General features: G+C 33.5%; 53 protein-coding genes and 1 CRISPR repeat array (2 of these 54 running past the window's edge). Of the genes, 45 read left to right on the top strand and 8 right to left on the bottom strand.

All coding sequences use genetic code 11. The annotated features are described in order from the left end of the window. The 5 genes from H3S88_RS01270 to H3S88_RS01250 all read left to right on the top strand — a co-directional run. A protein-coding gene (locus tag H3S88_RS01270; protein WP_198231909.1) for an extracellular solute-binding protein crosses the window boundary here: on the top strand, positions 1 to 628 show its end. The gene continues 1,334 nt to the left of window position 1, outside the view; the window shows 628 of its 1,962 coding nt (coding positions 1,335-1,962); the start codon falls outside the window, past its left edge; the stop codon is at positions 626 to 628. A 1-nt stretch (position 629) separates the two neighbouring features. Continuing rightward, entirely contained in the window at positions 630 to 1,718 is a 1,089-nt protein-coding gene (locus H3S88_RS01265) for a microcin C ABC transporter permease YejB (RefSeq protein WP_198226247.1), read from the top strand. Beyond that, a complete protein-coding gene (locus H3S88_RS01260) occupies positions 1,718 to 2,749 on the top strand; it encodes an ABC transporter permease (protein WP_198226249.1) in 1,032 nt (343 codons plus the stop codon). The genes H3S88_RS01265 and H3S88_RS01260 overlap by 1 nt, the downstream gene beginning before the upstream one ends. Then, the gene (gene yejF, locus H3S88_RS01255; RefSeq protein WP_198226250.1) at positions 2,746 to 4,479 is read left to right on the top strand and encodes a microcin C ABC transporter ATP-binding protein YejF; all 1,734 of its coding nucleotides are present in this window, start codon (positions 2,746 to 2,748) and stop codon (positions 4,477 to 4,479) included. The genes H3S88_RS01260 and yejF overlap by 4 nt, the downstream gene beginning before the upstream one ends. A 77-nt stretch (positions 4,480 to 4,556) precedes the next feature. Continuing rightward, positions 4,557 to 5,414: a hypothetical protein gene (locus tag H3S88_RS01250; protein WP_198226252.1), complete on the top strand. Its 858-nt coding sequence runs from the start codon at positions 4,557 to 4,559 to the stop codon at positions 5,412 to 5,414. A gap of 73 nt (positions 5,415 to 5,487) precedes the next feature. Here H3S88_RS01250 and frdD read toward each other — a convergent pair whose 3' ends face one another. Together frdD and H3S88_RS01240 are read right to left on the bottom strand one after the other, a co-directional pair. Then, the gene (gene frdD / locus H3S88_RS01245) at positions 5,488 to 5,844 is read right to left on the bottom strand and encodes a fumarate reductase subunit FrdD (protein WP_198226254.1); all 357 of its coding nucleotides are present in this window, start codon (positions 5,842 to 5,844) and stop codon (positions 5,488 to 5,490) included. 14 nt (positions 5,845 to 5,858) lie between these two features. Next, the gene (locus H3S88_RS01240) at positions 5,859 to 6,290 is read right to left on the bottom strand and encodes a hypothetical protein (RefSeq protein ID WP_198226256.1); all 432 of its coding nucleotides are present in this window, start codon (positions 6,288 to 6,290) and stop codon (positions 5,859 to 5,861) included. A 625-nt stretch (positions 6,291 to 6,915) separates the two neighbouring features. Here H3S88_RS01240 and H3S88_RS01235 point away from each other — a divergent pair. The 14 genes from H3S88_RS01235 (at position 6,916) to yciH (ending at position 20,530) form a co-directional block, all read left to right on the top strand. After that, positions 6,916 to 7,068 carry a hypothetical protein gene (locus tag H3S88_RS01235; protein ID WP_198226258.1) on the top strand — a complete coding sequence of 51 codons (153 nt, stop codon included), beginning with the start codon at positions 6,916 to 6,918 and terminating at the stop codon, positions 7,066 to 7,068. 74 nt (positions 7,069 to 7,142) lie between these two features. Then, on the top strand, positions 7,143 to 9,314 hold the full coding sequence (gene casA / locus H3S88_RS01230) for a type I-E CRISPR-associated protein Cse1/CasA (RefSeq protein ID WP_198226260.1): 2,172 nt from the start codon (positions 7,143 to 7,145) through the stop codon (positions 9,312 to 9,314). Between the two features lie 5 nt (positions 9,315 to 9,319). Then, entirely contained in the window at positions 9,320 to 10,384 is a 1,065-nt protein-coding gene (cas7e, locus tag H3S88_RS01225; protein ID WP_198226262.1) for a type I-E CRISPR-associated protein Cas7/Cse4/CasC, read from the top strand. Positions 10,385 to 10,397: 13 nt separating this feature from the next. After that, positions 10,398 to 11,141 (top strand): type I-E CRISPR-associated protein Cas5/CasD, encoded by a 744-nt coding sequence (gene cas5e / locus H3S88_RS01220; protein ID WP_198226264.1) that lies wholly within the window; start codon positions 10,398 to 10,400, stop codon positions 11,139 to 11,141. After that, complete coding sequence (gene cas6e, locus H3S88_RS01215) at positions 11,142 to 11,819, top strand: type I-E CRISPR-associated protein Cas6/Cse3/CasE (RefSeq protein WP_198226266.1); 678 nt, start codon at positions 11,142 to 11,144, stop codon at positions 11,817 to 11,819. 11 nt (positions 11,820 to 11,830) lie between these two features. Then, positions 11,831 to 12,748: a type I-E CRISPR-associated endonuclease Cas1e gene (cas1e, locus tag H3S88_RS01210; RefSeq protein ID WP_198226708.1), complete on the top strand. Its 918-nt coding sequence runs from the start codon at positions 11,831 to 11,833 to the stop codon at positions 12,746 to 12,748. A gap of 1 nt (position 12,749) precedes the next feature. Further along, entirely contained in the window at positions 12,750 to 13,043 is a 294-nt protein-coding gene (cas2e, locus tag H3S88_RS01205; protein ID WP_025316428.1) for a type I-E CRISPR-associated endoribonuclease Cas2e, read from the top strand. A gap of 84 nt (positions 13,044 to 13,127) precedes the next feature. Continuing rightward, positions 13,128 to 13,400: a CRISPR direct-repeat array (repeat unit 29 nt; unit sequence GTGTTCCCTGTATGCACAGGGATAAACCG). A gap of 300 nt (positions 13,401 to 13,700) precedes the next feature. Continuing rightward, positions 13,701 to 14,342, top strand: a complete 642-nt coding sequence (gene tmk / locus H3S88_RS01200; RefSeq protein ID WP_198226268.1) for a dTMP kinase — start codon at positions 13,701 to 13,703, stop codon at positions 14,340 to 14,342. Further along, positions 14,339 to 15,325: a DNA polymerase III subunit delta' gene (gene holB, locus H3S88_RS01195; RefSeq protein WP_198226270.1), complete on the top strand. Its 987-nt coding sequence runs from the start codon at positions 14,339 to 14,341 to the stop codon at positions 15,323 to 15,325. Before tmk ends, holB begins: the two co-directional genes overlap by 4 nt. Before the next feature lie 60 nt (positions 15,326 to 15,385). Next, a complete protein-coding gene (locus tag H3S88_RS01190; protein WP_198226272.1) occupies positions 15,386 to 16,786 on the top strand; it encodes an MBOAT family protein in 1,401 nt (466 codons plus the stop codon). 18 nt (positions 16,787 to 16,804) lie between these two features. Further along, the gene (locus H3S88_RS01185) at positions 16,805 to 18,298 is read left to right on the top strand and encodes a DUF459 domain-containing protein (protein WP_198226274.1); all 1,494 of its coding nucleotides are present in this window, start codon (positions 16,805 to 16,807) and stop codon (positions 18,296 to 18,298) included. Continuing rightward, on the top strand, positions 18,291 to 19,463 hold the full coding sequence (locus tag H3S88_RS01180) for a hypothetical protein (protein WP_198226276.1): 1,173 nt from the start codon (positions 18,291 to 18,293) through the stop codon (positions 19,461 to 19,463). Before H3S88_RS01185 ends, H3S88_RS01180 begins: the two co-directional genes overlap by 8 nt. Before the next feature lie 34 nt (positions 19,464 to 19,497). Next, entirely contained in the window at positions 19,498 to 20,202 is a 705-nt protein-coding gene (pyrF, locus tag H3S88_RS01175; RefSeq protein ID WP_198226279.1) for an orotidine-5'-phosphate decarboxylase, read from the top strand. A gap of 7 nt (positions 20,203 to 20,209) precedes the next feature. Beyond that, a complete protein-coding gene (yciH, locus tag H3S88_RS01170) occupies positions 20,210 to 20,530 on the top strand; it encodes a stress response translation initiation inhibitor YciH (protein WP_198226281.1) in 321 nt (106 codons plus the stop codon). A gap of 58 nt (positions 20,531 to 20,588) precedes the next feature. On the opposite strand, the gene tmaR is transcribed toward yciH, so the two are convergent. Then, on the bottom strand, positions 20,589 to 20,909 hold the full coding sequence (tmaR, locus tag H3S88_RS01165; protein ID WP_025316420.1) for a PTS system regulator TmaR: 321 nt from the start codon (positions 20,907 to 20,909) through the stop codon (positions 20,589 to 20,591). Positions 20,910 to 21,228: 319 nt separating this feature from the next. Here tmaR and accD point away from each other — a divergent pair, with 319 nt between their 5' ends. The 21 genes from accD to H3S88_RS01060 all read left to right on the top strand — a co-directional run bounded on the left by accD (position 21,229) and on the right by H3S88_RS01060 (position 47,159). Next, positions 21,229 to 22,119, top strand: coding sequence for an acetyl-CoA carboxylase, carboxyltransferase subunit beta (accD, locus tag H3S88_RS01160; protein WP_198226283.1), 891 nt, complete (start codon positions 21,229 to 21,231; stop codon positions 22,117 to 22,119). Positions 22,120 to 22,122: 3 nt separating this feature from the next. After that, positions 22,123 to 23,397, top strand: coding sequence for a bifunctional tetrahydrofolate synthase/dihydrofolate synthase (gene folC / locus H3S88_RS01155; protein WP_370528581.1), 1,275 nt, complete (start codon positions 22,123 to 22,125; stop codon positions 23,395 to 23,397). 12 nt (positions 23,398 to 23,409) lie between these two features. Continuing rightward, positions 23,410 to 23,991, top strand: coding sequence for an SPOR domain-containing protein (locus H3S88_RS01150; protein WP_198226287.1), 582 nt, complete (start codon positions 23,410 to 23,412; stop codon positions 23,989 to 23,991). Positions 23,992 to 24,112: 121 nt separating this feature from the next. Next, a complete protein-coding gene (locus H3S88_RS01145; protein WP_198226710.1) occupies positions 24,113 to 24,598 on the top strand; it encodes a CvpA family protein in 486 nt (161 codons plus the stop codon). A gap of 18 nt (positions 24,599 to 24,616) precedes the next feature. Further along, positions 24,617 to 26,134: an amidophosphoribosyltransferase gene (gene purF / locus H3S88_RS01140; protein ID WP_198226288.1), complete on the top strand. Its 1,518-nt coding sequence runs from the start codon at positions 24,617 to 24,619 to the stop codon at positions 26,132 to 26,134. A gap of 477 nt (positions 26,135 to 26,611) precedes the next feature. After that, positions 26,612 to 29,311, top strand: coding sequence for an inverse autotransporter beta domain-containing protein (locus H3S88_RS01135; protein ID WP_198226290.1), 2,700 nt, complete (start codon positions 26,612 to 26,614; stop codon positions 29,309 to 29,311). Between the two features lie 151 nt (positions 29,312 to 29,462). Then, positions 29,463 to 30,500 (top strand): hypothetical protein, encoded by a 1,038-nt coding sequence (locus H3S88_RS01130; protein WP_198226292.1) that lies wholly within the window; start codon positions 29,463 to 29,465, stop codon positions 30,498 to 30,500. 302 nt (positions 30,501 to 30,802) lie between these two features. Beyond that, positions 30,803 to 31,009: a YheU family protein gene (locus H3S88_RS01125; RefSeq protein WP_198226294.1), complete on the top strand. Its 207-nt coding sequence runs from the start codon at positions 30,803 to 30,805 to the stop codon at positions 31,007 to 31,009. Between the two features lie 86 nt (positions 31,010 to 31,095). Beyond that, entirely contained in the window at positions 31,096 to 31,728 is a 633-nt protein-coding gene (gene crp / locus H3S88_RS01120; RefSeq protein WP_025316411.1) for a cAMP-activated global transcriptional regulator CRP, read from the top strand. A gap of 61 nt (positions 31,729 to 31,789) precedes the next feature. After that, positions 31,790 to 32,521, top strand: coding sequence for an isoprenyl transferase (locus tag H3S88_RS01115; protein ID WP_198226296.1), 732 nt, complete (start codon positions 31,790 to 31,792; stop codon positions 32,519 to 32,521). Then, positions 32,515 to 33,354: a phosphatidate cytidylyltransferase gene (locus tag H3S88_RS01110; protein ID WP_198226298.1), complete on the top strand. Its 840-nt coding sequence runs from the start codon at positions 32,515 to 32,517 to the stop codon at positions 33,352 to 33,354. The genes H3S88_RS01115 and H3S88_RS01110 overlap by 7 nt, the downstream gene beginning before the upstream one ends. A gap of 14 nt (positions 33,355 to 33,368) precedes the next feature. Next, positions 33,369 to 34,688, top strand: a complete 1,320-nt coding sequence (gene rseP / locus H3S88_RS01105) for an RIP metalloprotease RseP (RefSeq protein ID WP_198226300.1) — start codon at positions 33,369 to 33,371, stop codon at positions 34,686 to 34,688. Positions 34,689 to 34,713: 25 nt separating this feature from the next. Continuing rightward, positions 34,714 to 37,137 carry an outer membrane protein assembly factor BamA gene (bamA, locus tag H3S88_RS01100; RefSeq protein ID WP_198226302.1) on the top strand — a complete coding sequence of 808 codons (2,424 nt, stop codon included), beginning with the start codon at positions 34,714 to 34,716 and terminating at the stop codon, positions 37,135 to 37,137. A 39-nt stretch (positions 37,138 to 37,176) separates the two neighbouring features. After that, positions 37,177 to 37,665 carry an OmpH family outer membrane protein gene (locus H3S88_RS01095; protein WP_198226304.1) on the top strand — a complete coding sequence of 163 codons (489 nt, stop codon included), beginning with the start codon at positions 37,177 to 37,179 and terminating at the stop codon, positions 37,663 to 37,665. Further along, positions 37,665 to 38,693, top strand: coding sequence for a UDP-3-O-(3-hydroxymyristoyl)glucosamine N-acyltransferase (gene lpxD, locus H3S88_RS01090; RefSeq protein WP_198226307.1), 1,029 nt, complete (start codon positions 37,665 to 37,667; stop codon positions 38,691 to 38,693). Before H3S88_RS01095 ends, lpxD begins: the two co-directional genes overlap by 1 nt. A 107-nt stretch (positions 38,694 to 38,800) precedes the next feature. Next, positions 38,801 to 40,102, top strand: a complete 1,302-nt coding sequence (tig, locus tag H3S88_RS01085; RefSeq protein WP_198226309.1) for a trigger factor — start codon at positions 38,801 to 38,803, stop codon at positions 40,100 to 40,102. 93 nt (positions 40,103 to 40,195) lie between these two features. Continuing rightward, on the top strand, positions 40,196 to 40,798 hold the full coding sequence (clpP, locus tag H3S88_RS01080) for an ATP-dependent Clp endopeptidase proteolytic subunit ClpP (RefSeq protein ID WP_065737770.1): 603 nt from the start codon (positions 40,196 to 40,198) through the stop codon (positions 40,796 to 40,798). A 12-nt stretch (positions 40,799 to 40,810) separates the two neighbouring features. Further along, a complete protein-coding gene (clpX, locus tag H3S88_RS01075; RefSeq protein WP_198226311.1) occupies positions 40,811 to 42,085 on the top strand; it encodes an ATP-dependent protease ATP-binding subunit ClpX in 1,275 nt (424 codons plus the stop codon). 187 nt (positions 42,086 to 42,272) lie between these two features. After that, a complete protein-coding gene (gene lon, locus H3S88_RS01070; protein WP_198226313.1) occupies positions 42,273 to 44,708 on the top strand; it encodes an endopeptidase La in 2,436 nt (811 codons plus the stop codon). 132 nt (positions 44,709 to 44,840) lie between these two features. Beyond that, the gene (locus H3S88_RS01065) at positions 44,841 to 46,700 is read left to right on the top strand and encodes a SurA N-terminal domain-containing protein (protein WP_198226315.1); all 1,860 of its coding nucleotides are present in this window, start codon (positions 44,841 to 44,843) and stop codon (positions 46,698 to 46,700) included. Between the two features lie 153 nt (positions 46,701 to 46,853). After that, complete coding sequence (locus H3S88_RS01060; RefSeq protein ID WP_198226317.1) at positions 46,854 to 47,159, top strand: helix-hairpin-helix domain-containing protein; 306 nt, start codon at positions 46,854 to 46,856, stop codon at positions 47,157 to 47,159. A 49-nt stretch (positions 47,160 to 47,208) separates the two neighbouring features. Here the strand turns inward: H3S88_RS01060 and priA are convergent, their stop codons facing one another. Beyond that, on the bottom strand, positions 47,209 to 49,377 hold the full coding sequence (gene priA, locus H3S88_RS01055; RefSeq protein WP_198226319.1) for a primosomal protein N': 2,169 nt from the start codon (positions 49,375 to 49,377) through the stop codon (positions 47,209 to 47,211). A 220-nt stretch (positions 49,378 to 49,597) separates the two neighbouring features. Between priA and moaC the strand changes: the two genes are divergently transcribed. From moaC to H3S88_RS01030, 5 genes are all read left to right on the top strand, one after another. Continuing rightward, the gene (moaC, locus tag H3S88_RS01050) at positions 49,598 to 50,089 is read left to right on the top strand and encodes a cyclic pyranopterin monophosphate synthase MoaC (RefSeq protein ID WP_039128171.1); all 492 of its coding nucleotides are present in this window, start codon (positions 49,598 to 49,600) and stop codon (positions 50,087 to 50,089) included. Beyond that, positions 50,082 to 50,327 (top strand): molybdopterin synthase sulfur carrier subunit, encoded by a 246-nt coding sequence (gene moaD / locus H3S88_RS01045; RefSeq protein ID WP_039128173.1) that lies wholly within the window; start codon positions 50,082 to 50,084, stop codon positions 50,325 to 50,327. The genes moaC and moaD overlap by 8 nt, the downstream gene beginning before the upstream one ends. Before the next feature lie 4 nt (positions 50,328 to 50,331). Further along, positions 50,332 to 50,775: a molybdopterin synthase catalytic subunit MoaE gene (gene moaE, locus H3S88_RS01040; RefSeq protein ID WP_198226321.1), complete on the top strand. Its 444-nt coding sequence runs from the start codon at positions 50,332 to 50,334 to the stop codon at positions 50,773 to 50,775. A gap of 56 nt (positions 50,776 to 50,831) precedes the next feature. Beyond that, positions 50,832 to 51,530: a Bax inhibitor-1/YccA family protein gene (locus H3S88_RS01035; protein WP_198226323.1), complete on the top strand. Its 699-nt coding sequence runs from the start codon at positions 50,832 to 50,834 to the stop codon at positions 51,528 to 51,530. A 175-nt stretch (positions 51,531 to 51,705) separates the two neighbouring features. After that, positions 51,706 to 53,532 carry a sulfatase-like hydrolase/transferase gene (locus H3S88_RS01030; RefSeq protein ID WP_198226325.1) on the top strand — a complete coding sequence of 609 codons (1,827 nt, stop codon included), beginning with the start codon at positions 51,706 to 51,708 and terminating at the stop codon, positions 53,530 to 53,532. 70 nt (positions 53,533 to 53,602) lie between these two features. Here H3S88_RS01030 and sppA read toward each other — a convergent pair whose 3' ends face one another. The 4 genes in view from sppA to surA are tightly spaced (at most 27 nt apart) and all read right to left on the bottom strand, a layout consistent with a single transcriptional unit that may run on beyond the window. Beyond that, a complete protein-coding gene (sppA, locus tag H3S88_RS01025) occupies positions 53,603 to 55,438 on the bottom strand; it encodes a signal peptide peptidase SppA (protein WP_198226327.1) in 1,836 nt (611 codons plus the stop codon). Positions 55,439 to 55,465: 27 nt separating this feature from the next. Next, positions 55,466 to 56,284: a bis(5'-nucleosyl)-tetraphosphatase (symmetrical) ApaH gene (apaH, locus tag H3S88_RS01020; RefSeq protein ID WP_198226329.1), complete on the bottom strand. Its 819-nt coding sequence runs from the start codon at positions 56,282 to 56,284 to the stop codon at positions 55,466 to 55,468. Positions 56,285 to 56,288: 4 nt separating this feature from the next. Then, positions 56,289 to 57,086: a 16S rRNA (adenine(1518)-N(6)/adenine(1519)-N(6))-dimethyltransferase RsmA gene (rsmA, locus tag H3S88_RS01015; RefSeq protein WP_198226331.1), complete on the bottom strand. Its 798-nt coding sequence runs from the start codon at positions 57,084 to 57,086 to the stop codon at positions 56,289 to 56,291. Next, positions 57,079 to 57,671, bottom strand: partial view of a peptidylprolyl isomerase SurA gene (gene surA, locus H3S88_RS01010; protein WP_198226333.1) — the end only. It continues 721 nt past the right edge of the window; only the last 593 of its 1,314 coding nucleotides appear in the window; its start codon lies off the right edge, out of view — the gene reads right to left on this strand; it ends in the stop codon at positions 57,079 to 57,081. Before surA ends, rsmA begins: the two co-directional genes overlap by 8 nt.

Here is a 57,671-nt window from a genome sequence, read left to right as displayed (position 1 = left end):
TGGTCTTGGGTTTAATCGTGATAATTTATTAAAAGCGACTGACTTACTTCAACAAGCTGGATGGATTATTAAAGAAGGTAAATTAGTCAATGCTAAAACCAATCAACCTTTTGAATTTGAACTTGTTACATATCTTGGGGATGATATTAAATATGCGATACCTTTTCAGCAAAACTTAGCTCGTTTAGGTATCACCATGAAAATCGTGTCACTTGATTATGCTCAGTTCACACGCCGATTGCGTGAGCGTGATTATGATATGATGCCACGTACTTATGGTGCTGAAAATTATCCCTCATCAGACTTAATGATCCTTTGGGGAAGTAACTATCTTAATTCATCATGGAATGCATCAGGATTACATAATCCAGCAATTGATGGAATTATCGCTGAAATTACTAAAAATTTAGATAATCAAGCTCAGCTAATTCCTCTTGGGCGCGCTCTTGATCGCATCTTAACTCAAGAATATCCTATGATTCCAATGTGGTATAACAGCAATACTTACTATGCATATTGGAACAAATTTGGACAGCCAGTTGTTCAACCTGCTTACGCTATTGGCGTAGATAGTTGGTGGTATGATGCAGATAAAGCAGCTAGCCTGACTAAAAATCGGAAACATTAATATGCTTAATTATCTTATTCGACGATTATTACTCATTATTCCTACGCTGTTTGTTATTTTAACGATTAACTTCTTTATTGTACAAGTAGCGCCAGGTGGTCCAGTTGATCAAGCATTAGCACTGATTGAAAACGGTCCAGAAGCAGGACAAGCTATTTTGCCGGGAGGTGATAATAGCGTTGTAAAATTGCAACAACCTAAAAATGAGTCAAGTTATCGGGGATCGCGCGGGCTTGATCCACAAATTGTGGCTATGATCGAAAAACAGTACGGTTTTGATAAACCAATAATTGAACGTTATTTTGAAACATTAAAAAAATATGTCATGTTTGATTTTGGCAATAGCTTTTTTAAAAGTGAATCTGTAATAGGTTTAATTATTAAAAGTTTACCTGTTTCTATTTCACTCGGCCTTTGGAGTACCCTCATTGTCTATCTTATTTCGATTCCTTTAGGGATCCGCAAAGCGGTTAAAGATGGATCGGCTTTTGATTTTTGGTCAAGTACGTTAATCATTATTGGCTATGCGATACCCGCTTTTTTATTGGCGGTGTTACTCATTGTGCTGTTTGCCGGTGGAAGTTATTGGGATATTTTCCCATTACGAGGATTAGTTTCCAACCATTTTGAGCAGCTCGATTTTTGGGGTAAGGTAAAAGATTATGCTTGGCATATCTGTTTACCGACTATTGCAATGGTGATCAGTGGTTTTGCATCGTTAACCATGTTAACCAAAAATTCATTTTTAGATGAAATCCGTAAACAATATGTCATAACCGCTAGAGCCAAAGGTCTAAGCGAACGACAAATTCTTTATAAGCATGTATTTCGTAATGCAACTTTACTTATTGTATCGGGCTTTCCTGCTGCATTTGTCGGTATCTTATTTACCGGTTCGTTACTGATAGAAATTATTTTTTCACTCAATGGGCTTGGGCTATTGGGGTATGAGGCGATCATTCAACGAGACTACCCGATTATTTTTGGTTCGTTGTATATTTTTACGTTAATCGGACTAATTGCTAAACTATTATCCGATTTATCTTATATGATAATTGACCCACGCATAGACTTTGAGGCTCGCAATTGATGACTAGTAATTACTCTATTAATCAGCAACGTTGGCAACGATTTAAACACAATCGGCGTGGATACTATTCGCTTTGGTTGTTTATGATTTTTTTTGTAATTAGCCTATTTTCTGATTTTATTGCTAACGATAAACCGATTTTTATTAAATATCAGGATAATTACTATTTACCTATTTTTCATTTTTATCCTGAAAGTGAATTCGGTGGACAATTTGATACTCAAACTAATTTTTTAGATCCGGCTGTGCAGCATAAAATAGAAGCAGATGGTTGGATTTTATGGCCTCTATTTCGTTATAGCTATAATACGTTAATTTATGATACGCCAAGCACGTTTCCAACTTCACCATCACTTTCTCATTGGTTAGGTACGTCCGATGCTGGTTTTGATGTATTGGCAAATATATTATATGGCTTTCGTATCTCTATGTTTTTTGCCATTTTATTAACACTCTTTACCACGATTATCTCAGTTATTATCGGCGCTGTTCAAGGTTATTATGGCGGCAAAGTTGATTTGATTGGACAACGTTTTATCGAAATTTGGTGTGGATTACCTGAGCTATTTGTGATTATTTTACTGGCGAGTATTTTACCCCTTGATTTTTGGTGGTTACTTGGAATAACAGTATTATTTGGTTGGATGGCTTTATCTGGAATTGTGCGTACTGAATTTTTGCGTACCCGTAATTTTGATTATATCCGTGCCGCCAAAGCAATAGGGGTCAGCGACAGCAAAATTATGTTTCGTCATATTTTACCGAATGCAATGGTTGCAACATTAACATTTTTACCTTTTATTTTATGTGGTTCAATTACGACATTAACTTCTCTGGATTTTCTAGGTTTTGGTTTACCGATTGACTCGCCATCTCTTGGTCGTTTGTTGCTACAAGGTAAAAACAATTTGCAAGCACCTTGGCTTGGTATTAGTTCATTTTTAATTATTGCAACTTTGCTATCATTGCTTATTTTTATTGGTGAAGCAATCAGAGATGCTTTCGATCCAAACAAGGGAGTGTATCGATGAGTTCTACTTTATTATCTGTTGAGGATTTAAGTATTGCTTTCAAACGTGATACACAATCACAATTGCGCGTTGTAAGCAATGTCAGTTTTAATATTGATGAACAAGAAACACTTGCTTTGGTTGGTGAGTCCGGTTCAGGCAAAAGCGTAACTGCGTTATCCATTTTACGTTTATTACGTAAAGAACAGGTGAGTTACCCAACGGGTGATATTTTATTTGCAGGGCAATCCTTGTTGCATGCACCCGATAAAGAGCTTCGTAAAATTCGTGGTAATCAAATTAGTATGATTTTCCAAGAACCGATGGTATCGCTCAATCCATTACATACTGTTGAAAAACAGCTTTATGAAGTACTTTCATTGCATCGTGGTATGCGGCCTAATGCTGCCCGTAGCGAAATATTGCAATATCTTGATCGTGTTGGAATTAAAGAGCCTAAAAATAAATTATCTGCTTTTCCTCATCAGCTATCGGGTGGGGAGCGACAGCGAGTCATGATTGCCATGGCAATTCTAACTCATCCTAAATTATTAATTGCTGATGAACCTACCACCGCTTTGGATGTATCCGTACAAGCACAGATTATTCAATTGCTTAAAGAGCTTAAAAATGAATTGAATATGAGTTTGTTATTTATTTCGCATAACCTTGGTATTGTCAAAAAGTTAGCTGATAAAGTGGCCGTTATGCAACAAGGTAGAATTGTTGAATATAACAGTAAACAACGTATCTTTTTGCGTCCTGAACATGAATATACTCAAACCTTGCTAAATTCCGAACCAAGTGGCGATCCGGTTGTTTTGCCTCAAACGCCAGGAATATTGCTTAGCGTTAACCATCTTAATGTTGATGTAATAACTAAAAAAAGGCTGTTTAGTCACGAACAAAAAAGAATTGTTGATAATGTGGGTTTGACGATACATCAAGGTGAAACAGTGGGTATTGTCGGTGAGTCGGGTTCAGGAAAAAGTACAACAGCTTTGGCTATTTTACGATTGATTAAATCTGAAGGTGAAATCTTATTTGATAGCCACCCAATACAGAATTTAACGGGTAAAAAACTGTTACCATTTAGGAGCCGAATGCAAGTTGTGTTCCAAGATCCGTTTTCGTCACTCAATCCTCGTTTTAATGTTGAGCAAATTATTAGCGAAGGTTTAGTTACTCATAAAAAACTGAGTAAAAATGAACGTGAAAAAGCGGTAATTGAAATCATGCAAGAAGTCGGTCTCGATCCTGATTTACGTTTTCGTTATCCAACCGAATTTTCTGGGGGACAACGACAACGTATTGCTATCGCTCGAGCATTAATTTTACAACCAGAATTATTGATTTTAGATGAACCAACTTCATCTTTAGATCATACTATTCAAAAGCAAATCATTGAGTTACTCAAATCTCTACAGGAAAAATATCAGCTTAGTTATCTCTTTATTAGTCATGATTTAGCACTAATATATTCAATATGTCATCAAGTCATTGTTATGAAAGATGCACAAATTGTCGAGCAAGGTTCACGAGAAAAGATCTTTTATTCTTGCGAACATGAATACACCAAAGCGTTACTGTCATTTTTAGATAAACCTCATCGCAGAGGAAGCAGAACCCTCATTCATGCTGATAAAGCTGAAAAAATAGAAAAGAGTGATCATAAAAATGATAATTCACAAAATCAAAAACAAGAAAAAAAGGTCGATTGGGAAAATGCGTTATTAATGCGCAAAAAATAGTTGTACGTAAAGCTATGGTTGAATTTAGTTCACTGTTTGCCAATGGATGAATATTTATCTCTATTTATAGGTTAGTTATGAAAAAACAAACATTACCTTGTTCTATAACACTTTGCTCATTGTTACTTTCGCCAACTGTAATGGCGTTAAGTTGTAGTGAAAATCTTACTCAAAATAGGGTTCAAGCAAATAATTATATTTTTCAAATTTTGGATTTTATTGATTTACCCGCTCAAGGAATTAAACAAGAAGTTAGAACATCAACAACAATAATTAATAATCGTAATGAGTCAACAGCTAAACAGATTCTCAATTATGATGAAAATGGATTAATTACTCAAAGCCAATATATTTTGTTCTCGGATGATAATAAACGTGTTTATTCCGAAAATTTGCAAAAAACAGCCGTTGGTTGGGAAAACTTTATTGAAGATCTGGAATATAAAACAAGCAGTATCATTCAATTTAAAACCGATGAACAAGGTAAAATCGTTGAGTCACAACAAGCAAAAAAAGCGTTAGACTTTATCTTCACTGAAACGGATAGTTACCAATATGATAGTAACAATTGTCTGATTAGCAAACAGGTACAATGGAAAGTAAAAGGGATTGATGATGAGGGTAAATTTACCGGTGTTGATCAAAATGGTACGTCATCTTATACCTTTAATTATCAACAACAGCAATTAGCTAAAGTTTTATATCAGTTCAGTAATAATACCCAAAATGAAAGTAACTTTTCATATCAATACGATAATCAATATCGCTTAACTGCAATACAATCAGCTTATCTATCGGCAAACAAAGATGAAGTGAATTATACCACTCAATTCTTAACCTTTGATGGCAAAAACGATTGGCTCACCGCGACTAAAATAAGACACGATCAAAAAAATAAACAAACTAATATTGTTAGAGAAATGACCTATTACTGATGTTTAACATTAATCAGCGTTATCCAACTGGATAACGCTTTTTATCGATTAATTATATCAAACTCTATTTTAGTTAACTTCGGACAAACAAAATATAAACGGCATGCATAGTCCATGCAAGGGCTAGCGCAACGGTAAGTATTTTTTCCCGTTTTGGATGGATATTATGCTGATGCAAAATAGTAATAATCTTCTGTAATGCGCACCAAATCGGCAATGAAATCATTAAAAATAAAAATAATTTACCCGTTTCTGTATTTACTACTTTAAGTATATAAGAACGCGTTGTTGCATTACCAAAAGGAATAATGAATGCAATTATTATCATGATGGCTGGCAAAAATATCGCAGCCCATGTGCCACCTAAAACAAATAATCCTTTTGCAAGACTTCCCTTTGAATGTGCAGTTTGAATTTCTTGATTTTTCATTGGATAAATACCATCTATTTTAAAACAAATAACACTAAGCAAATTGAAATAGCGATTGTCACTAACCATAAACCGATAGTGAATAAATAATCTTGTGCTCTCTTATTTGATCTTGTTGAAAAAATAACTTTAGGGACTAAATTAACCCAACTTATTGAATGAAAAATAGCAACTAATAATGCTAGGCAATTGAGCACAACAACAAAAGGACTACGTAAAAAAAAGATAAAGCGGTAAAACTCATCTTGTCCCATACCATTGGTATACATGCATATTACGCCATACATCAACATTAAACTGCCCCAAAGCATCGCAAAGGGAATTAATTTGTTAATGATTGAACAAAATCGAGATTGTTTTTGTGGTAAATCACTATATTCAGACTGATTACTGATATTACTTATATTATTATGTGATTGATAATTATCATTACTTTTTTTAATCATAACTTTCTCAATGTGGGTACCATTATTAGGTAGTTAACGTTTTTAGAGTTTAATTAAGTATTATAAACATTAAGCTATCCAAACCGTCAAATTAAAGTCGCACATAATATCGGCTTTTGACCTAACAACACTAGGCAGAAAGTGCGTTAAAGGTCAATAGCCATAATCTTAAAATATTGAGTTATCAAATAAATAGAAAGAATAGATAAAAAACAAAAAAATTTAAAAAAGGAAGCTAAGCTCACATTTTTTAAAATTGATATTCGTTAAAATAATAACGTTTTATCAATTTAACTTTGAGATGAAAATCCCCACGAGAGTGGGGAACGTATCTTCATTGTTGCTAACTATGATTTATCCCTATTAATATAGGGAACTATTTTTTAGCAATTTAATTATAACATATAACTAAAAGTATTTCATATTTGTAATATTATAGTTGCTAACTACTTCTTGTTTTTATTGCTTTATTGAAATTCCTATGATAAATTAAAAATGGCTAGAACATACTAACTAAGTTTATCAGTTTTGCATGTAATAACCATTATAGTTGCCACTTATGAGTATACATGTATTGCTGATATTTTCAATAATTTATCTAACTATTGACCCGAGGAGGGTAAGAATGAATTTAATAAAATATTTTTTTGGTTCAAAATATAAATTAGGTATCAGTGATAATTTTCGAATAAAAATATGGAGTTTTGAAATTAAACAGAAAATAGGTGAACATGAAACTCGATCCTATAGTTTAACTATACAAAAACAAATTCATTAAAATTTATTTTTATGAAAACAGATAAGCGGTATAAGGTAAAATACCGCTTATTATACATAAAAAAGGAGTAAATTTTGTTCTCGTTATCATTGTTAGATGAAAAATGGATTCCTGTAATACATTTTAATGGTCAGATAAGTAAAATTAAGCCCAGTCAGTTAATTGATGAAACCATTTCTGATTTAGCCTATTTTAGACCTGATTTTCAGGGTGCTGCATACCAATTTCTTATTGGTTTACTGCAAACTACTTGTTATCCCAAAAATAATGATGAATGGTTAGACTATTGGGATGAGGGGATACCACAATCACAGCTAGATAAAACATTTGAACAAGTTAAACCAGCAATGCAATTTGGTGCTGCTAAACCTGCTTTTATGCAAGACGTTACACCATTAAATGGTAATAAAGTACCAATATCTGGTTTATTGGTTGAGGCACCTGGTGAAAATGCATTAAAGAAAAATATGGATCATTTTATTAAGCGCGATTTTGTTAAGGCTATCTGTCCACATTGTGCTGTTATGGCATTATTTACTTTACAAACTAATGCCCCAGCAGGTGGACAAGGGCATCGAGTCAGTTTGCGAGGCGGAGGACCAATTACCACGTTAATAATGCCTGAGCTGAACTCGCCAACACCATTATGGAAAAAGTTATGGTTAAATGTAGTGCCACTTAATGATGATGAAAAACCACAACGCTATGATGAAACTGTCTTTCCATGGTTAAACAAAACCATAACCAGTGAACCGCCCAAAAATTTAAGTGTATATCCTGAACAAGCTAATTTTTGTCAAGCTTTTTGGGGTATGCCTCGCCGAATTGAGCTGGATTTTGAAAATATAACACAAGGCAATTGTGATCTTTGTGGAGAGGAGTCGTCCGAGCTTATTAGCCATTATCAAACTAAAAATTATGGTGTTCAATATCAAAACTGGCGGCATCCTTTATCTCCTTATCGAACGGACAGTAAAACGGGAGCACCGATTGCCATCAAAGGTCAGCCTGGTGGATTAAGTTATCGCGATTGGTTAGGAATGGTTACTACTAATGATGAGAACCAGCCAGCTCAAGTTGTTACCGTTCATGATTATCGTGACTTGGAATCTCGCGGAAAATATCACCTTTGGTGTTTTGGTTATGATTTTGACAATATGAAAGCTCGCTGCTGGTATGAACATAACTTTCCTGTCTATCCAATATTTGCTGATCCAGATAGCGATATTAAAGAGTTAATAGCACAAGCACTTGAGTTTAGTAAAGAAACGTTACCAATACTACGTAAAGCCTTGGCTAGTATCAATAAACAATCAAGTTCCGTTGATATTGCTTATTGGAAAGAAACTGAAATACCTTTTTATGAATTTGTTACACAACTTATTGAACAAAAAGATAACCCAAATGGTCGCTTTCATTTTTTGTTAGGTTGGACAAATACCTTATTAACATATATCACCCAAATTTACGATAAGGCGGCTTTTTCAAACCCAGATCAACGATTGATCGGTTCCGAAAAAATCACTACAAGAGAAAAATTACTTAAAAATTTTGAAAAAATTAAAAATATCAAAAAGATTAAAAATAATAAACCGTCTTGCATTTCATGTAGGGAGAACAGCATGTCAGATACTATCCAAAAAGAACTGATCATCTTAAATGATAACCATAAAAAGATTATTGATGAATGGTTTTCTATGTTGCAGCAACGGCAAGGTAAATTCAATGGTATTACTTATAATGGACGCAAATTGCGCGCTGATTTGCGTCGAGATTCATTATCTGAATTAATATTTTTACAAGATGGTTACACTATTTTAGCTGATAAACTTATTAATAACGACAGTAAATTAGCTCAAACGGAAGTTCATTATTATGCATTATGGATATTTGCTAATGTGGCTGCTTTTGCAGAAAAGAATAATGATAAATCGCCATTTGCTGCACAATTAAGTGAAAAAGTAAAGGGTGGCGAACGTAATTATTTATCTAAATTGCGATTTGAAAGTCTTCTTACCACTGAAACCCCTGAAGAATTTTGTCAGCATTTAATTCATGCTGTCAAGTTGCGAGGTGAAAAAGGGGTTAATCTAACTTCCCTTGCTGATGGCATCTTTTTATGGATGCAAGAGTGGGATGCACGTGAACATGGTTGGCCAGCTGAGACTAACCCGTTTAAACGCCTTTCTGTTCGTTGGGAAATGGACTACTTTTCAACTAAAAATAATACTAATACTAAGGAATAATCATCATGACTACATTTATTCAATTACATCTATTAACCGCTTATGCACCCTCAAACTTAAACCGTGATGATTTTGGTCGACCAAAAACCGCCAAAATGGGTAATACTGACCGTTTACGTATTTCGTCACAAAGCTTAAAAAGAGCTTGGCGAACCTCTGACTGTTTTTATCAATCATTAAGTGATCATATTGGCGTTCGTTCACGCCGCTTTGCTCGAGATTGGGTATATAAACCAATGGTTGATAATGGCATATCTGAAAAAATAGCTAAAGAAAGTGCAATTAAAATAGCCGGTCAGTTTGGTAAACTAAAAAATGAAAAATCACCAAAAGACCCATTGACTAATTTAGAAATCGAACAATTAGTACATATTAGTAGTAATGAACAACAAGTAATTAAACAATTAGTTGATTTATTAATTAGTGAAAAACGCGAGCCTACCGATAATGAAGTTAAATTATTGCGTAAAGAAAATAGTAGTATTGATATTGCATTATTCGGACGAATGTTAGCTGATAGCCCGGCATTTAATATTGAAGCTGCGTGTCAAGTTTCTCATGCCTTAGGCGTAAGTGCCGTAACCATTGAGAATGATTTTTTTACTGCTGTTGATGATTTAAATGATTATGATGTTGATGCTGGTTCAGCGCATTTGGGTAGCCGTGGATTTGCGTCTGCACTGTTTTATACTTATGTCTGTATCAGTCGTGATTTATTATTAGAAAATTTAAATGGTGATGAAATATTGGTTGAAAAAACCTTAAAAGCTTTAACTGAATCAGCAGCAAAAGTAGCACCAACCGGTATGCAAAATAGTTTCGCTTCACGAGCATATACTTCCTACTTATTGATAGAAAAAGGGAGCCAACAACCGCGTTCTTTAGCGGTAGCTTATTTTAATCCAATTCGTAGTCAAGATCTGGTTAATGACGCCATTACCCGTTTAGAAGAGCAACGTGATAAATTTGATAGAGTTTATGGTCAATGCGCTGATAGTCGCTATGTTCTCAATAGTGAAACAGGAGAAGGAACCCTTAGCGCGGCCTTAGATTTTGTTGCGCAAAAATAGGAGAGTCGACAAGATGATAGACCATCTTATTTTTCAGATTTATGCCCCTTTTACCTCTTGGGGCGAACATGCTGTTGGCGAAGTTCGCCACAGCAATATTATTCCCTCTCGCTCTGCTTTATTAGGATTAGTCTCGGCGGCGCTCGGAATTCGACGTGATGATAATCAGATTGATCATTTTAATCAGCATTATCATTTTGCGATTCGTCCTTTTATTGCTAATAGTAGCTGGTTTAGAGATTTTCAAACCTTTCAAGCTCCCAGAGCTAACAAAAAGCAAGTCTGGTATACGCGTTTTGATGAAATCCGACAAAACCCCCTTGATCTAGAAACTTTATTATCACAGCGTGAATATTATAATGATGTTTACTATCAAATTGTAATGTCTGAAACTGAAAATTCACCCTATAGTTTAGCCCAAATACAACAAGCATTACTTAACCCCGTTTTTCCATTATACGCAGGAAGGAAAAACTCACCTTTATCGTTGCCGTTATCACCTATCTTGTATCAAGGAACATTGAGTGATGCTTTTATTTTTGCAGACAAGCATTATCAAGAGTGTCATCGTCAAGATCCGGTTATTGATAAATTAGTAGAAAGCACTGCTGATGAATATTATTGGGAACAAATTAATCAAGAAGATCACTTTAAGGTAATTAAAATTCAGCTTCGGCAAGATCAACCAATAAGTAGTGAGCGCAGGCAATTTAGTTGCCGTCTGCAGTTTTCAGGCAAATTGAAAGGGAGTGAATAGATGTATTTTTCTCGAGTTACTTTAAAAATAAACCAACTTCCTTATGTTATGCAACAGAAAATGCAAAATTCGGGACCTTATGCAATTCATCAATGGTTATGGCAACTCTTTCCTAATCAAGAAAAACGGACCTTTTTATTTCGTGAAGAGCGAATTGGTAAAGGTTATCAATATTATCTATTATCGGAAGTAGCGCCACTCTCAAATCATCAGTTTTTTTTAATAGAAACTAAACCGTATCAACCAAAATTAACAGCTGGAATGAGATTGTTTTTTTCACTACGGGCGAATCCAGTGGTGTTTAAAAATGGTAAGCGTAGTGATGTGTTGATGAACGCTAAATATCCGATTAGAAAACAAGAGTTAAAAATAGAAACTAATGAGATAAAAATTCGCCAAAATCAAGCTGCAATAACTTGGTTAATTAAACAGAGTGAAACCAGAGGATTTTCATTATCAACCACTAACGATCAACAAGTAAATTGTGCAGTAATTAGTTATGTCCAACAGCAATTTATTAAAAAAAGTGATCTTAAACCAATTATTTACAGTAGCGTTGATTATCAAGGAGTGTTGACGGTGACGGATGCTGAATTGTTTTTAAATACCATCTATAAAGGAATTGGCAAAAGTAAAGGATTTGGTTGTGGTTTATTCTTGCTAAAACATTGTCAATAGGATTAACGGTTATGGTTTATATTCCACTTAATCCCATTCCTCTAAAAAATAGAACTTCAATGATTTTTTTACAATATGGACAAATTGATGTTCTAGATGGAGCGTTTGTATTAATTGATAAAACAGGCATTAGGACTCATATTCCAGTGGGTTCTATTGCTTGCATAATGTTAGAACCGGGCACCAGAGTTTCACATGCTGCTATCAAGTTGGCTGCAATGGTTGGAACCCTGCTCGTCTGGGTAGGTGAAGCAGGCGTCAGAATGTATTCATCGGGGCAACCCGGTGGAGCAAGATCTGACAAACTGCTTTACCAAGCTAAATTGGCATTAGATGATGATTTACGTTTAAAAGTGGTCAAGAAAATGTTTGAGTTACGATTTGGCGAACCTGCACCTAGTCGTCGTTCAATTGATCAGTTACGAGGTATTGAAGGATCGCGAGTACGTGAAACTTTTTCATTACTGGCTAAACGTTATCATGTTAAATGGCACGGAAGAAAATACGACCCTAAAGATTGGCAAAAAGGCGATACGGTTAATCAATGTATAAGTGCAGCCACATCTTGCTTATATGGGATCACCGAAGCGGCTGTTTTAGCGGCTGGCTATGCTCCAGCAATCGGATTTGTACATAGTGGAAAACCACTCTCATTTGTTTATGATATTGCCGATATTATTAAGTTTGATACCGTTGTTCCCAAAGCGTTTGAAATAGCTGCAAAAAACAAGATTGATCCTGATCGGGAGGTTCGTGTGGCCTGTCGTGAAATTTTTAGAAGCCAGAAGACATTAGCAATATTAATTCCGCTTATTGAAGAAGTTTTGTCTGCTGGTGGTATAAAACCGCCTCTACCACCTGATTATGTCCTGCCACCAGCTATCCCAGAACCTCAATCTTTAGCCGATAGTGGCTTTAGGAGCCGCTAATATGAGTATGTGTGTTGTGGTAACTGAAAATGTTCCACCTCGATTACGTGGTCGTTTAGCAATTTGGTTACTTGAAATTAGAGCCGGAGTTTATATCGGTGACATATCAAAACCAATAAGAGAAATGATATGGCAACAAATTGTTAAACTTGCAGAAGAAGGCAATGTAGTCCTTGCTTGGGCGACTAATACAGAATCAGGATTTGACTTCCAAACTTATGGTGCTAATAGAAGGGTTCCGGTAGATTTAGATGGACTAAGATTAGTCTCTTTTTTACCTATTGAAAATCAATAGGTTAACGTTCTTTAAAAAATTAAAAAAATTGGTAGATTTTTGGGGTACCAATAAATCTAAATAAAACAATTATATATATTTAGAGTGTTCCCTGTATGCACAGGGATAAACCGCCCCCGCAGTGAATCACCCCCCGAAGAAGTACGTGTTCCCTGTATGCACAGGGATAAACCGTCTGACGCAGTAGTATCTGATATTGATAATGCGTGTTCCCTGTATGCACAGGGATAAACCGCAGGAAAGATGTAAAAAAAAACCTTAGTGAAAGTGTTCCCTGTATGCACAGGGATAAACCGGCCCTGACAGCTCTTCTGCCTTGAACATCACCGTGTTCCCTGTATACACAGGGATATGTAGTTAGATTAATTAGGTAAAATAATGAAAAGCCTTTAGCTACAAGGCTATAAGCATATACTCTCCTTAAAGTCTTAATAACGTTTTAACTTTATTTCTTTACCAATATAGGCATATATTCACTTTTATATTTTTATGAATATAAAAAATCGAATGAGATTTATTAAAAATCTTAAATAGTTATGAAGTTCATTTTAAAACATGAATATTGAAAGTAACTGTTAACTAAACTAATAATCAAAAATAGCGTACAATAGAGCGTTATTAAACATATGATCATCATAAATAGTTTAGGAATTTAGCATGACAGGCAAATTTATTGTCATTGAAGGTCTTGAAGGTGCGGGTAAAACGACAGCAGTTAATACCGTTGCTCGTATTTTGAATCAATATAACATTTGCGATTTACAATTTACTCGTGAACCAGGTGGTACACCAATTGCTGAAGCATTACGCAATCTTATTAAAAATGGTTTGGATGATGAACCTTTGACGGATAAAGCCGAATTGTTGATGTTATATGCCGCTCGTATTCAATTGATTGATAATGTGATTAAGCCTGCTCTTAATGCTGATAAATGGGTTATTGGTGATCGGCATGATTTATCAACGCAAGCTTATCAAGGCGGTGGTCGCCAGTTAGATAAAGTTTTTATCACCACATTAAAAGAGCAAGTTTTAGGTAATTTTAAGCCGGATTTAACGTTATATTTAGATATTGAACCACAAATTGGTTTAATGCGTGCTAGGGCAAGAGGTGAACTCGATCGTATTGAACAACAATCATTACCTTTTTTTGAGCGAATTCGTCAACGTTATTTAGAACTGGCAAATCAAGATGAAACCATTTTTACCATTGATGCATCTAAATCAATCAATCAGGTGACAATGCAAATTGAACAGATCCTAACAACATGGTTAACACAACAGGTTACTAATGTATGATTTTAAATGATTATCCTTGGCTGATATCGCCTTATCAACAATTTGCTGAAGGAATTATACATAAAAAAACTCATCATGCGTTATTGATTAATTACCTGCAAGGAAGTGGTGAAGATGAGTTCATTAATATGGTGGCTAATCGTTTATTATGTTTGTCTGGAGAGCAATTAGAACCTTGTTCAAGTTGCCACAGTTGTAAGTTATTTATGTCCCATCATCATCCGGATTTTTACATCATAACGAATGAACAAGATAAACAATCTATTGGTATTGATCAAATTCGAAAAATTACCACTAAAGTGTACGAAAAATCCCAACAAGGTGGCAATAAAGTTATTTGGATTAAGCGGGCTGCTTTAATGACAGAAGCTGCAGCTAATGCATTACTTAAAACATTAGAAGAGCCTCCAGAAAATACCTACTTTATTTTAAGTGATGAGCATAATAGCCATTTATTACCAACAATTCATAGTCGTTGTTTTTCTTATTTTTTATCTGTACCTAAATTGGAGCAATCCATCGAGTGGTTAAAAAAGAAACATAATCAGCAAAGTAGCGATAATGAGCTTGCCTCTGCGCTGTTATTGAGCGAAAATGCGCCATTAGCTGCACTAGCTTTACTAAAACCAGAAAAGTGGCAGCAAAGAAAAGCATTTTGTGACCATTTATTACGTGTTGTACCTCATAATGATTATTGGCAACTTGCAAAAACATTTGATAATGAAGAATTTATTGAATGTATTATTTGGTTTTGTGCTTTATTAAGCGATGCATTAAAGGCAAAACAAAAAGCTGGTCGTTTTATTGTTAATCGTGATCAAGTACCATTAGTAAGATTATTAGCAACTAAAAGCAATGAAAAAATTTCTGCACTGTATGAATTATGGCTGCAGGCTAGGCGTTTATTATTGTCTGTAACAGGGCTAAATAAAGAATTAATTGTTTATAATGTGCTAGCTCAGTCTGAGATGATTAGTAATTAAGGCGTTAATATACTTTCTAAAGAACTTTCAGGTTCGATATATGTTTATAAAAGGAATGCAGTGAGTTATTTATCTATTGAATTTGGACTAATCTTTATCGTTTTTTTTGCGTTATATTGGCGGTATCGTCTTTTTCCTAAATTACAAAATAAATTACTTTTAGTTTCAAGTTATCTTATTGTGGCCAGTTTTAGCTTGCAGTTTGCGCTAATTCTTTTTATTTATACCTGTGTAATATATTTTTTCTCAATTATGATTGCCCGGTCAGATGAAAATGGTAATCGGTGGTTAATCTTGGCATTATGTTTATCAATAGCTAATTTGTCGCTGTTTAAATATTTTGATTTCTTCCGTTATGAGTTACAGGCCTTATTTAATTTCCTCCATATACCAATCGCACTACCTGTTGTAACAGTACTTATTCCTATTGGAATATCATTTTATACTCTTCATTCAGTTAGCTATATTGTCTCAGTTAAAAAAAGTGAATTACCGGTAGCTAAATTTTGGGATTTTGCACTGTTTTTATCTTTTTTCCCGAGTGTTATTGCTGGTCCAGTTAATCGTGCTAAAGACTTTTTACCTCAAATAACCACCCGTCATCCCCGCAAGATTTTACAACCTTTTAGAGCTTTTACTTTAATAATTTTATCTGTAATTAAAGTCTATTGTTTAGGCGGAATTATAAGTGAAAACTGGGTTACGCCAATTTTTGCTAATCCTTTAGAATTTAGTGTTATTGATTTGTTAGTAGGGCTTTATGGTTATGCAATTCAAATTTACTTAAATTTTTCAGGCTATACCGATTTAGTTACTGGTATTGCTCTTTTATTAGGATTCCGATTACCAAATAATTTTAACTTCCCTTATTTAGCTTGTAATTTGCGAGAATTTTGGAGCCGTTGGCATATTAGTTTATCGCACTGGATTCGTGATTATATCTATATTCCTCTTGGTGGTAATCGAAAAGGGCTTATTCGTACGCAAATTAATGTGATGTTGGCGATGTTAATATCGGGTTTATGGCATGGTGCAGGAATTAATTTTATTATTTGGGGCGCATGTCACGGAGTTGGTATTATAGCGCTTAATATTAGTGAACATTATTTTGGTCGAGGTTGGGTAACTGAGCGTTCTCCTACATTAGCTAGGTTTCTCACTTGGCATTATGTGTGTTTTTCATGGTTATTTTTTAATTGTGAAAGTTTGCCTGATGCATTAGATTATTTAACCGCATTAACACACAACTTTTTGATTGAACCAAAATATATTGTAACTTTTTTAAGTATCTACGTAGTATTTTTTATTTATCCGATATTAAAAAATATTCCAGATTGGTTTACTTTACTGATAAGTAGAATAAATCTGATTTACTTACCTATCATTTTTATTTCAGTATTATGGTTGACAATATATATTGCACCATCTGGTGTGCCAAACTTTATTTATGCTAACTTTTGATTATGATGATAACTTATTATGGAATATAAAAAATCGGTTACGAAAAACAAGAAAAAAACTTACCTGAATCTGAAATGGCAATCTCCTAATACATTGAATAAAAATACTTTCAAGCGTTCAAGAAAATTTGCTAAAAATAATGTTGTTTCTGAAATTGTTAGAAGCACTTTATCCGCTCGGTGTATTTGTGTGATTTTACTTTTGACAGCGATTGTATTGATGTCAATTTATTACAAATCAATACTTATTTATTGGCAACAAACTTATCATTCAGACCTATTAGATTCCGATACACTTGCGCAAGATGCTCTCCCTGAAGAATTAGAAAAAGATACAGGCAAAGACATTACTATCTCTCAAGATGATTTAGTCTCAGATGAAAAAGTGGTTACTGATGAATCTAATCAATCCGATGAACCCGATGAACCCGATGAACCCGATGAATCTAATCAATCTGATGAACCTGATGAATCTACTAAACCTATAGAAGCTATTGAAGAAAATCGATCCGAATCAAAAGAAATTAAACTTGAAACAAAAGAAGATATTCTAAGATTATTTAGAGACGAAAAATTACTAGAGGATGAATCACCTACATTAGCGATTATTGAACCAGACACTAAGTCAGAAACCACACAAGAAATTACGCAAGAAACAAAAAGTAATATTGAAGATAAACTTGAAGTTAAAGAGAAAACTGAAGTTAAGGCTGAAGCTGAAGATAAAGTTGACGAGAAAGTTCAACAAACATCTACGGAAGTTAAAACAATAGAAACGCAAGTGGCGGCGATAGATCAAGATGACCAACCAGAGGTTTTGCCTGAGGATGAATCATTAGTTAATGAACCAACACCAATTGTATTGACTCAAAATGATAAAGTTTTTTTTGCTGGAGACTCTTTAATGCAAGGTGTTGCACCTTATGTTAAAAAAATGTTATTCAAACAATATAAGATTGAAAGCATTGATTTAAGTAAACGCAGTACTGGACTTAGTTATCCTAAAGCTTTTGATTGGCCTAAAACGATTAATGATAAATTATCCGAAGATCCTTCAATTAAATTACTTGTCGTTTTTTTAGGTGCTAATGATCCGTGGGATTTTCCTGTCAAAGGTTATGCAACAAATGCAAGATTTAAATCTAAATTATGGGAAAAACAATATCGTTTACGTATCGCCAGTATTTTGGATCATGTCCAAAAACATCGTGTACAAGTTCTTTGGCTTGCACCACCTTGTATGCGTAAGCAAAAACTAAATGATGGTATGGTTTATCTTAATAAATTATATCAGTCAGAGCTTGAAAAAACTCAACAACATTTTCTAACAACCAATGAATTACTCGGTTGTTCATACGAAAAATTCAATAGTTTTATTGAAACGGATAAAGAAAAAATCAAGGTAAGGGTTGATGATGGTGTTCACTTTACACCTTCAGGTCAAAGAATTTTGGCAAAGGCCATTATGGAAAAAATAATTTTCAAAAAATTAGAGGATGTCCATAGTGAATAAGTTTTTAAAGTCTTTTCTGACTGTTATTTTTGTGACTTTCACTTTTGGATATGGTGTGACTGAAAGTGAAGCAACTACGGATTCTGGAATTATTGATTTTGGTGACCCAAACGCGAAGCTATTTGCTACCCGACTGAAATCATTAATGACCAATAAAAGAGCAAATAATGTTGTTAATATCACTCAATTTGGTGATTCTCATACTGCAGCTGATTTTTTTACTGGTGAATTTAGGACATTGATGCAGGGAAAATATGGTAATGCTGGTATTGGCTGGATAACACCAATTGCAATAAAAGGTCAAAGTCATGCGGCAGTGACTTGGAAAAGTAAAAATTGGGATGTGTTAAGTAGTAGAACACTGAGTAATAGGGATTTTCCTATGGGCGGCTTTATTGCTAAACCTAATCAAAATTCTGCAGTTTTACAGATTCAACCCAAATCAGATTCTAATACAGATTGGCGTGTTCAGTTAGTTTTTAAGCCTCTAAAAAATACGTCTAATTTATTTGGGCTTTATGATATTAACAATAATAGAATTAAATTTGATTATGTTCCTAAAGCCAATATTTGGCAAAGTGTATCTGTTGTTGCTAAAATGCCATTAAAAATAACAGGGCAAAGTACGGTTGAACTTGGAGGCATTTGGTTAACTCGTCATCAACAACCAGGCGTTATTGTCTCAGCAATAGCCACAAATGGGGCAAGGCAGGCTATATGGCAGAAATGGAGCCCAAGTTGGTTTAAAGAGTTATCTTTATCAAATAGTGATTTAATCATACTCGAGTATGGGACTAATGAGAGTTTTGATGAAACTTTAGATCTCAATGCATACCGAAAAAATTTAATCAATAATATACGGCTTATTCGTAAATCATTACCCAATGCCGCTATTTTAATAATGACACCACCTGATACAATGGTCAATCAAAAAGATATGCCTAAATCATTTTCGGCAATAATGAATATTCAAAAACAAGTAGCTAGAAGTGAAAAAACATTATTTTGGGATTGGCAAAATGCAATGGGTGGTAAATTTGCTATTAAAGAATGGCGTAAACGAGGTTTAGCTCGCCCAGATTTAGTTCATCAAACTTTAAAAGGTTATAAAGAAAGCGCACGAATATTTTATAAAGATTTAAATGAATTTGTACAAAAAAGATAGATAAAATTTAAGATAAAAAAAGGATAAATGAGTTATGTCATCACCAATTATTGTTGCTGTTGATTTTGCTGATGTTAAGTCAGCTTGGAATTTTATTGATCGGGTTGAGCCTAAAGATTGTCGTTTAAAAATTGGTAAGGAATTATTTACTCATGCTGGACCTGAATTCATAAAACAGATTATGAATAAAGGTTTTGAAATTTTTTTAGATCTTAAATTTCATGATATTCCAAATACCGTGGCTAAGGCAGTAGCAGCGGCGGCTGATTTAGGTGTTTGGATGACGAATGTTCATGCTAGTGGCGGAATTCGTATGATGGAGGCTGCAAAAGATGCACTTTATCCTTATGGTAAAGATGCGCCACTTTTAATTGCTGTAACAGTATTAACGAGTATGGAAGCGGCAGATCTTAAAGATATTGGTATTAATGTTTCACCTTTAGAACAAGCAACTAAATTAGCTATACTTGCCAAAAACTGTGGGCTTGACGGTGTTGTTTGCTCTGCTAAAGAAGTACAAAGTTTTAGAACTAGACTTGGTAGTAATTTTAAATTGGTCACGCCGGGTATTCGTCCTTTAGGCTCAGGTCCTGATGATCAGCGTCGTATCATGACACCACAACGCGCTCAAGCGGCGGGCTCCGATTATTTAGTCATTGGTAGGCCAATTACTAAAGCAGAAGATCCTGCTAAAGCATTACAATCTATTTTATCTACCCTTGATTTAAGTAAGAGTTAATTTAATTATGTCAAATAATCCTCTTGTTTATTCGACCGATCAAGGGCGAATTAAACCAATAGAAGAAAAAATATCTCATCCTAAAGGTGATGGTTTTATACGTATTCAAAGACAGACATCCGGTCGTAAAGGCAAGGGCGTATGTGTTATTTCTGGTTTTGATTTGGATGATAATCAATTGTCTAAGTTAGCAGGAGAACTAAAAAAGCGTTGTGGATGTGGCGGCTCTATTAAAGATGGAACGATTGAAATTCAAGGCGATAAACGAGATTTGCTAAGGTCGTTATTAGAAGATAAAGGCTTTAAAGTTAAACTTGCTGGCGGATGATTTAACTGATAAAACACAACTCCCATGTATAAAATTATGGGAGTTATATATTCAAAAATTAATTCGAACGATAAGTGCGCATTTTTTTGCTGATATCGCGACGTTCTTTAGATATTTCAGCATTCTTAATAATATAATCATCAACTCGATCATCATAATCGCTTTTCATATTAGCAATAATAGCTTGAAGTTCTTCATACGTCATATTTGGTTTAATGTATTCACTTAGGTTTTCAAGTAAGAGTACACGTTTTTGGTTATCGCGAATTTTTTTCTCATTATCTGAAATTTCGCGTTTTAATTTATTTAAACGACGTGATAGGCGAATGTATTCTAATACATCTTGAAACGATGGTGCACTTGCTTTTTCCTTGTCCATCTAAAACCCCTTAATTGTAAAAATTGAAAAATAAACCTTGTCTAATTATATACTAATAATTTTCTAAGATCATATTAATTATATTTTTAAATATCATCAGATTTTGTTGGAAAATTCAATAATTAATTGCCTTTTTATGATTTATTTATCGGCATTTGGCATTATTGTTGAATTTAGTCATTAATTTTATACTCAAATGTATGCACTTCCTCAAATATTTTTACAAAAAAGAGAAAAATTAAAACAACTATTAAGAATTATTACAAAATATTATACAATAGCGCAATATTTCTAAAGAATATCTAATGAGAGAATCATAATGAGCTGGATTGAGAAAATTCTAAGTAAAAATAATATATCGTCAGATCATAAAAAGGCGAATATTCCCGGAGGGGTTTGGACCAAATGTAGTAATTGTGAGCAAGTCATTTATCAAGCTGAACTAGATCGTAATTTAGAGGTGTGTCCGAAATGTGATCACCATATGCATATTGCTGCGAGAGTTAGATTATACCGATTTCTAGATGAAGGTTCAGATGTTGAAATCGGTGCAGAACTTGCTCCAAAAGATATCTTAAAATTTAAAGATACTAAAAAATATAAAGATCGGTTAACTGCTGCTCAAAAAGATACCCGTGAAAAAGAAGCTATGGTGGTTATGAAAGGCACACTACTTGGTATTCCTGTTGTGGTTGCTTGTTTTGAGTTTGCATTTATTGGAGGCTCAATGTCTTCAGTTGTTGGCGCATTATTTACTCGTGCTGCTGAACAAGCTATTGCCGATAAGTGTCCACTAATCTGTTTTTCAACTAGTGGTGGTGCGCGAATGCAAGAAGCTCTCTTTTCATTAATGCAAATGGCAAAAACGAGTGCTATTTTGGCTAAAATGCAAGATGAAGGTTTACCTTATATTTCAGTTATGACTGACCCTACAATGGGCGGTGTATCAGCAAGTTTAGCGATGCTCGGTGATATTAATATTGCTGAACCAAAAGCGTTAATAGGTTTTGCTGGTCCTCGGGTTATTCAACAAACCGTTCGAGAAACGTTACCTGAAGGCTTTCAACGTAGTGAGTTTCTGCTCGAAAAAGGGGCTCTTGATATGATTATCCACCGTAAAGATATGCGACCAAAGATTGCTGGTTTGATCGCAAAATTAATGAAACTTCCAGCCCCTTTTTATGATGTCACTAATAATGAAACAATGTAACTAATCATGCAAGTAGAAAAACCTAATGCCTTGTCTGACTTATCAGCATGGCTTTGTTATCTAGAACAACTACATCCCTCGACAATTGATCTGGGTTTGGAGCGTGTCAAAACTGTTGCTCAGCGCCTTAATTTATTGCAACCAGCACCTTATATATTTACGGTTGCTGGTACTAATGGTAAAGGAACAACTTGTAAAACACTCGAGATGATATTACTTGCAGCCAATTTACATGTTGGTGTTTATAGTTCTCCTCATTTATTACGTTTTACAGAACGAGTACGAATTGATAATCAAGAATCAACAGAGCAAGAAACGATAAATGCATTTACACAAATTGAGAATGCGCGCGGTGAAATCTCACTTACCTATTTTGAATATGCTACTCTCGCTGCACTGTACCAATTCAAACAGGCTAAATTGGATGTTGTTATTTTAGAAGTCGGTTTAGGTGGTAGGCTTGATGCAACTAATATTGTCGATGCTGATGTTGCAATTGTGACAACAATAGGTATTGATCATGTTGATTATTTAGGTAGTACTCGTGAAAGTATAGGTCGAGAAAAGGCAGGTATCTTTAAGTCTAAAAGTATTGCTGTTGTGGGAGAACCAGATATGCCTATGTCAATTTTAGATGTAGCTAAGTCAGTTAATTGTCCTATTCATAGTATTAATCATGATTGGTCTTATGAGCAAAAAAGTAACGATAAATGGGATTTTTATTCTAGTCGATGTCAATATCAATCTTTACCAATTCCTAAAGTGCCTTTAGCTAACGCTGCAACAGCAATTGCAGCTTTGAGTTATTCATCGATCCAAATTGAAACAAGACAAATAAATGAAGGTTTATTGAATTCAAGTCTAGTTGGACGATTTCAGACAATAAATACAGACCCACTTGTAATAATTGATGTCGCTCATAATCCCCATGCGGCTGACTATTTAATAAAGCAATTAGCATTATTGCGGTCAGAAAAAAAACATTTAGGTAAAGTTAGATTTGTTATTGCTATGCTTAAAGATAAAGACATTAAAAGTACTTTGTCTATATTGAAAGGGGATGCTTGGTATTGTGCCTCACTTTATGGCGAACGAGGATGCCGTAGTGAAGTATTGAAACAATATTTAATAGAGGATAATAAGCTTAATGTATCAACATTTGATAGCGTTTTAGATGCTTATCAAATGGCTCTACAATATGCTAAAAAAGATGATATCATAGTAGTATGTGGTTCGTTTTATACGGTATCTGATGTTTTAGCTAATATAGCGGATTAAGTTTAATTAATCATGATGAAAAATAAAAAAAGTAGCAGTACTAATCAAAATAGAATAAGAAATCAACTAGTTGGTTTTGCAACATTATTGTTAATTTTAGCTGTAATAGCGCCATGGATCCTAATAGATAAATCTAATCAACGAACTTTAGCTACTCCAATTTTACAACCAGAAATAGTTAATCAACAAAATCAACTCATAAATTCATCTAATGAGTCAAGTTATGAATTTGACAATATTAATAATATACCTAACACTTCGTATATTTCGGGTGTAGATCAAAATTCTAACCCATTGACGTTACCGAATATTTCCGAAAATGACGAGTCAGATTCGACAGTTTCAGTTTCAGGACAAGAAACCAAAACATTTATGATTCAACTAACAGCGTTAAAAAATAAACAAAAAATTGAAGAACTTGTTGCATTGTTGAGATTAAATAATTATAACGTGAGGCTCGTACCTAAAAATCCAGAACCGAATCAAGTAATTAAATTACAAGTTGGCCCATATGCAAAAAGGGAACAAGCAGAACAAATTATTACTAATTTAAATAATTTGACAAAATTGAAAGGGATTATTGTAGCTAATTAAGAATTATCTTTTTATATCAAAGATAATTCTTAATTTATAACTTTACAAATTTACAAATAGTATTATTTACGATAATTAGCGGTAAAAAATATTTTTAAACATAAAATAGCGGATTATTATGATGAATTGGGTTGATATTACAATTATAGGTATTATTGCTTTTTCAGCTTCAGTTAGTATTGTTCGAGGTTTTATACGAGAAGCTTTATCTCTTGTTAGTTGGGGATTAGCTTTTTTTATAGCAGGTCATTTTTATACTTACATCACTCCATACATGACCTACTTTGATAGCGATATCATTCGCATTGCAGTAGCAATTACTATCCTTTTTTTTGCTACATTATTAGTATGCTCAGTTGTCTCTTATGTTATTGGTCAATTAGTTCAAAAAACTGGCTTATCCGGCACTGACCGAGTTTTAGGTATATGTTTTGGAATTTTGCGTGGTATTTTAGTTGTTGCAGCATTACTCTTTTTCATTGATACCTTTACGCCATTATCAAAATCACCTTATTGGACTAATTCACAGCTTATTCCTCATTTTCATTTTATTATTCGTTGGTTTTTTGATTATATCCAAAATTCATCATCTTTTTTAGTTCGGTAAGCTTGAGGTAGTCATTATATGTGTGGTGTTGTAGGTATTGTAGGAAGTAGTACGGTCAACCAATCAATTTATGATGCATTGACTGTGTTGCAACATCGAGGACAAGATGCTGCAGGTATTGTTACAATTGATGATCAAAATCGCTTTCGTATGCGAAAAGCGAATGGTCTCGTTAAAGATGTATTCCAAGAACATCATATGCAGCGTTTACAAGGTAATTTAGGGATTGGTCATATACGTTATCCAACAGCCGGAAGTTCCAGCCCATCGGAAGCACAGCCCTTTTATGTCAATTCACCTTATGGTATCGCTCTTGCTCATAATGGTAATTTGACTAATACCGATAAACTACGTAATAAAGTTTTTGAGTTAGCTAGGCGTCATATTAACACTAATTCCGATTCCGAAGTTTTACTCAACATTTTTGCCAGCGAACTCGATAAATTTCCAACTTATCCTCTTAGCCCAGATAATATTTTTACCGCAATTCATAATGTACATATGATTATTAAGGGAGCCTATGCTTGTGTAGCAATGATTATAGGACATGGTTTGGTTGCTTTTCGAGATCCTTATGGAATCCGTCCGTTAGTTATTGGTAGAAGAGTTTTAGAAAATCAAAAAATTGAATATATGGTTGCCTCAGAAAGTGTGGCATTAGATATTCTTGATTTTAAGTTTATGCGTGATGTTGAACCTGGCGAAGCGATTTATATCACTCAAGATGGGCAATTATATTCACAGCAATGTTCAGATAATCCTCAATACTATCCATGTATTTTTGAATATGTTTATTTTGCAAGACCGGATTCGTTGATGAATGGTGTATCTGTTTATCAATCTCGCATTTTAATGGGACAAAAATTAGGGCAAAAAATAGCAAATGAATGGAAGGATGTTGATATTGATGTTGTCATACCGATTCCAGAAACATCATGTGATGCGGCGCTTGAGATAGCAAGAATACTAAATAAGCCTTATCGACAAGGATTTGTTAAAAATCGTTATGTTGGACGAACATTTATTATGCCCGGACAAACGGTACGTAAACTTTCCGTAAGAAGAAAACTCAATGCAAATCGTATTGAATTTGAAGGTAAAAATGTTCTCTTAGTTGATGATTCAATCGTACGAGGTACTACATCAGAAAAGATTCTTGAAATGGTTCGCTCGTGTGGTGCGAAGAAAATTTATTTGGCTTCTGCCGCACCAGAAATAAGGTATCCTAATGTTTACGGTATTGATATGCCTGTTGCGAGCGAATTAATTGCTTATAATCGAACTGTTGATGAGATAGCTAAAGATATCGGTGCTGATAAACTTATTTTTCAAAATCTTTCTGATTTAATTGATTCAATTAAAATCCTAAATCCAAACATAACACATTTGGAGTGTTCTGTTTTTAATGGGAAATATATTACCGAAGGTATTGATGATAACTATTTGTCTTCGCTAGAAATAAACAGAAGCGATAAGATTAAGTTAACACCAACTAAAGAATCAGAAAATCTAGAAATTTATAATGAAGGTCAATAAAAAATCATCTAAAATGAAAAAAATGTTAAAAACAGATGAATTATTAGACGGTTTGCCTGTTTTTTTCATCCAATCAATTTGTTACACATTCCTAATCATAACAAGAAAGTAATTTTAAATTAGTTATTACAATGTTTATTAAGTTGAACAATTAGTTTACTAAAATCATACTATTCTTATTTTTATTTAACTTTATGAAAAATAAATAAATTATATTTGTTTACAAAAATTAATCAAAAAATACGTAAATTTATTTTGATTTATGACAATTTTGTAATATCATCCCCCTCGTATAAAGGGTTTTGAATAATTTTAAAATCCTTAAAAAAATAAATATGGAAAGAAAACAAATTTAAAGCATTTTTATCCAGAATAAATTAATAATAGAATTTAATGGTAGATGAGCTTTATTAACAAATAAAAAAAGAACTTGTTACTGCGTAGCATTGTGTCGGTGAAATATAAGGAATAATTAAGATGAGAAATAATCTTAATTTAAAAGTTATCTCTACACTAATTATCATGGCTTTAGGCTGCCAAATGAGTTGGGCAGTCGATAATACTGTTTCTGAAACAGTAACGGCAATTGATAGTAATAAAGTGATCGAGTTAAAAGATGGTATGAAGGTGCGTGAAATGGTCAATAACCAGCAACGTAGCCTATATCAAATAGCACTTTTAAGCGGTGTCTCTGTTTCAGAATTAAGAGAGATGAATGCTGGTCGTTATGATAAAAAAGATGTGGTAGAAGTTGGAGAGCGTTTAGTGCTCCCTGAAAACTCTCCTATATTGCCTGCATTGAAAAAAACAGATTCTGGTAGTCAAGATAAATATGCTAATTTGCCTAAATTAGGTTCGGATGATAATTATGACGTTAAAGCTGATAAAGATGCTTTAGCAAGCCAAGTTGCATCAACTTTACAGACTTTAGCTACTCAAGATTGGAAGCAAATCACCTCTTCTGAGAATGGCGGCATATCTGGGCATGTAAAAAATAAAGCAAAAGATTATGCTGAAGATTATGTACGTAATAGTGTAAGAAACCAAGTTGTTGATCCATTAAAAGGTGCTGCGCAAGACTTTTTAGGGCAATTTGGTACTGCACAATTACAGTTTGATATCAGTGACACAGGGTCATTTAATAATATCAATGCCAAACTATTTAGTCCTTGGTACGACACCGAAGATACTTTGATCTTTACTCAATTGTCTTTTCAAGAATATGAGCATAATCGACGTATTGGTAACTTTGGTATTGGTCAACGCTGGGATGTAGCTGATAAAACATGGTTATTAGGTTATAACGTATTTTTAGACCACGATTTTCAACGTTCTCATAACCGTTTAGGTATTGGTGCTGAAGCTTGGACAGACTATATGAAGTTTGCCATTAACTATTATCACCCATTATCTGATTGGAAAAATTCAAAAGATTTTGATGATTATTTAGAACGCGCAGCTAGAGGATTTGATATTCGTTTCCAAGGATACTTGCCACAATATCCACACTTAGGTGGTTCATTGATGTATGAACAATACTATGGTGATAAAGTAGCATTATTTGGTAAAGATAATTTACAAAAAGATCCTAGAGCTGTAACTGCGAGTATTGATTACACGCCTGTTCCTTTATTTACGGTTAAAGCCGAACATAAACGTGGTCAAGATAGTAATAAAGAAACTAAAGCTGAACTAACCATGAATTACCGTATTGGAATGCCTCTAAAAGACCAGATGGATCCCGATATGGTTCAAGCCGCTCGTTCAGTTAAAGGTAGTCGTTATGATCTTGTTGATCGCAATAATTACATTGTTCTTGAATATAAAGAAAAGAAAATGAGTGTTGATTTAGGGCTTGAATCACTGCAATTATTGGAAGGTGAGACTTATGACGTTAGCATTGGCGTTCATAATGCTAAAGGTATACGCAGTGTCTCATGGTCTGGTGATATGATGGAAATTGATGCGGGCGGTGGTTTCTTATGTTTTGCAACAGGAACATGTAATTCTTCAAACTGGTTAACACCTCATACCAATATTAACAATTGGAAAATTGTAGCGCCGGATTATGTTGATTCTACTGGTCAACGTCGTCCTATAAGCACTAAAGGTAAATACACATTGGCGGTAACAGTTACCGACGAAAAAGGTAAATCTGCAACATCTAACTCAATTTCATTTGAAGTATTACCAAATCTAAATACACGTAAAGTTGGGGTCTGGGTAATAGATGAAAATGGAAATAAGGTTTCAATGGCTAACAGACCGGCTGATGGTCAAAGTGCAATCACTATTTTTGCAACATTAGTTAAACCTAAAGTAGATGTCGGATCGATTACTTCTGAAGATGATGTAGAAGGTTTTAGTGATGAAGAACTAATGAATAGTATACCTGATAATTTTGCATCAGTACTAAAAGGGTGGTCAGCTACAAGCAATGGAAAAAAAGTGGCTTTAATTGATGGTACCTCAGGTAATGTTAATGCTTGCCCATCACAAGAACCTTGTGTCATTGTAAAAGGTTTTGAAAAAGTTAAGATGGGACAAAAAGTATCTGCTAATGCTGCAACGGCAGCTAATATTGATGCGATAGGTGATACTTACATTTTAGATGTCGCCTCAAATCTTGCTGGTGTTGTTGAATTTGCAATTGCTATTGATAGATTTGGTACCTCTTTCAATAAAGCTAAGGTTAATTTTACAGGTGGTAAAGCTAATACTATTAAAGTTTACCGCGCAGATGGCGTATTAGTAGCAGAAAACACAGGTAATTCTCTTAACTTTGACCCAAATGGTGTTAAAGAATGGATGGTCGATAGTGAGTATTATGTAAAGGCTTATGGTGTTGATGGTCAGGAACTTCCTACTCCATTTACTGTTTGGTCACTTGTCGGTTCCAATGAACAGGCTTGCCCAGGCAGTGCTGCAACTTCTGCATTACCAAGCTATGAGGAAAATCCAAATGGTCCATGGTTTAATGTTGCTATGGGGCCTAATGCTCACTACACAATAAGAAGCAAGAAAACATTGAGTTATGCAACAGCAGGTAAAGGTGTTGCTCCTGTTGCTGGTGCACCTGCTCATTTGAATTTAGAACAGTCGGTTACACCTTCACCGTTAGCGTGTGCGGGAGATCAAGGTTTTAAATTGCAAGTAACAATTACAGATTATAACTAATTAGTCATGCGTATAAGTAATATGAAGATATAATAATAGGTTTTAGGTTAACGAATGATTTCGGTAGCTTATATTTGGGAACACCAACAAAAGTGTTGTATTCATTTAAATACAACATATTCAATTTAAAAATAAAAATAGGAAGTTAAACATGAAAAATTTAACAATCAAAAAAATTGCATTTGGCTTATTATTAGCAGGTTATGCATCAAGTAGCGCATTTGCAACATTACATGCAACAACTAACGAAACAATACATGGTAATGCACCTGTTCTTTCCAAAATAAATGGCGATGTTGCTGATCATACTATTACTGTAACCTTTACTACTGATGCTGCTGGTAACAATAACATTGGAGCAAATGACAATGTTAAAGTTGGTGATTATATGAAAATTTCATATAAATTACTAGACAGCGATGGTGATGTAGATAATGGAAATATCAAAGATTCTCTTACTGTTTATATAAGACAAAAAGATAGCGCTGGTAATTACGGAGCTTGGACACCAATTGCAGGAGCAGATCTTCAAGGTCTTTCATTTACAACTGCTCAAAGTGTAAATGGTGTACAATCAGGTTCTATTATATTTGAAATTGATGATAAATTTGCTGGTGCTGATCAAATTGGTTTTAAATTACAAGAACGTACCGAATTTGGTTTACCTAGCACCAATCAATGGTTGAGTATCTCAGACGTTTGGTCATCAGAACTTCCGCAAGTATCTACAGATGGCACTGAACCAGATGGACTACCTTCTGATCCAAAAGGTCCAGGTGATCAAGCACCAGGTAAAGGTCCTATTATTAGTGATACCTTTAAAGTTGGTATCTTTAAATATGACGCAAATGATCAGTTAGATACTTCAGTTAACTATGCTAAAGCTGGTGCAACTAACCCTCAATACGGCGATAAATTTGGTGCTGTAGTTTGGAATGATGCTGATAGAAACGATAGCATTGATTCAGGAGAGTTAATTAAAACTTCAGCTTATACATATAAATGGACACTTGACGGTACTTATTTAGACACTAATGCCACTACTGATGAGTTAGCTTCAAGCACTACAACAGCTCAAGGCGATACTATTTACTTAGGTAGCACAACAGCAAATCATAACTCAATATATAACACAGCCTACAAAGCAGGTGCTCAAGGCTATCATTTGAGAGTTGAAACTAACGAATAAATATAAGTAATACTAATTACTTTAAATATTATTAAAACCACTCATATGGGTGGTTTTTCTTTACTATTAAAAAATATTTATTGATGTATATATTATTGTAAGTTATTTAAATAAAATAAAACTGCATATTATAATGTTGCAAATAATCATAATTTTTAATCTTTAAGCTAATTTATATAATTTTATTACATGATTTATCCTCACGATTATTAGCCAAATAAAATTAAAAAATGAAATGATTCTTCTTATTTTTAAATGGATGCTTTAGAATACTAACCAATTCCAAATAATATTAATTTATCATGATTATTCCTTGGCAAAATCTTGACCCGCAAACATTAGATAACATAATTGAATATTTTGTGTTACGTGAAGGTACCGATTATGGTCTGCAAGAAAAATCCCTCCAAGAAAAGGTTACTCAAGTAAAATCTCAATTAATTGATGGAACTGTGGCAATTTTTTGGTCTGAATTACACCAAACAGTTGATATTAAACTTGTTAAATAATGGCTAAAATCCTTATCGCTTAGTATATGATTTATTGTCCAACTTTGTTATAGTGTGTAGGTTGTAAATTGAATGGAGAGAAAGGAATAATGATTGGTAAACAGCAAACGGATACAACATTAGAGTGGTTTTTATCCCATTGCCATATTCATAAATATCCAGCTAAAAGTACCCTAATTCATCAAGGTGAAAAAGCAGAAACTCTCTATTATATTGTAAAAGGATCTGTAGCCGTATTGATTAAAGATGATGAAGGTAATGAAATGATATTATCTTATTTGAATCAGAATCAATTTTTAGGTGAATTAGGTCTTTTTGAAGAAGGAACAGAGCGAAGTGCTTGGGTTAAAGCGAAAACAAGTTGTGAAGTAGCTGAAATCTCTTATAAGAAATTTAAGCAACTAGTTCAGGTCAATCCCGATATTTTAATGAAACTTGCCAGCCAAATGGCTAGTCGCTTACAAGTAACATCTGAAAAGGTTAGCAATTTAGCGTTTCTTGATGTTGCCGGTCGTATTGCACAAACCTTATTAAATCTGGCTAAACAACCTGATGCTATGACACATCCTGATGGTATGCAAATTAAAATTACTCGTCAGGAAATAGGTCAGATTGTTGGATGTTCTCGTGAGACTGTCGGTCGAATTTTAAAAATGCTTGAAGATCAACATTTAATTTCTGCTCATGGTAAAACTATTGTTGTTTATGGAACACGCTAAGTGATTAAACAAATCTTTAATAACAAGTTGATAAAATGATTTATATGACACGGTATATTTCATGATTCAAGAAAGATACATTCCTAACCATGTAGCGATCATTATGGATGGAAATGGTCGCTGGGCACAGCAACGAAAACAATTACGTGCAGTTGGACATAGAGCTGGTTTAAAAGCAGTACGTAAAATAGCTACCTATGCTGCAACTCTTGGTATAAAAGTTTTAACGTTGTATGCTTTTAGTAGTGAAAATTGGAAACGCCCAGCAAGTGAAGTTTCTGCTTTAATTTCTTTGTTTATTTATGCTTTGAATCGTGAAATGAAAAGTTTACACAAAAATAATGTTCGATTAAATATTATTGGTAATATTTCTCAATTTAATGAAGATTTGCAAAATATGATTATTAATGCAGAACAATTAACGAAAGATAATTCTGGATTAGTTTTGAATGTTGCTGCAAATTATGGTGGTCGTTGGGATATCTTACAGTCAACTAAAAAAATGGCAAAGCAAGTCTTAGATGGTAAAATAACGTTAGATGATATTACTGAAGAACGATTTAATTCGGAAATAAGTATGCATGAGTTTCCTGAAGTAGATTTAGTTATTCGCACTGGCGGTGAATATAGAATCAGTAATTTTTTATTATGGCAGATCGCTTATTCTGAACTTTACTTTACTGATGTTTTATGGCCAGACTTTAATCAAACGTTATTTGACAAAGCAATTGATGCCTTTAATACCAGAGAGCGGCGTTTTGGTGGTATACCTATAGAGGAACATTCATGTTAATTCAACGATTACTTGCTGCAATTGTGCTAATTCCACTTGTAATTATTCTACTTTTTTTTACGCAATTATCGGTATTCGCTTATATCATGATTGCTGTTGTCGGTATAGCTGCATGGGAGTGGTCACAGTTTTTGCATATAACTAATAAGTATTCAAGACTAATGTTTGCTTTTTTTATTGCAGTTATATTAGCTTTGTTATATTTTATGCCAATCTCTTTTGAACTAAAATCCAAACTGTATAATATTATATTATCACTTTCAATTATCTGGTGGTTAGTTGCATTATACCTAGTAATAAGTTATCCCAAAACCATACATTATTGGTCTAATGTTGCTGTAAAATTAACTTTTGCTTTTTTTACGTTAGTTCCATTTTTCCTTAGTATGATAGCGTTAAGATCCATTAACTATCATTCAAATTGTTATACAGGAGCAATCTTGCTGTTATATGTATTTGTGCTAGTATGGGCAACAGATACTGGAGCTTACTTTGCTGGGCGAATTTTTGGTAAACGAAAATTAGCACCGAAAGTTTCCCCAGGTAAAACTGTAGAAGGTTTCATTGGTGGCATTAGTGTCGCGTTTTTAATTAGCTTGATTGTTTATTATTCTAATTTGTTCAATATAAAATTTAACGTTTTTTTTATCAGTTCTTTTTTTGCTGTCTTGGTTTCAGTATTAGGTGATTTAACTGAAAGTATGTTTAAACGTGAAGCAGGCATTAAAGATAGTGGTAATTTAATACCAGGACATGGCGGTATTTTAGATAGAATTGATAGTTTAACAGCCGCTGTTCCAATTTTTACAGTACTATCTTTATATTTATCATAGAGAGGTAATATATTTTGCTCTGGTCGTTGCTGCTATTTATCCTTACTATGGGTATTTTAGTCACAGTACATGAATTTGGGCATTTTCTTATTGCTCGTTTATGTGGTGTTCATGTTGAATGCTTTTCAATTGGTTTTGGTAAAAAAATATGGTCACATAAATTTTCAAGTGGAACTGAATTCGTAATTGCTATGATTCCTCTTGGTGGTTATGTTAGAATGCTTAATGAAGATGTAAAAAAAACTTCAAACCATGATAAAAAATTTGCTTTTAATAGAAAAAAAATTTGGCAAAAAATGGCAATCATATTCGCAGGGCCTTTTGCCAACTTTGTTTTAGCTGCGATAATTTATTGGATAATTTTTTTAAACGGAGTAATGGTTTATCCCGTAAAAGTAAAAGATACCATTGCTAATACCCCTGCTTCTACATTGTATATGCCTTATGGAGCAGAACTAAAAACTATTAATAATATTAATATTAATAGCTGGAATGATGTAAATTTAGCGTTGATATCTGTATTAGGTAAAAATAGTGTATCTTTATCTTATATTGATACAGATAATAATGATAACCCAACAGAAATTACAAAAAGTGTTGATATTAGCCATTGGTATTTTGACATAGAAAAAGAATCGTCCATTACGGCATTTGGTTTTCTTCCTAAAACGTTGGAAGTTTATCCAATTTTGAGTAAAATTGTACCAAAATCGGCTGCAGAAAAAGCTGGATTACAAGTAGGTGATGAAATTATCAGTTACAATAATCATCTTTATACAAATTGGAATGATTTTTCTGATGAAATAAAAAAAGCAAATGCAATGGTATTAAAGGTTAAGCGAGATAATAGTGAAATTTATCTTAATTTAATACCAACAGTTCAGAAAAATGGAGAAGGTGTAGCTGGTTTATATCCTTCCTCAGAGGCAGTAGTTAAGCAATATGGTTTTTTAGAAGGATTAGGTAAAGGTATTGAACAAACAGTATTAACGACAAAACTAACTGTTGGTTCACTTTATCAGTTAATAACAGGTGTTATTGGTCTTAAACATTTATCAGGGCCTATAACGATAGCAAAAAGCGCAGGGCAAACAGCAAGTTATGGTTTCACTCCTTACTTATATTTCTTAGCATTTATTAGTATAAGTTTGGGTGTTATCAATCTTGCACCATTACCAATATTAGATGGGGGGCAGCTTGTCTTTTTATTGCTTGAAAAGTTAAAAGGGAAAGCTTTATCCGATGAAACCCAAGAGCGATTATTTCGCATAGGTTTTTTTTTATTAATATTGATAATGGGAATTGCACTATTTAACGATTTTTTACGATTGTGATGGGATGAGGTTATAAACATTTACAATGAAAATAAATAAATTACTTATAGCATCTTTGCTGTTCAGTGGTACAGCAATGTATAGTTCCAACGCATTTTGTGTTGATGATTTTATAGTAAAAGATATTGAATTTGAAGGTTTGCAAAGAGTTACTCCTGGCGCTGCATTGCTTGAGATGCCTGTCCAAGTTGGCGATTATGTTAATGAAGCTGATTTAGGGCGTATTATCAAATCCCTTTATGCTAGTGGTAATTTTGATAATATCAGTGTTTCCCGAGATGGTAATAAATTGATTGTTCATGTTCAAGAGCGTCCAACTATTGCGAGTATCACTTTTTCTGGTAATAAATCAGTGAAGGATGATATGTTGAAAAAAAACTTAGATAGCTCTGGCATTCGGGAAGGTGAAGCATTAGATCGTACTATGCTTTCGGCAATTGAAAAAGGTTTAGAAGATTTTTACTACAGTGTTGGGAAGTATAATGCAAATGTTACAGCTGTAGTTACCCCATTATCTCGTAATCGTGCTGATTTAAAATTGGTAATTGCAGAGGGTAAATCGGCATTAATTGATCAAATCAATATTGTTGGTGCTAAAGCATTTTCTTCAGAAGAACTTATTTCACGTTTTTCATTACGTGATGAAGTTCCATGGTGGAACATGCTTGGTGATCGAAAATATCAAAAACAAAAATTGGCTAGTGATTTAGATGAATTGCAAAGTTTCTATCTAAATCGTGGTTACGCTCGTTTTAATATAGATTCCACGCAAGTAAGTTTAACGCCAGACAAAAAAGGTATTTATGTAACGATTAATATCCATGAGGGTGAACAATACAAGTTATCTGGTATTGATTTTAAAGGAAACTTTTCGGGTCATAAAGATGCGATTGCTAAAATAGCTAATGAGCGCATATCAGTTGGCGATTTATATAATGGTCAGAGAATAACAGATATCGAAGATAATGTTAAACGCTTACTTGCTAATTTCGGTTATGCTTACCCTAGAGTCGTTATTCAGCCAGAATTGAATGATTCAGAACATACTGTAAAACTAATAGTGATGGTTGATGTTGGACAACGTTATTATGTTCGTAATATTAGAATAGTCGGAAATACAGTGACTAGTGAAAGTGTTATCCGCCGTGAGCTTCGTCAAATGGAAGGTTCATGGTTAAGTAACGGTTTAGTTGAGTTAGGTAAGGAACGTTTAAATCGATTAGGTTTTTTTGATACTGTCGAAGCGAATACTGAACGAGTGCCTGGAATAGATGATCAAGTTGATATCATTTATAAAGTTTCTGAGCGTAACACTGGTAGTATTAAATTTGGTGTGGGTATTGGTTCAGATAGTGGTGTTAGTTTTAATGCAGGTATATCGCAAGATAACTGGTTAGGTACAGGCAATAGTGTATCATTTGATATTAACACCACTGATACTGATAAAACGGCCTCTGTTTCAATTGTTGATCCCTATTTTACTGTTGATGGTGTAAGCTTAGGTGGTAGTGTCTACTATAATACTTATAAAGCGGATGATGATGATGAAGAGTCAGAATACTCGAGTAAAACATGGGGAGCATCAGCAAATTTAGGATTTCCAATTAGTGAAAATAATTTCATTCGCTTTGGTACTGAATATGCCAATCATAAATTGTCTGATATGAAAGCTCAATATGGAATGTGGCGTTATTTTGAATCTATGGGTGAAAATATGAAGAATAGACGTTCTATTTCTTTCGACACTAATGATTTATTACTAAATGCTTATTGGACGTATAATTCATTAGATCGAGGATTTTTCCCTACTGATGGTTTAAGAGTGACCGCTAACGCAAAAATAACAGTACCTGTATTTGATAACCGATTCTACAAAGTAATCACTGATGCTTCCTATTATTATCCATTTGATTCTGAACATCATTGGGTTTTCTTAACTCGAGGTCGTTTGGGTTATGGTAATGGTTTTGGTGGTAAAGAGTTGCCATTCTATGAGAACTTTTATGCTGGTGGTTCGACTGTACTACGTGGTTTTAAAGCCAACACTGTTGGTCCTAAAGCAGTTTATTTTAATAGTGATGATGGTTGTAGTGGTTTAGATAATACAAGTAATTGTAAAAGATCGAAGGATGCAGTTGGTGGTAATACTTTAGCATTTGTTAGTACAGAGTTGATCGTTCCTACTCCATTTGCTGGAGAAAAATATACAGATAGCATTCGTACCTCTGTATTCTTTGATGCTGGTACAGTATGGGATACTGAGTGGAATTTTAAGAACAAGGATATTCCAGATTATAGTTCACCTTCTGATATAAGAATGTCGGCAGGATTGGCTGTTCAATGGATGTCACCATTAGGTCCATTAGTTTTTTCTTATGCCCAACCGCTTAAGAAATATAATGGTGATTCAGCTCAACAATTCCAATTTAATATCGGTTCGACATGGTAAATCCATGTCAAAATTAATAAATAGACATAGGTGAAGAAAGTGAAAAAAATTATATCCGTTCTTAGTATAAGTGCTGCATTACTGTTTACTGGTATAGCAAATGCAGAAGTCAAAATCGGGGTTATTGATGTAATGTCTGTATTGCAAAATATGCCTGAACGAGAAACAGTTGGACAGGCTTTAAATAAAGAATTTGAAGCCAGAGAAAAATCATTGCGTGAAGAAGAAAAGAAAGCTAGTGATGCGGCAGCTCGTTTAAAGAAAGATGGTTTAACATTATCAGCTTCTGAAAAAACAAAGTTAAATAAAACAATTTCAGATTTTGAAAATAAAGCACAAGCGTTTACTACAGATTACCGCAAACGCGAATCAGAAGAAGTGGGTAAATTATTAACTAAAATCCAAGAAGCTGTTAAAAGTATTGTTACTACAGAAAAATACGATATTATTTTAAAAGCAGAAGCTACATTATCAGCATCGGATGCGGTAGATATCACTAATAAAGTATTGGAAAAGGTTAAAAAATAATGTTTGCTTTCCGTTTAGAACAGTTGGCTAAACAATTTGATGCAAAGTTATATGGTGATGGTAATATAACTATCACAGGTATTGCATCAATGAAAAGTGCAGTATCAGGACAGATTACTTTTTTGTCCGATAAAAAATTGCAGAATAATTTATCAGAATGTAAAGCTTCTGCCGTAGTAATGACAGAAGAAAGTCTTAAGTATTGGCAAGGTGCTGCATTAATTGTAAAAGATCCTTATTTTACTTATGCAAAATTAGCTCAGTACTTTGATACAACACCTACACCAGCTAAAGATATAGCAGTATCAGCGGTAATTGATTCATCTGCTCAGTTAGGCAGTAATATTTCAATTGGTGCAAATGCTGTTATCGAAAGTGATGTTGTATTAGGTGATAATTGTGTTATTGGTGCGGGTTGTTTTGTAGGTAAAGGTACAAAGATAGGTGCAAATACAAAATTATGGGCTAATGTCACGGTTTATCACAACTGTATTATTGGAGACAATTGCTTAGTTCAATCAGGAACGGTCATAGGAGCGGATGGATTTGGTTATGCTAATGATAAAGGAAACTGGATTAAAATTCCTCAATTGGGGCGTGTTGTCATTGGCAATAATGTAGAGATAGGTGCATCAACCACAATAGATAGAGGTGCGCTGGATGATACGATTATAGGTAATGGTGTTATTATTGACAATCAATGCCAAATCGCTCATAACGATATAATTGGTGATCATACCGCAGTTGCGGGAGGCGTTATTATGGCTGGTAGCTTAACTATTGGTCGTCACTGTCTAATCGGTGGAGCAAGTGTTATTAATGGACATATGGAAATATGTGATCAAGTAACCGTCACTGGCATGGGAATGGTGATGCGTCCTATCACCGAACCTGGTGTATATTCATCTGGGATCCCACTACAAGAAAATAAAGTATGGCGAAAAACCGCTTCGTTAGTGTTACATATTGATGAAATGAATAAACGTTTGAAAGCGCTTGAGAAGAAACTATTAAATGTCTCGACGTAGACGTTTACGGTCGGTATAATGCTCGCCTATTTTATAAATTTGTTGGCTCAATTATCAATTTAAAATAATCATGAGCAGATATTATTCAATAATTTCGAGGTATAAAGATGCAAGTTTCGGTGGAAACAACAAAAGGTTTAGGTAGACGTTTATCCATTACCATTAAATCAGAAGATATTAAAAAAGCAATTGATAAAGAGCTGATTAAAACTGCAAAAAAAGTACGAATTGATGGTTTCCGCAAAGGAAAAGTACCTTTAAAAATTGTTGAACAACGCTATGGTGCGTCGATTTTACAAGATGCATTAAGTGACTTAATGCAACAAAATTTCATTGAAGCGATTGTTCAAGAAAAAATAAATCCAGTAGGTGCACCAACTTATACTCCAACAGAATATAAAGATGGAGAAGATTACACCTTTACTGTTGAATTTGAGGTTTACCCTGAAGTTAAAATCAAAGATCTAGATAAGATCGAAGTTGAAAAACCAGTAGCCGAAGTTGTTGATGCTGATGTTGAAACTATGATTGAAACATTACGTAAACAACAAGGGACTTGGAAAGAAGTTGATCAATCAGCTAAAGAACAAAATCGTGTAACTTTAGATTTTGTTGGTCAAGTTGATGGTGAAGAATTCGAAGGCGGTAAAGCTAATGATTTTGTATTAGTTTTAGGTCAAGGTAGAATGATTCCTGGGTTTGAAGATGCTATTTTAGATCATAAAGCTAATGACCAATTTGATATTAACGTAACATTCCCAGAAGATTATCATGCGGAAAATTTAAAAGGTAAGCCTGCAGTATTTTCTGCAACATTGAAAAAAGTGGAAGAGCTTGAACTTCCAGAGCTTACTGAAGATGTCATTAAACGGTTTGGTATCGCAGATGGTACAGTTGAAAGCTTACGTATTGAAGTACGAAAAAATATGTCGCGCGAACTTAATGCAACTATTCGTAATAAAATTAAAGCACAAGTTATTGATGGTTTAGTTAAGAATAATGAAATTGATGTTCCTTCTGCATTAGTTGAACGCGAAATTGATGTATTACGTCAACAAGCCGTATCTCGATTTGGTGGAAACATGAAGCAATCAATGGATCTTCCTAAAGAATTATTCGAAGCTGAAGCTAAACGTCGTGTATCAGTAGGTTTATTATTTAGTGAAATTATTGAAAGTAATAAAATTAAAGCTGATGATACAAAGGTTAAATCATTAATTGATGAAATTGCTTCTGCTTACGAAGATCCTAAAGAAGTTTTAGAATATTACAGTAAAGATAAGAAAGCGATGGATAATATTCGGTCTGTAGCGATTGAAGATCAAGTAGTTGATTTATTATTAGCTAGTGCTAAAGTAACCGATAAAAATTACTCGTTTTCTGAATTAATGAATCAGCAAGTGGCTTAATATCTATACACTGCTTCATTAAATAAAAAGATTACTTTTAAGCCCAAATAAGAATTATCTGTTTGGGCTATTTTGTTTAATTAGGAGATAAAAATGCCTTTAGAACCATATATGGGTGTGATTCCAATGGTTGTTGAGCAAAGCTCTCGTGGAGAAAGAGCTTACGATATATATTCACGGTTATTAAAAGAGCGAATCATCTTTTTAACAGGACAAGTTGAAGATAATATGGCTAACTTAATTATCGCTCAAATGTTATTTCTAGAAGCTGAAAATCCTGAAAAAGATATCCATTTATATATAAATTCACCAGGTGGTGTTGTTACAGCCGGACTGGCCATTTATGATACTATGCAATTTATAAAACCTGATGTTAGCACAATTTGTTTGGGACAAGCATGTTCAATGGGATCATTGCTTTTAACTGCGGGAACAAAAGGTAAACGATATTGCTTACCTAACGCCAGGGTAATGATTCATCAACCATTAGGCGGTTTTCAAGGACAAGCTTCCGATATTCAAATACATGCACAAGAAATCTTACAAGTAAAAAGCCGTTTAAATAATATTTTGGCAATGCATACTGGTCAAGATATTAGTGTAATTGAAAAAGATACAGATCGTGATAACTTTATGTCTGCCGAAAAAGCAGTTGAATATGGTTTAGTGGATGCCATATATAGTAAACGTTCATAATAAATTAGCTAGGTGGTAAAAGTGAATAATGAAAGCTCAGAAAAATTACTCTATTGTACTTTTTGTGGTAAAAGTGAACATGAAGTTCGCAAACTAATTGCAGGACCATCATCTATTTATATTTGTAATGAGTGTATTGGGCTATGCAATGATATTTTAAAAGAAGAGACAAAAAGTTTTCTCTCACATGAAGAATTTAATAGTAAACCATTACCAACTCCTCATGAAATTCGAAACCATCTTGATGAATATGTTATTGGTCAAGAAAAAGCAAAAAAAGTATTATCTGTAGCAGTTTATAATCATTATAAACGTTTACGTAGTTATGCAAGTCATAATGATGTCGAATTAGGTAAAAGTAATATTTTATTAATTGGTCCAACCGGTAGTGGTAAAACATTATTAGCTGAAACTTTAGCTCGCTTTTTAGATGTTCCTTTTGCGATGGCAGATGCAACAACATTAACAGAAGCAGGGTATGTTGGTGAAGATGTTGAAAATATCATCCAAAAATTATTACAGAGTTGTGATTATGATATTGAAAAAGCACAACGTGGCATAATTTACATTGATGAAATAGACAAGATTTCAAGAAAATCAGATAATCCTTCAATCACAAGAGATGTGTCAGGTGAAGGTGTACAACAAGCTTTATTAAAAATTATTGAAGGTACTATTGCCTCTGTGCCACCCAAAGGCGGACGTAAACATCCTCAACAAGAATTTTTACAGGTTGATACCTCAAAGATTCTGTTTATTTGTGGTGGGGCATTTAGTGGCTTGAATAAAGTAGTAGAAAATCGAGTATCTGTTAATACTGGTATTGGCTTTGGAGCTGATGTTAAAAGCAGTAAAAATAAGGCAACGGAGTCCGAGTTACTCGCTCAAGTTGAATCTGAAGATTTAGTAAAATTTGGTTTGATTCCTGAATTTATTGGTCGATTACCCGTTATCGGTACATTATCAGAATTAGACAAAAATGCCTTAATTAGTATTTTAACTGAACCTAAAAACGCTTTAACTAAGCAGTTTGAAACATTATTTAGGTTAGATGGAGTTGAATTAGAGTTTACTGAAGATGCATTAAACGCTATTGCAATAAAAGCGTTGCAACGTAAAACAGGAGCTCGAGGTTTACGTTCTATTGTTGAAAATATTTTATTAGATACAATGTATGATATACCATCTATGAAGAATATTAAAAAAGTTATTGTTGAACAAGAAACAGTAGAAAAATCCCAAGCACCAGCTTTAATTTACCGAGAAGATGTTGAGTTGTCAGCTTAACTATGAAGATGCTTGTTATTGTTGAAACTTTAACAAGCATGATCTAATTTATATTATATCTAATTACATGTAGATATTGTCAAAATGTTTAAGGAATAGTATATATTTGACTCATAACAATAGGCTTGAATATCTAAAATCAATCCCAATATCAACATAATGGGTTTGTACTATTAGAGAGAAAAAAATGAAAACAAAACAAACTAAACAAATGATTATGCCTATTTTACCATTACGTGATGTTGTGGTATTTCCACATATGGTAATTCCTCTCTTTGTTGGTCGAAATAAATCGATACGTTGTCTTGAGAGTGCAATGGAAATGGATAAACAAGTTTTCCTTGTTACTCAAAAAAATCCATCACAAGATGATCCAGATGTTGATGATTTATACGAAACTGGGACTGTTGCCAATATTTTACAACTGCTTCAACTTCCAGATGGAACAGTAAAAGTTTTAGTTGAAGGTGTTGAAAGAGCTAAAATTGTTGATATTTTAGAACAAAAAGAAGACGACTTTTTTATTGCCAATATCGAAACATTGCATGAAAAAAACAAAAATGATGATTTAAATGAAGCTTTAATGCGAGTTGTACTTTCTAATTTTGATGATTATGCAAAACTGAATAAAAAGGTAACACAAGAAGTTGTTGATTCAATTCGTTTGATTAAAGAGCCTTCACAACTGGCTGATTCTATTGCCGCTACATTATTTTTGAAAGTAGAACAAAAGCAAGAATTACTGGTTACAGCTAATTTGGAAAAACGTTTTGAGTTACTTATTTCATTGATGGAATCTGAAATCGATTTATTGCAAGTTGAAAAAAATATTCGTCAGCGTGTTAAGCAACAAATGGAAAAAGCGCAAAAAGAGTATTATCTTAACGAGCAAATAAAAGCAATTCATAAAGAATTGGGTGATATCGATAATAAACCAGATGAATATGAAGAGTTAAAAAGTAAAATTACCAAAGCTAAAATGCCACAAGAGGCAACAGAAAAAGCTTTGGCTGAACTTAATAAACTCAAAATGATGCCTGCAATGTCTGCTGAAGCAACTGTAGTCAGAGGATATATTGATTGGATGATACAAATTCCGTGGCATAAACGTAGCAAAGTTAAAAAAGATATTGAGGGCGCTCAAAAAATTCTAGATAAAGATCATTATGGTTTAGAAAGAGTTAAAGATCGTATATTGGAATATTTAGCTGTTCAAGGTCGAATTAATAAAGTCAAAGGACCTATATTATGTCTAGTTGGACCTCCTGGTGTTGGTAAAACATCTCTTGGTCAGTCTATCGCTAAAGCAACAGGGCGTAAATATGTTCGAATGGCATTAGGTGGTGTTCGTGATGAGGCAGAAATTCGTGGACATAGAAGAACTTATATAGGCTCTATGCCAGGTAAATTGATTCAACGTATGGTAAAAGTTGGTGTCAAAAATCCATTATTTTTATTGGATGAAATTGATAAGATGGCATCGGATATGCGAGGCGATCCTGCTTCTGCGTTGTTAGAAGTACTTGATCCTGAACAAAATAATGCTTTTAGTGATCACTATCTTGAAGTTGATTATGATTTATCTGATGTAATGTTTGTTGCTACAGCTAATTCGATGAATATTCCTGCACCATTGTTAGATCGAATGGAAGTTATTCGTCTTTCAGGCTATACAGAAGATGAAAAATTAAATATTGCTAAACAGCATCTTATTACTAAACAAATAGAGAATAACGGGTTAAAACCAAAAGAAATTAGTATAGATGATTCAGCTATAATTGGAATTATTCGCTATTATACTCGAGAAGCAGGGGTTCGTAGCTTAGAAAGGGAAATAGCAAAAATTTGCCGTAAAGTTGTAAAACAATTAGCTTTAAATAGCAAGTTAAAAAAAGTGACAATAACTCAGGATAATTTAAAAGATTTTCTAGGAGTACAACGATTTGATTATGGTAAAACCGATAATGAAAATCGAATTGGGCAAGTTATTGGTCTTGCTTGGACTGAAGTAGGCGGTGATTTACTTACAATTGAATCAGTTAGTGTACCGGGTAAAGGTAAATTAACTTATACGGGTTCATTGGGTGATGTGATGCAAGAATCTATTCAAACCGCATTGACAGTGGTTCGTTCTCGTGCTGAAAAATTAGGTATTAATGGTGATTTTTACGAAAAACGTGATATTCATGTCCATGTACCCGATGGTGCGACACCGAAAGATGGTCCAAGTGCTGGTATCGCTATGTGTACATCCTTAATTTCAACGTTAACAGGGAATCCTGTTCGTTCGGATGTTGCTATGACTGGGGAAATTACTTTAAGAGGCGAAGTATTACCTATTGGTGGTCTTAAAGAAAAATTACTTGCAGCACATAGAGGTGGAATTAAAACGGTTGTTATACCGATGGACAATGTGAAAGATCTAGAAGAAATTCCAGATAATGTTAAAGCTGAAATTGATATTTGCCCAGTAAAATGGATTGATGAAGTAATAACAATAGCATTACAAAATAATCCGTTTGGTGTAGAACTTGAACAAGATAAAATTAGTTTAAAACATGCAGCTAAAAAGGCAACTAAACAAATAAAATCTAAAATTCCAGTTCAGACACAATTAAATTAATTGTATTTAATTTTAAAAAGATCAACTTAATGTTGATCTTTTTTTATCTCTTAACGTTCTGATAATAGCCAATTTAGGTAAATATGCTATACTTGCCGAATTAATCTTTAGATATATGGAGAATCGCAAGAAATGATGGATACAATCCGCACAGCTGCAAACCATATTGTAGTTAAAATTATTTTTGCAATAATTATTTTATCATTTATATTCACAGGGATAGGTTTCTTTGGGTTTGGGGGCGGCAATAATGCGCGTGATGCTCAACAATACATTGCAAAAGTTGATGGAGAAGGGATAAATCGAGCACAATTTGAAGCTCAAGTAAGGGAAGTTACTTCAAGTTCAGCGGGTGACCCTGCTTTTATCAAACAACTTCGCCGTAATGTATTATTTTCACAAATAACGAATTTTTTATCTTATAAATTTGCCGAGCAGTTAAATGCAAATGTTAGTAATGAAAGAGTCAAAGAATTCATCAGACAACAACAAGTATTTTTTGAAAATGGTAAATTTAGTAATAAAAAATATTTAGAACTGCTTTCAGCAAATGGCTATACACCTGATGGTTATGGTGCAAGCTTGAAAACCTCTTTGCAACAACAACAAGTCATTAATGCGTTAGTAAACACCAGTTTTGTATTACCTGTAGATTCTGAGTTAGCCAAGCTCCAAGATCAAACTAGGACAGTTTACACATCAACTTTAAGCCCTGAAGTAGTAAATATGGATGATGTTAAAATTACTATTGAAGATGAAAAAAAATATTATGAAGAACATAAGAGCGAATTTTATCGGAAAGAAAGGGTTAAATTTAACTATATTTTGAATAATAAATCTAATTATATAGATAAAATTCGTATTAGTGATGAAGAAGTACAACAACAATTTAAAAAAAATAAAAAAGATTATTCCTTTCCTGAAAAACGAGCTTATAGTGTAATTTATGTCACTGATAAAGAACAGGCAGATGATATTATGAAAGATCTATCATCTGGTGGTAATTTTGATTCTATTGTCAAAACGGTTAATCAGAATGCTAGTATCACTCCGTATGGAAAAAATGGTTCATTGGGATGGTTTACTATAGATGATTCTTTACCTCAAGCATTTAAGGATGCTAATTTAAAAAAAGTTGGACAAATTTCTAAGCCGATAAAAGTTGATGATGGTTATGTTATCGTCAAATTAGATGATATACAAAAATCAAAAGTTATGGATTTTGATTATGCAAAACATATGATTACTTCAAAGCTAGAAGATGAAAAATTAAATGCTATGTTTGATTCTGTTGAAAACAAGATTCAGGCAGCAGTAAATAAAAATCCTAATTCGTTAGAAGCCATTGCAAAAGACTCTGATTTACAAATAGTTAATTCAGATTGGTCTTATTATAATGATATTACTACAATCTTACGATATCCTGAAGTTAGGGATGTTGCATTTGGTGATCAAATGATTATTGATGATCAAGCAACAGGTAACGTTTCAGAAATGATAACTGTTGGCCAAGGCATTAATATGATTGATTTTATTATTCAAGTTGTTGATTATCGTAAGGAAGGGATAGCGCCTTTTGAAGAAGTCCAAGATGAAATTAATAAGAAACTTTATCAAAATATTGCTAACGAACGTTTCACATCGACTGTAGATAATATATTAACGCAATTAAACGAAACAGGTAGTTCGCCAAATGTAAACTTTTCTCAACGTTATAAACTTACTCGGGACTCAAAAGTACTGAATACGAAAGTTGTTGATATGGTTTTTGATTTGGTGCCATCAGTCACATCTAAAAGAGTTTATGGCGTTCAATATTTAGATGATAGAAGTGCTGCTATTGTGGTATTAACTGATGTAAAAACACCTAATGAACAGAAAGATATCTCGTCTGAATTATTACCATTATATATCAATAATATATATTATTATCTTACTGAAGATATTCGTTCCAAAGCTAAGATTGAAATTATGCCAGATGCAAATTTGTGATCCACATCATAAATTAGTGCAAAATTCAGCAAAAATGAAAAGTCACTTCGGTGACTTTTTTCATTTATGAAATTAATAAACCTTTAACATTTGATTAAATGAGATAGTTAAAAAGCATATTAATTGCATAACTATTTTTAAGAGGTTAATCAAATGAAACTATTTTCAATTTTTTGTATTTTATTATCAAGCATCACTTTTTCCGGTTTAAGTTTTGCAGATAGCCCACCTAATGAAGTAACTAAAAAGGAACAGCAACAAATTATACAAGTTAATATTAATACAGCTACAGCAGAAGAGTTAGCTAAAGTTTTAACAGGTATAGGGATAAGTAAAGCCAAAAAGATTGTTGAATATCGTGAAAAATTTGGGGCGTTTGTATCTATCGAACAATTGAAGGAAGTTTCCGGTATTGGTCAAGCAACGTTGGACAAAAATGTAGGTAAAATAGCGTTATAATTTTATTTTAAGCCGCCGATTTTTAATATCGGTCGGCGATTATCACATATTAATTATTGATAGGATCAATATCAATACTCCATCTTACTTTTGATGTTTCATTCCATTTTTCTATATCAATAATAAGGTTATCTAAAATTAATTGTAATAATTGCCTATTTGTGTGTTGTAACAAAAGTTGCCAGCGGTAATATCCTGCCTTTTTAGGTTGATTTGCTGGCATAGGACCAAGTTGCCATAAGGAATTATCACCATACTCTTTCAATCTGTCATGAATAAGTTGCAAAAACTTTTGTGCATGATGATTATTGCGATCAGCTGCCCGAATTAATGCTTGATAACTGAATGGAGGTAATAACGTTTGTTGACGCTCTTTTAAGGCTTGTTTAGCAAATTCTTGATATCCATTATTTAATAATACATTTAATAATGGATGCTCAGGATGATAGGTTTGTAATATTACTTCTCCTGTTTTTGTTTCTCTGCCAGCTCGTCCTGACACTTGAGTATAGATTTGAGCAAATTGCTCTGTAGCTCGAAAATCACTCGAAAATAAAGCTCCGTCGACATCTACAATGCCAACTAATGTTATATCAGGAAAATGATGACCTTTAGCTAAAATTTGTGTGCCAACTAAAATATGTGCACCACCTTGCTGAATACTTTGTAAATAATTCTCTAATGCTCCTTTTTTAGCTACTGTATCACGATCAATGCGACTTATTTTAGTGTTAGGAAAAAGAAGCTCAAGTTGTTTTTCTAATTGCTCAGTACCAAACCCAACCGGTACTAAATGAGTTGAACCACATTTTGGACATTGTTTTGGAATTGCTCTTGGTGTATCACAGTAATGACAACTAAGTTTTTGTGATTGGTTGTGAAAAGTATATGGACGATCACAACGAGGACATTCCGCAATCCAACCACAATCATGACATATTAATAAAGGTGAATAACCACGCCGATTTAAAAATAACATAACTTGATTATTATTGTGTAAATGGATTTTTATTTGTTCAATTAAGGGTTGTGATAAGCCAGCTACAAGTGTTAAACCTCGAATATCTAAAATAGATTGCTTTACAGGTTTAGCATGACCTGCACGTTTTGTTAATTGTAACAATTGGTATCTATGATTTTTAACATTATTTAAAGTTTCTAATGAAGGCGTTGCAGAACCTAATAAAATAGGGATATTTTTAAGTTTTGCACGAATAATTGCTAAATCACGAGCATTATAACGCCATCCTTCTTGCTGTTTATAAGAACTATCATGCTCTTCGTCAACGATAATCATGCCTAAATTTTTAAATGGTGTGAAAAGTGATGAACGGGTACCAACAACAATAGCATTTTCTCCATTTTTGCTTCTTAACCAAACAGCTAGTCTCTGTTGATTAGTTAATCCAGAATGTAGAATATCTATTGGAGCATTAAATCGTTCTTTAAAACGTTTAATTGTTTGTGGTGTAAGGCTAATTTCAGGTACCAATACTAATGCTTGTTTACCTTTAGCTAATACATTAGATATTATATTGAGATACACTTCAGTTTTTCCTGAACCAGTGACGCCCTCTAAAAGAAATACTGCAAAATTATGACGATGATTATTTACTGTATCTATTGCATAGAATTGTTCTTGATTTAATTTAATCAAGTTTGGATTTGCAGAAAAATTTGTTTGCCACATTATATTATCTGCTTGGACATTTACGCGTGTTATTAGTTTTTTTTTCTCTAATTCATTATAGATAGTAGTGCTTACGTTGATAGAATCAACAGTATTGTCTCTAAATGATGATAATAATAATTTTTGTTTTGGTGTCCGTGATAATGCGGTCAGATCAATATTCTCTCCTAATTCAGTTAATTGCCAATGTGTGATTTGAGTTTTGTTAGCTTCGCGTCCTTGCCTTAATAAAACAGGCATCGCATGAAATAACACTTCACCAATTGGATAATGATAATAACCTGCCGCCCAATTTAATAATTGCCAGATATCTGGGGTAAAAAGAGGTTCGCTATCAATAATTGTAGTTATATTTTTTAAACTTTTAATATCAATATTTGTTTGCTGATCTATTTTAACAATAATACCTATGGCATTGCGGGTACCAAATGGAACTTTCACCCGCATTCCAATTTGGGCGGGCTTGGTTAAATTATAATCATAAAGTTGGTGAAGTGGTACTGGTAAGGCAACATGAGCAATAAGCATTGATAATCACAACTATATTTAAAGAGAGTAATATTGTACGCAGTTTTTATTTAACTCGCAAAAACATACCAAATTTATAGATGATTTGAAAGGTCAAATCAAACTAATTTTTTATATGTTCTGGTAATGATTAATTTAATCAGGTGAGTAGCTACTTGTAAAATTTTGCTATCTTGGATATATTCTAAAGAGTTTATAAATTTTTTAAGGAATCAAAAATATGCCCGAGTCATTTTCGCATATTAATCAGCGTGGTGATGCTCATATGGTTGATGTTTCAAATAAACAGCTAACAATGCGACAAGCAAGCGCAGAATCATTAGTTTTAATGAATACCAAAACACTTGATATGATTATCGAAGGTAAACATCATAAAGGGGATGTTTTTGCGACAGCAAGAATTGCTGGTATTCAAGCTGCAAAAAAAACTTGGGATATTATTCCTCTATGCCATCCGCTTTTGCTCAGTAAAATTGAAATTAATATTGAAGCTGATCGAATAAAAAGTTGTATTCGAATTCAAGCTACCTGTCGATTAAACGGGCAAACAGGTGTTGAAATGGAGGCTATGGTAGCAGCTTCAGTTGCTGCCTTAACTATTTATGATATGTGTAAGGCTGTACAAAAGGATATGGTTATTACGCAAGTAAGATTATTGAATAAGAGTGGTGGTAAGTCTGGAGACTTTATTGCCAAGGAACTAGATGAATAAAATTATTTTTTTTGCTCAAATTAGAGAGTTAGTTGAAATTGACAGCATTATCTTAGATGCTAATCAAGTTTCTATTTTGGAATTGCTTGAACAACTCAGCAAACGTGGCGATAGGTGGGCTTTAGCATTCAAAGAAAGAGTTATTTTATGTGCCGTGAACCAAGTTTTGGTTGATTCTGATTATATTATTCAGGCTGGCGATGAAATTGCCTTTTTTCCTCCTGTAACAGGTGGTTAAAACGATGGATATTATTAAAGTAAATGAAGAGTCAATTGATAATAATCAGTTAATTAATTGGCTTTCAGAATTACCCCAAGATGGTGCAATTGTCACTTTTATGGGTAAGGTTCGTTGTTTTGAAAAACAGACATTGAGCCTTTATTTAGAACATTATGCAGAAATGACAGAGAAAGTATTAGCTAATATAATCGCTAATGCTCGAAAAAGATGGCAATTAAGTCGAGTTGTGGTAATACATCGAGTTGGGGAAATTAATGCTAATGAGCAGATCGTATTTGTTGGGGTAAGTAGTGCTCATCGTGCCGATTCATTTGCGGCTGCTGAATTTATTATGGATATTTTGAAAAATGAAGCTCCATTTTGGAAGAAAGAACGAACCATTGATGGTGATAGCTGGGTTGAAGCAAAAAAAACCGACGTAGATGCATTGAAAAAATGGAATTAATCCCTATTTAATATATAATACGATAGTTTATATGGCATTTTTAGGAGAGATAAGGAATGGCAAATTTTTCGCCGAATGGTTTGATTAATGAACAAGCTGGCAGTCGTGTACAAACATATATGAGCCATGTATATGGTTGGATGACTGTTGGTTTATTATTAACAGCTTTAGTTGCTTGGTTTGCATCAAGTAATCTTGCACTGATACAATTATTATATAAAGGTATGTGGGTATTGATGATAGCGGAACTGGCATTAGTTTTCGTTATTTCTGGCATGATTAATCGTCTTTCTGGCGCTGCCGCAACGACATTATTTATGCTTTATTCGGTTTTAAATGGTTGTACCTTTTCAATCTATTTTCTAGTTTATACTTCATCGTCAATAGCAAGTGTGTTTTTTATTACCGCAGGTATGTTCGCAGCTTTGGCTTTTTATGGCTATACTACTAAGCGAGATTTGTCTAGTTTCGGTCGTTTCTTATTTATGGGATTAATTGGATTAGTCATTGCATCATTAGTGAATATATTTATGCATAGTGAACCATTGATGTGGGCTATTACCTATATTGGTGTATTTGTTTTTGCAGGACTAACTGCTTACGATACTCAAAAATTGAAAGAATTAGGTGACGGTTTACCTCAAGACGATCAGAATATATTTAGACGTTATGTTATTTTAGGTGCATTACAACTTTATCTTGATTTTATCAATTTATTTATTATGTTATTAAGAATTTTTGCCGATAGACGATAATGGTTTGAATCTAGAAAGAGGGCTCAATTAGAGCCCTTTTTTGTTAATATTTTATTAGTATTTATCTAGATAATGCTAACTTGTTAAAAAGTTTCAGGAAAGCACTACGTTTCAGTATAAAATACTGTAAGATTCTTTTGATGTTAAGTGAATGGATGGTCTACTAGTGAGTACTATGAAAAAATTATACTGTTTTGTTTTAATAAATATCTTCATTTCATCTCTTATTGCAGTACGTTTCTTTCTGGTTCCTGATGTAGCGTTTTCTTGGCTTGGTAGCACATTTTCAGTGTTTGCTGTACTTGGACATTTTTTTTCAGTATATATATTGTTTTTTTTATTCTGTATACCAACATTGTGGTTAAGAAAATATTTATGTCATGCCATTCTTGCTATTTTATTTAGTTTTATTCAAATAACATTATATGTTGATACAATTGTTTTTCAGCAATATCGATTCCATATTAATGAATCTGTTTTATCAATGGTATTATCAGGTCAAATTGTTGATTTTTCTATAACGACATATTTGTTAATGCTGGCGCTTATTATCGTTTCATTTTGTGTTGAATATCTTGTTATCTATATTATTGATTTCAAAGTATCTAAACCTCATAGTAAATCGAAAGCAATTTTATTATCCACACTGCTATTAATTGCTTCTTTATTTATTAGCCAGTTTGGACATATGGTTGGTTTTTATTATGCTTATTCTCCAATAATGGTTGTGAAAGAATATATTCCTCTTTATCGTCCATTGACTTCAAAAAAAATCATGAATATTTTTGATAAGGAAGGTGCGCGAAAAGTTGTTTATGATAAAGATAATATTAATGCAACTGTAGATTATCCTAAAAATCCGTTAGTGATTAACCCAGAAAATAAAAAACTTAAAAATATAATATTTATTGTTTTAGATTCATGGAGATATGATACTTTTAGTAATGAAATCTCACCAAATACTTTTCAGTTTGTTAAGAATAATAATGGCGTGATCTTTAATAATCATTATTCGACAGGTAATGCAACGCGTACGGGTATTTTTGGACTTTTTTATGGTATTCCAGGTACTTACTGGGATTCATTTTTACGTGGTAGCATTCCGTCCGTATTTATTACAACTTTACAGAAAGAAAATTATAATATTGGTATTTTTACATCAGCTAAAGTTACTGCACCTGAATTTGATCGAACTGCGTTTGTTACTATTGAAAACTTAAGAATCAGTAGTAAAGATGGCTCAGCATCTAAACGGGATAAACAAATCACTGATGATTGGTTAGAATGGTATAAATCGCGAGATATCTCAAGACCAACGTTTTCTTTTTTATTTTATGATGCGCCTCATGCGTATGATTTCCCAGATGATTTTTCAGTTAAGTTCAAACCTATTGGCGATCTTAACTATATGACATTGAACAATGATACAGATCCTTTGCCGATTTTTAATCGTTACAAACAAAGTGTCTATTATGATGATTATTTATTACAAAATATTTATGATGAACTTATTAAATCAGACTCTTTAAATGATACATTGTTAATTATAACAGGTGATCATAGTCAAGAAATGAATGATAATAAACTAGGTTTTTGGGGGCATAATGGTAATTATACTGATGCACAAACTAAGGTACCTTTTATTATTGTTGGTGCGACAGAGTTAGGCAATTTGATAAATAACAGTAATAAATTAACTAACCATGAAGATGTTGTCCCATCCCTAATGAAGCATTATTTATATGTTGAAAATGATATAAAGGATTATTCTACCGGATATGATTTATTTAAACCTATAACTGATCGTAATTGGTTATTAATGTCTAACTACAGTTCTTATGCTGTTAGAACAGCAGATAATATCTATTTTGTTAATAGAATTGGTATTAGTCGTTATATGGATATACATAATCGTGAGGTTAACGAGGCACCAAATTACCAAAATATTCAAGAAGCGATGAAAAATATGAGTTATTTTTTCAGCCAAAGAAAAAATCATTAACATATTAGAACGGAATATCTAGCAATAAATGAAAAATTCTATCCGCCATATTGGCGGATAGTGATATAAATTAACGAACATCAGCACAATTTAAGCAATAAATATAACGATTTTGGGTGTCGTTAAAATTATTCCATAAAGAGATATGTTGTTTTAGCTGTTTTGCTTCGGGAAGATGTTCAAATAATATCTCAGCTGTTGATTGAGGTAAAATAGCTACCATATCTGAATATAATGCATTAAACCAATTTACTTCAGATTTTGGCCAGTCAATTTTATAATCAGTTAAATTTGCTAATGTTGCAGCTATTTCAACGGCATCATCAAAATCACCTAACTTATCAATAAGCCCGATTTTGTCTGCTTCTGCTCCTAACCAGACTTGACCTTGTCCAATTTTATCTACTTGTTCTGTTGTCATTTTTCGCGCTTTTGCTACTAGCGAAATAAATGTTTGGTAGCCATTGTTGATGTTCATTTGAATTAATTGGTTTGTTTCTTCAGGCAAGTTTTTAGTTAAATTATTGCCTGCCAATGGTGATGTACTTACTCCATCACTATAAACACCAATATGAGATAGAGAGTTTTCAAATGTTGAAATAATACCGAAGATACCAATAGAGCCTGTAATTGTGTTTGGACTTGCAACAATATAATCAGATTCAGTTGAGATCCAGTATCCACCTGATGCAGCCATTCCTCCCATAGAAACAACGACAGGAATTTGATAACTACGTAAAGCTTCTAATTCACTACGAATCGCTTCAGATGCATCAACACTACCTCCAGGGCTATTTACGCGTAATACTACAGCTTGTATATTTTGCTTATCTAGGTTCCTACGAATTTCTTTAAGTTGCTGAACAATGTCTTCGCTTCCTGCTACATTATTGCTATTTTCACCATTGGTGATAGTACCATTGACAAAGACAACAGCGATAAGTGGAGTATTACTCTTATTATTATCACCAACTAATTGTTCATTTTCTGATTTAAGTTGATAATCGTAAATACTAATTTCATGTTGATCAGTGAATTCTAATTCATATTGATGACTTGAAGCAATAACATCAACTAAGCCATTAGATAAAGCATATTGAGCCATATTACCATTAGCTGCTCTTAATTCTGATAGCATTGTTTCAGGTGCAGGCACTAATTGTGAATTGGCCTTTTTTCGTTGTGTTGAGATATCATTAAGGTAATTATCCCACATATGAGTTAACCAACGAGTTGTATTATTTCTCGCATCTTCCGACATGTCATCACGAGTAAATGGCTCAATGGCAGATTTATATGTCCCTACTCTGAAAACATGCGTATTAACTTTTAAATTATCAAGTAGAGTTTTATAGTATAAATTGTTAGCTGCTAATCCATATACGTTGACTGAGCCAAGAGGTGTTAGATAGATTTTATTGGCATAACTGGCTAAATAATATTGGCTTTGATTATAACTTGTGCCAAAAGCATAAATTGGTTTTTTAGCTTCTTTAAATCTGGTTAAATACTTGCCCACATATTGTAAAGAGCTTAGATCGGCACCAACAAAATTATCTAACTTTAAAATAATGCTTTTAATATTTGGATCGGTGGTTGCTTGGGCAATTTTTTGAGTTAATACGAACAAACTATTTTCGCGGGAAGTGTTGATTTTTTTACCGTAAATTTTATTTTGCAGTGCATATATTTCATCACTGTAATTTGTGTTATCAACAATAACACCTTCAAGATCCAAAACCAATGAACCATATTGAGGAACTGTATCTTGTTTTTGAGCTTCATTTATTAAGCCAATACCGCCTAAGATAAGCAGAATAATAACTAAGAATATCAAATTAAGAAACGTTTCTCTTATTACATTAATCACTTTCCAAATAGATTTTATGACAGATAATGCAGACATAATAATTAGTCCTTGTTAATAATAACTTTAGTTTTTCGTTTCAATATTACGTTTTTTGAAATATTTTTTATCTTCAAATCGTAAACATGTCAGTTTTCCGCCCCAACAACATCCAGTATCAAGTGCATAAACATTTTCTGGTGTACCTTTACCATTTAATGCAGCCCAATGCCCGAAAGCAATACTATATTGTTTGGGTATTTTACTTGGCAATAAAAACCAAGGTTTAAGTTTTATTGGCGCTTGCTCTGGTGATTTTTTAAAATAAAAATCTAACCGACCATCTTCATAACAAAAACGCATACGTGTTAGCGCATTGGCAATATAACGTAGGCGATCTAATCCTTGTAATTCTGATGACCACTCATCAGGAAAGTTACCATACATTTTATCTAAAAATAAGGGATATGAATCACTAGATAGCATAACATTCAGATCGTGAGCACATTTTTTTAGTAATTCAAGATCCCATTGTGGTGAAATACCTGCATGGGTCATGATTAATTTTAATGATTCATCAATTTGAACCAATGGCTGTTTACGTAGCCAATTCATAAGTTCATCATAATCGGGAGCATTGATGACTTCATCTAAATTATCTTTCTTTTTAACAAGTGTAACACCAGCATATACTGATAATAAGTGCAAATCATGATTACCCAAAACCAAACGAATTTTCTGGCTATGTTGCTTAACAAATCGTAAAACATCTAATGATTTAGGTCCTCGGGCAACCAGATCCCCTGTTAACCATAAAGTATCTGAAGATGAGAATTTTGCCTTTTCAAGTAATCGCATGAATTCATCATAACAACCATGAATATCACCAATGAGTAAATTTGCCATAATATTATTTCCATGCATTTGCAAGTTGGCAATATTGTTGCACGGTTAGATTTTCAGCGCGTAAATTTGGATCAATATTGAGTTCAACTAATTGTTCGGCTGTAAACATATTGCCTAAACTGTTACGGATCGTTTTTCGGCGTTGATTAAATGCTTCAGTTGTTACACGAGAAAGTATTTTGACATCATTTACTTGATAAGGTTTTTCTTTATATGGAATCAACTTTACAACCGCAGAATCAACTTTTGGTGCTGGTTTAAATGATGTTGGAGGTACTTCTAATACTGGAATAATTTGGCAAAAATATTGGGCCATTACACTTAATCTACCATAATCTTTACAATTAGGTGCGGCGACAAGTCGAGTTACTACTTCTTTTTGTAACATAAAATGCATATCAGTAATGATATTGGCATATTCAAATAAATGGAACATCAACGGTGTAGAGATATTATAGGGTAAGTTACCAAATACTCTTAATGGTTTACCTAATTGTTGCTTTAATTCATTAAAATCAAATGTCAGAGCATCTTGTTCAATAACTGTCAATTTATCACTTAATAAAGGATTATCAATCAATCTACTGGCTAAATCTCTATCAATTTCTACAACCGTTAAATGGTCAACGTATTTACTAACTGGAATAGTTAATGCAGCTAGTCCAGGACCAATTTCTACTAGAGCTTGATCTGCTTTAGGCTGTATAGCTGCAATAATGCTTTCAATAATATAGTCATCGTGTAAAAAATTTTGTCCGAATCGTTTACGGGCGAAATGCCCTTGGTGTACACGATTATTCATGCTTATCTTCACCTGTAATGTTAATGTAGGCATCGCCTTTTAATTCTTGAATCCACACTTGAGCTTCCTCACTAAATTTACGATTGAATATTAATCGGTAAGCCCGATCTTGTTTAACTGCATTTGTGCCATCAGTTTGTTTGGTATCGAGTAGTTGAATCAAATGCCAACCGAAAGATGATTTAACTGGCTGGCTGATTTCACCTTTTTTTAACCGAACTAGGGCATTTCTAAATCCACTGTCATAGACATCAGGGCGACTCCAACCTAAATTTCCTCCATTTTCGGCTGAGCCAGGATCTTCGGAATTAGCTTTTGCAGCTGCTTCAAAACTTATTGCACCACTGATTATTGATTTGCGAATATCATTCAACTTTTGTTTAGCTATTTCGTCTGTCACCAATACATTTGTTTTAATTAAAATATGGCGAGCATTCATTTCTTCAATAGTATATTTTTGGGGAGCTTCTGTACGAGTATCATCGACTTTCAAAATATGTAATCCAACGCCAGAACGAATTGGACCAATAATACTGCCTTTCGGTGCTCTAACAAGCCGTTCTTCAAAAATAGTTGGTAGTTCGT

It is taken from the genome of Gilliamella sp. B14448G11 (assembly GCF_016101765.1).
In the GTDB taxonomy this organism is placed as follows: domain Bacteria; phylum Pseudomonadota; class Gammaproteobacteria; order Enterobacterales; family Orbaceae; genus Gilliamella; species Gilliamella apicola_N.
Note: the sequence above shows the minus strand (reverse complement) of the source record. Positions and strands in the feature narration are given on the sequence as shown.

Coding starts and splice junctions, on each gene's coding strand:
- H3S88_RS01240 (WP_198226256.1), bottom strand. CDS start 6,290: ATGATTAAAAAAAGTAATGATAATTATCAATCACATAATAATATAAGT.
- H3S88_RS01185 (WP_198226274.1), top strand. CDS start 16,805: ATGGAATATAAAAAATCGGTTACGAAAAACAAGAAAAAAACTTACCTG.
- H3S88_RS01150 (WP_198226287.1), top strand. CDS start 23,410: ATGATGAAAAATAAAAAAAGTAGCAGTACTAATCAAAATAGAATAAGA.
- lon (WP_198226313.1), top strand. CDS start 42,273: ATGAAAACAAAACAAACTAAACAAATGATTATGCCTATTTTACCATTA.
- holB (WP_198226270.1), top strand. CDS start 14,339: ATGATTTTAAATGATTATCCTTGGCTGATATCGCCTTATCAACAATTT.
- tig (WP_198226309.1), top strand. CDS start 38,801: ATGCAAGTTTCGGTGGAAACAACAAAAGGTTTAGGTAGACGTTTATCC.
- H3S88_RS01135 (WP_198226290.1), top strand. CDS start 26,612: ATGAGAAATAATCTTAATTTAAAAGTTATCTCTACACTAATTATCATG.
- yejF (WP_198226250.1), top strand. CDS start 2,746: ATGAGTTCTACTTTATTATCTGTTGAGGATTTAAGTATTGCTTTCAAA.
- H3S88_RS01125 (WP_198226294.1), top strand. CDS start 30,803: ATGATTATTCCTTGGCAAAATCTTGACCCGCAAACATTAGATAACATA.
- accD (WP_198226283.1), top strand. CDS start 21,229: ATGAGCTGGATTGAGAAAATTCTAAGTAAAAATAATATATCGTCAGAT.
- H3S88_RS01130 (WP_198226292.1), top strand. CDS start 29,463: ATGAAAAATTTAACAATCAAAAAAATTGCATTTGGCTTATTATTAGCA.
- purF (WP_198226288.1), top strand. CDS start 24,617: ATGTGTGGTGTTGTAGGTATTGTAGGAAGTAGTACGGTCAACCAATCA.
- cas6e (WP_198226266.1), top strand. CDS start 11,142: ATGTATTTTTCTCGAGTTACTTTAAAAATAAACCAACTTCCTTATGTT.
- H3S88_RS01035 (WP_198226323.1), top strand. CDS start 50,832: ATGGCAAATTTTTCGCCGAATGGTTTGATTAATGAACAAGCTGGCAGT.
- H3S88_RS01060 (WP_198226317.1), top strand. CDS start 46,854: ATGAAACTATTTTCAATTTTTTGTATTTTATTATCAAGCATCACTTTT.
- rsmA (WP_198226331.1), bottom strand. CDS start 57,086: ATGAATAATCGTGTACACCAAGGGCATTTCGCCCGTAAACGATTCGGA.
- H3S88_RS01030 (WP_198226325.1), top strand. CDS start 51,706: ATGAAAAAATTATACTGTTTTGTTTTAATAAATATCTTCATTTCATCT.
- lpxD (WP_198226307.1), top strand. CDS start 37,665: ATGTTTGCTTTCCGTTTAGAACAGTTGGCTAAACAATTTGATGCAAAG.
- bamA (WP_198226302.1), top strand. CDS start 34,714: ATGAAAATAAATAAATTACTTATAGCATCTTTGCTGTTCAGTGGTACA.
- cas2e (WP_025316428.1), top strand. CDS start 12,750: ATGAGTATGTGTGTTGTGGTAACTGAAAATGTTCCACCTCGATTACGT.
- tmk (WP_198226268.1), top strand. CDS start 13,701: ATGACAGGCAAATTTATTGTCATTGAAGGTCTTGAAGGTGCGGGTAAA.
- cas5e (WP_198226264.1), top strand. CDS start 10,398: ATGATAGACCATCTTATTTTTCAGATTTATGCCCCTTTTACCTCTTGG.
- H3S88_RS01250 (WP_198226252.1), top strand. CDS start 4,557: ATGAAAAAACAAACATTACCTTGTTCTATAACACTTTGCTCATTGTTA.
- moaE (WP_198226321.1), top strand. CDS start 50,332: ATGGATATTATTAAAGTAAATGAAGAGTCAATTGATAATAATCAGTTA.
- H3S88_RS01145 (WP_198226710.1), top strand. CDS start 24,113: ATGAATTGGGTTGATATTACAATTATAGGTATTATTGCTTTTTCAGCT.
- H3S88_RS01235 (WP_198226258.1), top strand. CDS start 6,916: ATGAATTTAATAAAATATTTTTTTGGTTCAAAATATAAATTAGGTATC.
- pyrF (WP_198226279.1), top strand. CDS start 19,498: ATGTCATCACCAATTATTGTTGCTGTTGATTTTGCTGATGTTAAGTCA.
- H3S88_RS01110 (WP_198226298.1), top strand. CDS start 32,515: ATGTTAATTCAACGATTACTTGCTGCAATTGTGCTAATTCCACTTGTA.
- moaD (WP_039128173.1), top strand. CDS start 50,082: ATGAATAAAATTATTTTTTTTGCTCAAATTAGAGAGTTAGTTGAAATT.
- cas1e (WP_198226708.1), top strand. CDS start 11,831: ATGGTTTATATTCCACTTAATCCCATTCCTCTAAAAAATAGAACTTCA.
- frdD (WP_198226254.1), bottom strand. CDS start 5,844: ATGAAAAATCAAGAAATTCAAACTGCACATTCAAAGGGAAGTCTTGCA.
- H3S88_RS01260 (WP_198226249.1), top strand. CDS start 1,718: ATGACTAGTAATTACTCTATTAATCAGCAACGTTGGCAACGATTTAAA.
- priA (WP_198226319.1), bottom strand. CDS start 49,377: ATGCTTATTGCTCATGTTGCCTTACCAGTACCACTTCACCAACTTTAT.
- H3S88_RS01065 (WP_198226315.1), top strand. CDS start 44,841: ATGATGGATACAATCCGCACAGCTGCAAACCATATTGTAGTTAAAATT.
- sppA (WP_198226327.1), bottom strand. CDS start 55,438: ATGTCTGCATTATCTGTCATAAAATCTATTTGGAAAGTGATTAATGTA.
- moaC (WP_039128171.1), top strand. CDS start 49,598: ATGCCCGAGTCATTTTCGCATATTAATCAGCGTGGTGATGCTCATATG.
- H3S88_RS01115 (WP_198226296.1), top strand. CDS start 31,790: ATGATTCAAGAAAGATACATTCCTAACCATGTAGCGATCATTATGGAT.
- cas7e (WP_198226262.1), top strand. CDS start 9,320: ATGACTACATTTATTCAATTACATCTATTAACCGCTTATGCACCCTCA.
- clpP (WP_065737770.1), top strand. CDS start 40,196: ATGCCTTTAGAACCATATATGGGTGTGATTCCAATGGTTGTTGAGCAA.
- apaH (WP_198226329.1), bottom strand. CDS start 56,284: ATGGCAAATTTACTCATTGGTGATATTCATGGTTGTTATGATGAATTC.
- tmaR (WP_025316420.1), bottom strand. CDS start 20,909: ATGGACAAGGAAAAAGCAAGTGCACCATCGTTTCAAGATGTATTAGAA.
- H3S88_RS01265 (WP_198226247.1), top strand. CDS start 630: ATGCTTAATTATCTTATTCGACGATTATTACTCATTATTCCTACGCTG.
- yciH (WP_198226281.1), top strand. CDS start 20,210: ATGTCAAATAATCCTCTTGTTTATTCGACCGATCAAGGGCGAATTAAA.